Source organism: Gilvibacter sediminis, assembly GCF_028561565.1.
Lineage (GTDB): Bacteria > Bacteroidota > Bacteroidia > Flavobacteriales > Flavobacteriaceae > Gilvibacter > Gilvibacter sediminis.
In genome coordinates, this window is the sequence record NZ_JAQQTE010000001.1 from 115,344 (window position 1) to 173,014 (window position 57,671).

A 57,671-nucleotide genomic window follows, 5' to 3' on the forward strand; every position below is an offset into this window, starting at 1 on the left:
TCAAAAGTGCTACTTTAATACCTCCCGCTACCAATGATGGTTGCATGTCTCCAGCTGCCTCGATCTTATCGAAGGCCTGAATCATACCAATTACTGTACCCATGAAACCAAGCATCGGTGCCAGTGCGATAAACAATGAAATCCAGGACACGTTCTTTTCTAGTTGTCCCATTTGAACTCCTCCGTAAGCAACTACTGCTTTCTCTGCAGCGTCAATGCTTTCGTCGGCGCGGTCAAGACCTTGATAGTAGATAGATGCTACAGGTCCTTTTGTGTTACGGCATACTTCTTTAGCAGCTTCAACACCACCGCTATTTAGCGCATCTTCAACGCTTTCTGCCAACTTCTGCGTGTTGGTAGTAGAAAGGTTAAGGTAAATGATACGCTCAATGGCAATAGCCAAACCAAGGATCAAACAAAGAAGTACAATTCCCATGAAACCAGGACCTCCTTCGATGAAACGCTTTTTAAGCTCTTGGTGGAAACCAGCGTCAGCGTCATCCGCTGCTCCGGCATCTGCATCTTGAATAATGTTAGATGATACTGAGGTGATCACCTCGTGTACATTGTTGGCATTGTACGAGTTAGCTTGTGCACTAAAACTACCTGCACATACCATGGCGGCAATTGCCAAAATAGAAAATAATTTTTTCATTGCTATCGACTTAAAAGTTTGTTTTTAGTTAAGGGTTTAAAGATAAAAAAATATTCTTTCAAACAAAGAAGAATGCTATTGCAAAGCCGCTAAAAACGTGGATTTTTTTCAAAATTAACCCCCATTCCTTGACAGCTTCGTAATAGCAGGTTCAAAACAGTTGGGAATTAACATTTTCAGACACTCATAAAGAGGCCTGAGAATGAAGCATTTGCCAAACTATTTGTAGGTATTATCGGGTTTGCATGATCACCCGCTTAACAACAGTGCCAGATTCTGTCACTATTTTCAAATGATAGACTCCAGAAGCAAGATTAGAGAGATCCAAACTTTTAGAGGCTTGTAGATCGGACAGTTGATTTACCGTTCTACCCAATTGATCATAAAGTTTGACCTCCAAGATCATTTGGTTCGTTTGAATATTTAACAATCCTGAGCTTGGGTTGGGATACACTTCGAGGAGAGTACCGTCAGCTTCAAAGGTGTTGAGTACATTATCCATCTTGAGGATCCAAAAATCAGCTTCACCATAGTTTGGGCCTTCGTGATCGCCTCCTGCTGCCGATGATGATGCACCACTTACCAATAGATTGCCGTAACCGTCAATTTTAATTTCCGTAGCTCCGTCATTAAAATACCCACCAATAGTATCGTCCCAAAGTACATTTCCATCAGTATCTATCAGAAACAACCAAAAATCACTTCCACCCACGCTGGGTTCCGACTTATCTGCTGAAGCGGCCGAAGAAGAAGTGGTCGCTACCATAATATCTCCTTCTGGTGTCAATTTAATGTCTTTTACTTCCTCGGCTTGATCACCACCAATAGTATTTTCCCAAAGAATGGTACCGTCGGTATCTAAAAGCAAGGCCCAAACATCCATTGAACCCAAGGAATCCTCGGATTTATGACCATAACTGTTGGATCTTGAAGTGCCCGCCACAACAATGCGACCGTCCGGGAGTTCCAAGACGCGAGCTCGTCCGTCCCAATCCAAGCCGCCAAGGGTGCGGTCCCAAACTACGGCTCCGGTGTCATCCAAGCGCACAATCCAATAATCTCTGGAACCTACCCCGCCAATACTCTCTTCTGACTTATCTGCAGAACTGTTAGATATGGAAGTTCCTCCTAGGATCACACCGCCATCGGCTAATTCGTAAAGCGATTCCAGCCAATCGTTACTGGTACCGCCAATGGTATTTTGCCATTGTATTTCCAGATCGGCATTGAGCTTTAAAACCCAGTAGTCCCAGCCACCTATATTGGGTTCGTTTTTATCAAAGGAACCGGAAGAATCCGAAGTTCCACCCATGATGTAGCCGCCATCACTGGAAACAACTATATCTCTTAAATGATCTGAGTTGTTTGCGCCGATAACCTTTTGCCATTGCTCGTTCCCATCAGCATCTACTTTGACAAACCAAAAATCGTAGAGGCTGTAATAATTAGGCACCGTTTTGTTTCCCGACACCCCGGATAAACTGGTACCCGCAACTAAATAACCGCCATCTGGCGCATTGAGAACAGTTCTTACAGAATCAGAAGTGTCACCTCCAAATCCGCGTTGCCAAAGTATAGTGCCGTCTGAAGCAAACTTGATCACCCAATAATCGCTGTTTCCATAATTGGGAACGGTCTTTAGCCCAGAAATCCCAGAGGACGAATGTCCGGCAGCAATAAAATGACCGTCTGGAGTTTCAATAATGCTCATAGCGGCATCACCCGCTGAACCTCCAAAGCTGTTTTGCCAATAGAGCTCGTATTCTTGCCCCATGAGCGGGAAGCAAGAGAGCGCAAGACCAAAAAGGACAAAAAGGGTTTTCATAGCATTTGTGGATCTTTATCTAACGTTGTCCACCCTTAAAAGTAGCAAAAAAATATAAGCTGTTGAATTACAGCCGCTAATACATGAAGTTTGCCTGGCGTTGAAGATAAACTTCACGGGTGAGGTTTAATTTATTTCCAAGGTCCGCCGTCCTGGGTCACCGCCACAAAACTGGGTTTGCCCTCTTTTTCGGCTTCTCGATCAAATCTAAACAGGCCCTTCCAACCGCCCAGCCAAAATCGGTCTTGATCATCTTCATAAAACGTAATGATACCTTGGGAAAGGAGTCCGTCCTTCTCATTAAAGAGTTCAAAGGTCTCACCGTTGTAACGGTACACGCCTTGATGTTCTGCAGCGAACCAGAGATCACCTTTGCGGTCTTCATAAACACCAGAGGTCTCTACGCCGTCCACGATGCCATCTTTAGTAAAATGTTCAAAGGCACCATCAGCATATCTGCTAATACCGCCCAACATACTACTGATCCAAATTCCACCTTTGCTGTCCTCGTAAAATCCACCGGCCTTATTGTCCTGCAGACCATCCGCAGTAGTTAAAAATCGAAATTCCTCTCCGTCGTAAATTGTGATCCCGTAACCGTCAAAAGAAAACCAAAACTGCCCCTTACTGTCCTGAAAAATATCTCCTACGCCATTATCGGAAAGTGAAGGGTTGGGATTTTCCTCCTCAGGTTTAGGAACCTCAAAAGGATAGATCTTTCCGTTTTCCATATAAGAGACGCCTTGGTTGGTTCCAAACCACAAGCGACCGCTTTTATCCAAATACATGCCGTAAACACCGTCATCTGCCAAACCGTCTTTGGTGGTGTAATTTCTAAAGACGCCATCCTCATATTGGGTCACGCCGCCAGCGGTGGCGATCCAAACTACGCCTTGCGGATCCACTAGAATCTTATTAACACGATCATTCCCCAAGCCGTCCTTTTCATTAAAGTACTGCAACTGGGTCCCGTCATGACGCGCCACCCCATAATGATTGGTGCCCATCCAAACCTGGCCTTGCTGGTCCACAGCTAAGGCGCGCACCCAATGCGCTACTTGCCCTTGATAAAAGATTTCTACATAATCATCTACCGGGACACCATAGGGGTTTTGATTGAATATATCGGATTGATAGGCTGTTGGGGCAACAGGCTTAGCCTGCTTCTCCTGAGTTTCTGCAGATTCTGATTCTTGCTGCCCTTTACAGGCCCCAACGCTGAGCAAAAATCCACCCAGCACAACCAATAGAATTCTTTTATTCGTTATTGCTGCCATACCTTTAAAGATAACCATTAAATGAAGTCCGCTTAGAACTTTAACAATCCTTAGTAACCTAAATAGGTCGCCACCAAAGCCGGATCAAAATGCGAACGCTTAAAAGGGTGTGCCTCCGTATTGAACAAATAGGCATTAAAATCAAAGCCGTCTTGATCCACCCCAGCCAAATAGAAATACTTTAAGGTCTCGGCGTAGAAATAGGTCGCCAAATAATCTTTGGGCTCCTTGGTGCGGACATCTTCCACAGCATTGAAAGCTACCTCGTTTCTACAACAAGCATTTATATCTTTCCAATAGGTTTTGATCCACTCCAAATATTTGGGGTCTCTGGTGATCTGATGCAGATAATACGCAGACTCCACAATCTCCGGATTCAACTCAGAATTGGAATACTCCACCTTATCCTCTTCATACAAATAACGCGTAGGCAAAAGTTGGTATTTATTCCACAACCAATTCCAGGTTTCCATGTTCCGCTCGGCATTTTCGAGATCGCCATCCAAAGCTTGAACCGCAGGATAGAAAGCATCGTACAATGACATGGAACGCTTCACCACAGCTCCAGTATTCATGTCCACACAACGGTAAAAAAGCTTGCCGTCAAACTCCTCTGCATAATGCGAGTTGATCGCTTCTCGGCTGGCCTCCCACATGGCTTTTACCTCCGGATCCGGAAACAGCACCGTGCTTTTCATGAGGTACTCATAATAAGAATCCACGCCTGCTTGCAGATAACTCCAAGTGTTGGTCCACTCCCCGGTTTCCACGTTGATATAATCACCGGGCAAACCAATTTCAGAGCGTCTGTCAAAAATGGCCTTTGAAGCTCTCTTGGCCGCCTGATAATATTTAGGGTCTTTGGCGTATTAGCTCAGAATTCCAAACTCAATCAAATAGGTTGCGGCTTGCGCCACGTTGATCACGTTTCCTTTACCTTCACCTTGATTCCCGGCAACAGCGCCTGTCTTTAAATTCACCGAATGATACGGCATCCCCGTTGGCGAATCAAAAGCAGGTAACATACGGTCGCCAAAATCAATGGCTTTGGCCAAAACCTCTGGATTTTGCGTGTGATCATAAATGGCTAACAAACCTCCCAGAATTCTAATATTGACCTCAAAGATCTGCACATAGACATCTTTGTCCCAGTCCATGGCCAAGGCATAGGCCTCTATCTCTTGGGTTTCCGCCTCCAAGCCCATCAGCGCCAAAGTACTGTAAGCGTCTATAGGTGAAATGCCTAAAGACTCCTCATACCAATTGAATCCTTTTTTAGAAAGCGGCAAAAGCACGTCATAACCCCAGGCGTACTCTTTGTACGCAGACCAACTGCGCTGCATTTCTGCTTTGACCTCATCGGCAAAGCTGATTTCTGGTTCCGGACTAACTTCTGAAGTTTCTTTAGATTCCTTACAGGCCGCAGCCAGCAGTAGGATTACGAGCAGCAAAAAGCCTGCTCGCAAAAAGCGGTTCTTTTTCATGGAATTAAAGGTACAGGTTTCCAATGGGATCTTGGGCTCTCGTTTAACGCAGTAACAAGAACAACACAAGCCTGACTCTTCTAAGCATAAATTATGTGGCTCATTTTATTTCAAAGTAGGTGTAGAAAAATTCAATACGCTCCACAAAAATCTCTTTATCATTGGCATTCATTTGACCCGTACTCCATTTTACAGGCCAGGCATCAATGAATTGCCATGTTATAAGAGGCTTCCCTCCCTCATCCAGAAGATTTACAGTAAGCGGTTTGGGTTCAGTTGGCCCGTCGAGCCCCAGTTGCATCGTATTTAAACACCACTTTGCAAGACTACCATCGGCTTTTATAAGGCCTCGTTTTACAACCAGGTTGGAGTATTTCACATTTGTTGGCACCCGACGAACAAGTCCATTCTCACCTGCTTCAGAAATCTCCTCAAAACTCAACTCACTATACAAGCCACTAATTTCTTTAAATAAATTCTGCTCATTGGCAGCATCGCCAGAAATCCTGACAGAAAAGTAATTACCTACAGGCGTTTCATTGGATTCAGGCATATTTGGTCAGATTTAAATGCTCTTCAAGATACATTTTAATATCAAAATCCTGTAGCTTACTTTTGGCCGCTTGATACAGCGGATGCCTTGGGTTTCCCTTTGCAGTTAATTTACCTGCTATTCTGTAATTGAGATCATTCGGCTTGAGCAACTCAAAAATATCTACCAGACAAGGTATAAAGTATTTTCTGTGGCCTATCAGATCACCATAAGCTAACCACAGGGTGTCAAAATTGTACCGCTGAATCGCAGATGCTATCTGCGCCAGATTTTCTTTGTGGAGTTGATTGTTGATGCGCTTGTGAATGCGCGCCGGGTCAGTGGCGCGCTGCGGATAGACATTGAGCATTAAGAAACCGTCATAGCCGTTGTAATTGGCTATGCGCTTTACCGAAAGCATGGTGCGATCCAAATGTTCAGAACAAGCTGTTGACGGGTTAATCCCTAGAATAGCGATCATAGTTTCCGACTCCTCGCCCAGCAAGTAGCGAGCCGTATTGGTTGCATTGTGCGAATAGATCGGCAGGGTTTCCATCACAGTAAAACTAAGAGAATTTATTTTATGGGCGCGCCCCTCACCTTTATGTTCGGGTCGGGCTTTCGCTACTCGCTCTGCCTGGACGGCAGGAGCTCAAACAGAGCGCTCTATCCCTCGCGCGGGGTTGGTTAGAGGTTTCTGTGTGGGCCTTTGTTTAACATGAGTACGATCAATCGTTCTGTAAGTGCTCCACGTAGCGGACTACCCTCTTTAAGCAGATCATTCCCGTTTTGATCAAACACCATAACCGCACTAAAATATTCGGTCGCAGATTCTTCTCCGTCTGTAATGATATAGAACTCTTCATGTGTACCCAATAACTTACAGCGTTCCCAAATAACTTGATTAATAAGCGGATTGTACTTGCCTTCATAACGCGCATCCCACTCGCCAAAATTATTGAAGAAAGCAGATTGAATATCTGTAGCTGAGGCAATGGGCTCAAACTGCATTTCAGTCACATAGGTAGTGTCATTATCCTCCACATAGGCGCGCTCAACGAGCGTATAACGGATATCGTATTTGGGGGTGACTGCTTCTTGAGTGAAGGTGCAGGAAACAACCATTAGCCCTAACATAAGATAAGAGCAAAGAACTCTTAGGAATTTCAATTTTGAATTCATTAGTAAAGTAATTGCGGGGAGCATTTCAATTTAGGGAAATTAGTCTGAACCTCCTGAAAAGGTAATTTCAGGATCTTGCAAACCTTCTATTATTTGGTCAACCGCATACTCTCCTCGAAAGGCGTAGTAATTGCCTTTTTTATCAATGAGCACAAAACTCCCACAAGGAAAGTGAATGGGGAAGAAGAGCTCTTGAATGGTTTTTGGATCATCTTGAATCCAGTTAATATTTTTACCGTAGGTATTATTGGCTTCGGGCTTGTTGTAAACATAAAAGATATCGGTAGCTTCTAAATTCTCAATTTCTGCATTAAGCCTCCTGTGACTAGCCCTTATGGATGATCTGTTTCCTGTCCTTAAACACTTGTCCATCCCAGGAGAATACACAATGACCAAATACGTTTTTCTATCCAGCTCCTTTCCAGATCGCTCATACAAACTCTTTCGCAGCAGTTGATGGGTCCTGCTGTCCAATCGATCCTTAAGAACTCTTTTAGCCTTTACATGAACAATTAGTTCTTCCGAATCATAATCCAGATAGAAATAAGATTCAGTTTCTTCTTTGTCAAATTCTTCTTTAGTAATGGTCTCCCTCCATTCGTTGACATAGACTTCTGTTTGTGCAAACAGTCCGGCGGATGTAGTTAAAATTAAGAGTAGAGTAAGTCTCAACTTTTTTAGAAAAGCTATCATAAGTATTAAAATGCGGGGAGCATTCCAATTTAGGGAAAATGTGGGAAATGGGATTGGGGTTGATTTGCTTCGTGAAGGATATCATTACTCTCAATGAACAAATCTAGTCATGGTCGAAAATGCCCTTGAATTCATTGATAAAGAAGCCGATCGACACTCAGATCCTTGGTAAATAATAGCGTTCTCATGTTCCGGTAATTCCCAAAACTTTGATTTTCGTGTACAAATTATACATATTTCATTCCTGTTCAATCGATCGGTCAAAACCGAATGAACATAGGTCTTCATTTTTTGAGCAGAAGCTATTTTGCTTAAACTTCCCACACGCGTAAATTTCGTGGAATGATAAGGTATTAACTCTAAAATCGCCACGCTCTTTGAAACACTACTAATAGCTTCTACATAAGAGATTTGCCTACTATTTTTTATGAATAGTATGAGGTCTTTCAATTTAGATAACCAGTATTGACCTCCTGAATGCCATAATAATTCAGGATTCAAGAACATGAATGGAAAGTCCGGATCTAAATGCTGTTGCGAGAGGTTATCCCTTAATGCTTTTCTAAACTCCGAACTAGATTCCTCTGAATTATACTCAGACAATGTGAAACCAGGATTTAATAATAGAATGAAAATTTTAGCCGTGTCTAACTTACCAGCGTATGGAATTGGGAAGAGATCTGTATGGAAAACACCTTCATCTGTCCAAAACTGATCATTTAGCAAGTCATGTAATCCCTTAAACGCATAGGACTGACTTTTAATAATTGAGTTGTCCTCTGGGTGTATGAATGGTTTCTCGTTGTAATTAATGTTTTTCCAAAAATCAACTATGTTCATTTGAAGAACTCCTTTTTTCTAGTTAAATCGATCTAAGTTAATAATTAAAAAACGAGCTTGGGGATAGGATTGATTTACTTCGCAAATCATCCCTAAAAGGGAGTCTTGCAATAATCAAATCGCTGCGCGATTTTATAAAATCATTGAAGCCAAAATGCTCAAGTAAACTTGGACAGAGGATTGATTTGCTGCGCAAATCATCCCAGAGAGGAATCTGGTGCAAAAACTCCTCAAATTGCTTCGCAATTTTATAAAAGTCAAAACCCAAAATGCTTGAGTAAACTCAGACAGAGGATTGATTTGCTGCGCAAATCATCCCAGAGAGGAATCTGGTGCAATAATCAAATCGCTGCGCGATTTTATAAAATCATTGAAGCCAAAATGCTCAAGTAAACTTGGACATTTTGGCTTCTCGATTTTATTGCAGAGAGGAAGGGATTCGAACCCTCGATACGCTTTTGGCGTATACACACTTTCCAGGCGTGCGCCTTCGACCACTCGGCCACCTCTCTATTCCGTGAAGTGATCTACGATCTACTTCATGGTTGATGTCGACCCAAATGCTTGAGTCGGACGGCAAAAATATTAAAATTCTGTGGTTCTACGAATTATTTTAAGGCCTAGAATTCGTCCATTTCCCCACAGATTGGGCTCTCAAATCTGGATTTGAGTTCTTCTCGCGGTACGCAGGCTCCTAAAAGGTACATCAGCTTAGCTAGGGCGGCCTCGGTAGTGATGTCTCCGCCAGAGATCACACCAGCCTGCTTCAAGCCGACCGAAGTTGCGTATTGTCCCATGGCCACACTCCCACCAGAACACTGGGTCACATTAACCACAGGTATGCCTTGGGCGATCAAAGCCTTGATTCTGTCTAATAGCCAATGAGCTGTGGTGGCATTGCCCGCACCAAAGGTTTCCAAAATAACTCCTTGCAAACCAGGGGTGGAGGTCATCGACTCAAAAACCTCCGCAGTTAAACCCGGGAAGAGTTTGATCAAAGCAATGTTATGCTCAATAGCAGTGCATACTTGAAGCTCAGCGTTTTTATCATAGGGTAATAAAGCCGTATCGTTAAATTCCAAATGCACTCCGCTTTCCACCAAATAAGGGTAGTTCAATGACGCAAAGGCCTCAAAGTGTTCCGCATTGATCTTGGTAGATCTGTTGGCGCGTAAGAGCTTGTATTCAAAATAAAGACCAACTTCACTCACCCTTGGACGACCGTCCTTTTGAGCAGAGGCAATTTCAATAGAAGTGATCAAATTCTCTTTGGCGTCTGTGCGCAGGTCTCCTACCGGCAATTGAGATCCGGTCAAAATGATCGGTTTTTTCAAACCTTGAAGCATAAAGCTCAAAGCCGAACCGGTATAGGCCATGGTATCACTACCGTGCAACACCACAAAGCCGTCATAATTATTGTAGTGACCAGCAATGATCTGTGCTAAATTCAACCAATGCTCCGGTCCCATATTGGAACTGTCAATAGGCTCGTCCGTGCTTACCGTTTCTATCTCACAAGACAACAGTTGCAGTTCGGGAATATGATCCAAAAGCGCGTCAAAATCAAAGTTTGAAAGCGCTCCAGATTCAAAGTCCCGCATCATCCCGATGGTTCCTCCGGTATAGATCAATAATATTTTTGGCATTGCACTCACAGGATAAACTTACGAATTCTCAAAGAGCCTTTTGGCATTGGCTGTGGTTTGGTTGGCAATCTCTAACTCGGTAACTCCGTAGATATCAGCCAGCTTAGCGCTCACCAGGCGCAAATAAGAGCTTTCGTTGCGCTTCCCTCTGTGCGGTACTGGCGCTAAATAAGGCGAATCGGTCTCCAATACCAGATGTTCCAAGGGAATCTCCGCCAAGAACTTGTCAATCTTACCATTCTTAAAGGTAGCTACGCCTCCTATGCCCAGCAACATCCCAAAATCAATGGCGCGATGTGCTTGTTCCAAGGTCCCTGTAAAACAGTGGAAGATCCCGCGTAAACGATCGTGTTTTTCTTCTTCCAAAACAGCGAAGATCTCATCAAAGGATTCTCTGCAGTGAATCACTATGGGCAAATCCAATTTCTTGGCAAATTGAATCTGAGCTTTAAAAGCCTCAATTTGAATATCCAAAGTAGAGGTATCCCAATAAAGATCTATCCCAATCTCCCCTACTGCAGCAAATTGACGTTTTTCAAATTGCTCATAAACGTGTTGGAGCTCCTCCTTGAAATTTTCCTTAACTGAGGTCGGATGCAAACCCATCATTAAGTGCATTTTTCCAGGAAACTCAGCTTCCAATTCATACATGCGTTGCGTGTATTCACTATCGATTGCAGGGATGTAGAAATCTGTGATTCCGGCATCAGTTGCACGCTGTACAGCAGTGGCACGATCCTCATCAAAGTGCTCTACATAAAGGTGGGTATGAGTGTCTATAAATTGCATCGCTTGCAAAGCTAGTCCTTTTTATTGAGCTATCTTAGCTCAAAATTTCAGATTTGAGCAGTCTTAGAAGCTTCTTAGAAGAAGATAATTTTACGCGTATTTCTCTCAAAAAAACCCGCACTCTTCATTATAAGGTTGAGGCGCGAATTAACGGCAAAAAGTGCTGGCTTATAGTAGATACGGGAGCTTCTACTTCTTGCATCAACCTAAGTGCAGCAGATGAGCTGCAATTGACCACCCAAGCCAGTGAGATTTTAGCTACAGGAGCAGGAGCCTCTGGTTTAGAAACACAGATCAGCGAGCAAAACTGTTTAAGGTTGGGAGTTTGGGAAAAACGCAATCTAGCCTTTATTATTATGGACCTATCTCACGTGAATGCTGGCTTAGCACAGGCTGAAGAAGACCCAGTAACAGGAATATTAGGGGCCGACGTTCTTAAACAAGCACGAGCTGTAATTGATTACGGCAGAAATTGTATGTACTTCAAATTGTAAAAATTTGTTTACTTTGAACTGCTTGATAACCATCTAATTCCCTCTTTTTAATGAAGCTCTATTGCACGGCCATAGCCCTGTTTACTGTAATGCTTTCCACAGCGCAAAAAGCTTGGGAACCTTATTTGCAGCAATATGCGGTTGCCCAAACGTCACAAGCCAAAATGCAGGCCTTGGATTCCGTGCTCGCTCTAAGCTTTAGAAAAGATCCCGATGTATTTATAAAACACAGTTTTGTCTTTATTGACCTCGCCGAGCAGGAAAAAGACTACGAGGCCATGGCAAAAAAGGCTATGAATCTGTCCTATCCGCTTAATTCCTCCAATAGGCCAGAAGAAGGAATTGCCGTCATTGATCGTGTGCTCAAGTATCACGACCAAATTGAAAATACCTTTTTAAAAGGCGGATTGTATCTAAAACGCGGAGGGAGTTATTTTAGAGTGGACCAAAAGAAAGCGGTAGAAGACTACACTATGGCCATTGAAAACTTCGGACCTAAGGATTCTATCTACGTTGCAGACGCTTACTTGTTCCGCGGACAAGCCAATACCAATCTTGGCGATTTTGTAAATGCCTCTGCAGATTATGACATTGCTTCTAGATACTTTGAGAATTTAGGAGACTATCAATACATGTTATTTGCTAAGCAAGGGAATATTACCATGTTTAGTATGAACGGGTTTTTAGAGACCGCGCAATTGGAACGCGCCGAACTCATTGCGCAGATCAAAGAACTTGGGCTCTACTCCAACCTCAGTAATGAACACTACAATCAAGCGGTAGATGACCGGAAAATTGGAGATTTTGCATCGGCGCAAACAGAGCTACTCCAGGCCGTAAAATATCTGGACAGCTCGCAAAATAAGATCAGCAGCTATTTTGCTATACACGGTTTGTTAGCCACGCAGTATGCAGAGCGTGGAAATTTGGAAAAAGCCGAATTCCACCTTGGCCTTTTGGAAGATCTGCGGAAGAAAAACCCCACTGATCTGATCACGGAATCTCATTATCACTCGACCAAAACCACCATTCTCAAATTCAAAGGTCAGTTAGGGGAAGCATTAAAATTTGCCGAAATGCGTCTTGAGGATGCGAAGGCTTTAGGCAATCAAGAACAGATCATTAATGCCTTACAGGATCTTTTTGAAATCCATGAGGCTATGGGTAATATTCCCGTCAGTTTGGATTACCACAAACGCTACCACCGAAAAAAAGACTCGCTTTTTGACAGTCAGAAAACCAATCTGATGCTCTATTACCAGAACCTTTACGAGTCAGAGAAAAAAGAAAGGGAAATACAAACTCAGACCGCAAACATTGAACTGCTTGAAAAAGACAATCTGGCCTTTAAGCGTTGGTTGGTCTTTACGGGAATCGCCGGGGTGTTGATCTGCGGAATTGTCTATTTGGTCTTCATGCAACGCGGATTAAAGGACAAACAAGATCTGCAGCACAAATTCTCACAGAAATTATTGCTTTCTCAAGAACAAGAACGCAAAAGAATCTCCAAGGAACTGCATGATGGTTTGGGTCAAAACCTCTTGTTGATTAAAAACAGCCTAACCATGGCTGGGGATGACAAGAACAAAAAAATGGTGGGCGAAGCCATAGATGAGGTCCGTGCTATATCGCAGGCCCTGCACCCCTTTCAACTGCAAGAATTGGGACTAACCAAGGCGATTGAGAATATGGTTGTTCAAATTGATCGTAACAGTACGCTGTTTATCTCGGCAGAAATTGATAATATTGATCAATTCTTTAATAAAGAAGACTCCCTAAACATTTACAGAATCATTCAAGAGAGCTTTAATAATGTATTGAAGCACTCCGAAGCTGAGGCCACAAAGATCATGATCAAAAAGGATGACGATCAAGTCAAGATCAGCATTCAAGACAACGGAAAAGGATTTAATGTGCCTGAAAAATTCCGTGATCTGAAATGTATGGGACTTAAAACCTTAAAAGAACGCGTACGCTCCTTAAAAGGAGTCTTGAGAATTAACAGTAAAACAGAATCAGGGACGGAGTTGCAATTTACTTTACCCGTTTAGGCTATGGCAAAATGCTTGAGAATATTTATTGCTGATGATCATCCGCTTATTTTAAAGGGGCTCAACGACTTTTTAAAAGAACGCGAATACAATATTGTGGGCAGTTCTGGGGATGGAAACATGGCGCACAAAATGATCATGAATTCCGAACCTGATGTAGCCATCTTAGACATAGAAATGCCTGGGATGACCGGTTTGGAAATTGCTAAGGCTTGTGAAAAAGCAGGTTCAAAAACCAAAGTGGTCATTATTACACTACACAAAGAGCCTGAACTGTTCCGTGACGCGAAGAACCTAAACATCTTTGGATATATCCTAAAGGAATTGGCTTTGGAAGAGATTGAGATATGCTTGAGCTATATTGCTGAGGGACAATCTTACTTCAGTCCGGCCATTACTCGTCTTTTGGAACAGGAACAAGATTGTAGACTTTTAGAAGACCTGACTCCTTCTGAGGTGAAGATTCTTAGATTAATTGCTCGCGACATGACCAATAAGGAGATCGCACATCATTTATACATTTCCCCGCGGACTGTTGAAAAGCACCGTTCTAACATCATTGCCAAGCTCAATTTGGAGCCCAAGACCAACAGTCTTTTACTTTGGGCAAAAAAGCACCAAACCTTTCTGGATTAAAAAGGGGAGAAACCCTTGAATTCCTCTATGCGGGGCAAAATACGTATTTATACGTATGGAAGGAGTTTTGAAATTCTTCAACTTTGTATAGCAAATGAAAAAGAATTGAAACCTCAAAAAAGAAAAATGGCACAATCGCTCTCGTACAAAAAATACAAAACCCTAATGGTAGTCATTCTAGCCATTAGTTCAATAGTCCTATTCCTTAACGTGCTCACGCTAATCAACTAAGATCAGCTTCATTAAATTTAAAAACCCTCCAATTGGAGGGTTTTCTTATTGCTTTACAATTCGAATACTACTGGTTCCGCTAGCGCCTTTCAATCGGGCTATATAAACGCCAGAACTCAATGAACTCATATCGAGTTGATACTGCATATCCTGTGGTGAAACCTTTAAAAGTGACTGACCCAGCAGATCAAACAGCTCTAATTCTTCCATAAAAATACCTGCGTCAATTAGTGTGAGGTCTGCAGTGGGATTAGGACTCACCGTTACAGGTATGGTAAGGGCATTATCGGCTGTTGAGAGACTGCTATCCCCAAAAACGATATTATCAAAGTAGATCACGTTTTCAGTGCTGCGGGTTTGAAAGTCCGGAAAAATGATCAATTGATCAATCCCAGAAGATGAAGGCTCATCAATAATGGCGGTAAAATCAAAGACCAAACGCTGCCATTGATTCACTAAGGTGTTGGCAATTTTGATCTCTCCTGTTGATGCTCCTGCAGGAGTTGCAAACTTCACACCTACATCACTACTCACCGTTTTATACACCATAATGGAAACAAAAGCATTGTCTGGACTCAGATCAAAGGTGCCAATGTCTGCTCCATGCATGGTTTCACAACCTGCAAAAGGAGCTCCGGTAGTTCTCGCCGTAAATTTTGCCACGGTTTGAGAGGTATTTATACCCTCAGGAAACGGATTAGTTATAAATTCTAAAGGTGGATTATCATCGTTCTCAAAGACGGTCCAAGTCCAATCTCCTCCAACGCCAGTAGTCGGTTCAAAGTCTATTGGGTTGATCTGTGCTAAAGTTGTAGCGCTCAGAAGCAAAAAACAAAAAAGGGTATGTATTCTCATGGTATTTAGTTCTTTAAGGAAGATACAACTCTGTTGTTGAGTTCTATCAGATATTAATACATACAACCTGTACAAGAACATTTGCGCATTAACAAAAACTCATTTCATTGATTATCAGCAAATAAGGAATTGCGGCATTCACCTTCTGTTGTGGCCTTGTATAGTTTTTTAAACTCTTGCGCATAAAAAAAGGCCCATACAGGGCCTTTCAAATATTATGGATTTGGTGATTAAAGCTCTAATGCTTTCTTTACATCACCATTCATAAGAAGTTCTGTAGGATTTTCAAGAGCCTCTTTTACAGCTACAAGGAATCCAACAGACTCTCTTCCATCAATGATTCTGTGGTCATAAGATAGCGCCACATACATGATAGGTCTTATCTCTACTTTACCGTCTATGGCCACTGGGCGCTCTACAATGTTGTGCATCCCGAGAATTCCACTTTGCGGTGGGTTGATGATCGGTGTGGATAGCATACTTCCAAACACCCCTCCATTAGAAATGGTAAAGGTACCTCCAGTCATTTCGTCTACAGTGATCTCCCCGTCTCTGGCGCGGATCGCCAAACGTTTTACCTCAGCCTCTACTCCTCTAAAGGTCAGATTCTCGGCATTTCTAATCACCGGAACCATAAGACCCTTAGGCCCAGAAACGGCAATGGAAATATCTTTAAAATCATAAGTGATCTTGTAATCTCCGTCAATCATAGAGTTGACATCCGGATACAATTCCAAGGCGCGAACAACAGCCAGGGTGAAAAACGACATAAACCCTAGACTCACTCCGTGCTTAGCCTTGAAAGTCTCTTTGTATTCTTTACGAAGCGCGAAGATCGGCGACATATCAACCTCATTAAAGGTGGTCAACATGGCCGTCTCATTTTTCGCAGATACTAAACGCTCAGCAACTTTTCTGCGGAGCATGGATAGTTTTTTACGCTCACTGCCGCGAGATCCTTGACCTGGAGTTCCCATAGACGGAGTGGCTTTAACCGCATCGTCTTTGGTGATTCTCCCGTCACGACCAGTTCCATTAACGGAGCCTGTGTCAATGCCTTTTTCATCTAAGATCTTCTTAGCTGCAGGCGATGGCGTTCCAGTAGCGTAGGTTTTACTTTCGCTTTCTGATGCACTCTTCTTCTCCTCTTTTTTAGGAGCTTCTTCTTTAGAAGATTCTTCTTTTTGTTCCTCTGTGGATGACGAATCATCGCCAGAACCTTCTGGCTTTTCAGCGTCAGTATCGATTAGACAAACAACTTGCCCAACCTCAACAGCGTCTCCTTCTTCTGCTTGCAGGGTAATGATACCACTGGCTTCTGCAGGCAGTTCTAAAGTAGCCTTATCACTGTCTACTTCTGCAATGGCCTGATCTTTTTCTACCCAATCTCCGGTTTCAACCAACCATTGAGCTATTTCTACTTCTGTGATGGATTCCCCCGGTGAGGGTACTTTCATTTCTAACATGGGTCGTTTTCTTTCGTGTTAGTAATTTATGATTCTGGCGTTTCGAAAACCGATTCGATAACGCGTTTGTGTCTTGCTTTAGATCGGGTACTGCTTCCTGCTGCAGGCGCACTGTAAACGTGACGCGAAGCAACACGTAGTTTTACCAGATCAAAATTCATCAACATGAATCCCCAAGCTCCCATATTGCGAGGCTCTTCTTGGGCCCAGACATAATCGGTCACGTTAGGATAACTGTCAATGATCTCTTTAAGTTCTTCTATTGGAAGTGGGAACAACTGCTCTAATCGAACTAGAGCTACGTCCTCTCTTCCTTGTGCCTCGCGGTATTCCTCCAGATCGTAATAGAACTTTCCAGTACAGAATACCAAGGACTTGATTTTCTTTTTGTCAGCCTGCGGATCGTCAATAACCGTTTGGAACGCACCTGTGGCCAGTTCCTCCTTGGTTGAAACTACCTTAGGGTTACGCAACAAACTCTTCGGAGTAAAGACTATAAGTGGCTTTCTAAAATTCCACTTCATTTGGCGTCTAAGCAGGTGGAATAAGTTCGCTGGAGTAGTAACATCTGCAACGATCATATTCTGTCTAGAACACAATTGTAGGTAACGCTCCATACGCGCACTACTGTGCTCAGAACCTTGTCCTTCATAACCGTGTGGAAGCAACATCACCAAACCGTTTTGCGTCTTCCATTTAGCCTCAGCTGCGGAGATGTATTGGTCCAGCATGATCTGCGCTCCGTTGGAGAAATCCCCAAACTGCGCTTCCCAAATAGTGAGGGTGCGTGGCGCCGCCATAGCGTATCCATAGTCAAACCCAACCACGCCATACTCAGACAAGAGCGAGTTGAAAATATGCATTTTCCCCTCGGTATCTAAATCGTTGTGTAGGTTGATCTCTTCCGCATCGTCCTCGGTCTTGATGACCGCGTGACGGTGTGAGAATGTTCCGCGTTCTACATCTTGCCCGGTAATTCGAACATTGAAACCTTCATGCATCAAAGTCGCGTAAGCCAATAGTTCTCCCATGGCCCAGTCCAGATTGTCTCCTTCAAAGTACCGTTTCCTGCGATCCTCAACAATACGTTGGATCTTACGCATAAACTTCTTGGCCTCGGGCAGTTGAGAAATCCCTTTAGCTAGGCTATCCAAGATCTCTCGATTAAAGCTGGTATTGACGGGTCTTTTGATATCGTCAATATCACCTAAGATATAATCCTCCCAATCATCGGCAAGGATCTCCGTGATCACTGTTTTCTCGCGCTTGCGGGAAGCTTCAAGATCTTCTTCAAGCTCGCTTTTGTAATCACTCTCTAATTTTTTTACGTAGTCTTTATCAATAATGCCTTCTCCAATCAAACGCTCGGCATAGATGTCACGAGGGTTCTGATGTTTAGAGATCGCTTTGTAAAGTTTAGGCTGAGTGAAACGCGGCTCATCCCCTTCATTGTGTCCGTACTTGCGGTAACCTAAGACATCTAAAAAGACGTCTCGACCAAACTTCATGCGGTACTCTAAGGCAAAAGTAAAGGCGTGGGCAACAGCTTCAACATCGTCTGCATTTACGTGAAGTACTGGAGATAGGGTCACCTTACCAATATCAGTACAATAGGTAGAGGAACGCGCGTCCAAATAGTTGGTGGTAAAACCAACCTGGTTGTTAGCTACAATATGAATGGTACCACCAGTACGGTAACCGTCCAATTGCGCCATTTGAATCACCTCATACACCACTCCTTGCCCAGCAATTGCCGCATCACCGTGGATCAAGATAGGCAGGATGGCTTTTTCATTGCCGTCCAATTGGTTGTCCAATTTAGCACGAGCAATACCTTCCACCACAGCATTAACTGTTTCTAAGTGCGAAGGGTTAGGCGCCAAATCCATGCGGATCTGTTTGCCTTGATCTGTGGAACGGAAACTCGTCCATCCCATGTGATATTTTACATCTCCGTCAAAGAGCTCTTCTTCATCGTATTCTTTACTGTCGAATTCACTGAAGATGTCTTCTGGAGATTTTCCGAAGATATTGGCCAATACATTCAAGCGTCCGCGGTGGGCCATCCCAACCACAAACTGCTCAATGCCCATATCAGCTCCGCGCTCGATCAATGTGTCAAGCCCGGGGATCAAAGCGTCAACTCCTTCTACGGAGAATCGTTTTTGCCCAACATACTTGGAATGCAAAAAGGATTCAAAGGAGATGGCTTCGTTTAATTTTTTAAGCAGATGCTTTTTCTCATCTGCAGAATATTTTGGGTGATTATCGTTGTTGTTGAGCCAGTTCTGGATCCACTTTACCTCCTCAGGCTTGCGGATATACATATACTCCACTCCAATGGAGTCACAATAGATCGCCTCCAAATGCGCAATGATCTGTCTCAAGGTGGTTTTACCGAGACCTAAGATTGATCCGGCTTCAAACTCCGTATCCAGATCCTCTTTAGAAAGGTCAAAGTTAGACAGCTCTAAAGACGGGCTGTATTTACGGCGCTCGCGTACCGGATTGGTTCGGGTGAACAAATGACCGCGCCCGCGGTAACCGTCAATGAGATTGACCACACGAAACTCTTTGATCAATTCGCCCGGAACAGCTTCAATTCCTAGTGCTTCCAGTGATCCGCTTTCCATTCCAAAATCAAATCCTTGGAAAAAAGCGCGCCAACTGGGTTCAACACTGTCAGGAAATTGTAAATACTGATCGTAAAGCGATGCCAGATAAGAGGTGTGGACTGCGTTTAGAAAAGAGTATTTGTCCATAGTTTGGAGACTACATCAGAATTGCTTCTACAGAAGTACAAAAGTACAACAAATCCGTAAATACAAAGGTATCTTCTGCTTGGGTTTTAGTGAGTGGTTTAGGGATCAACTTAGACACTGCGTTTCATTAATAGGGCACCAAACTGTCTGAGCGCCTCTTTTTTTTCATCGGCCAATTGAATTCTGTCGAGCTCATTGTTGGCCATTTCGGTATATCTAGCAATCTCTTGTTTGATTGCTGACACGGCTCCGGTAGCTTCAAAAAGCGCTTTGACCTCGGTTACTTTTTGAGCATCTTCCATATCCGTAATTGCATAATGGGCTAAGAGTTGCTCAGCTTGCTGTTCATTACTGTTGGCTAACGCTTGAATGTACAAGAAGGTCTTTTTATTGGTCAAAATATCGCCTCCAACTTGCTTGCCAAAGGTCTCCGGATCGCCAAAAGCATCTAAATAGTCGTCTTGTAATTGAAAGGCAATACCCAAATTCTTTCCAAACTCATAAATGGCTTCACAACAGGAGTCCGAAGCTCTGGCTACCTGAGCTCCCATTTTCATAGCAGCTCCTAATAGCACGGCCGTTTTGTACTCAATCATGGTGATGTACTCCTGTAATTGTACATCTTGACGGGTCTCAAAGTCAATATCGTATTGTTGGCCTTCACAAACCTCCAAGGCGGTTTGACTGAACAGCTTGGCCAGCTTTTGGAATACCTCCGGCGGATAATTCTCAAAATAACGGTATGCCAAAATCAGCATGGCGTCTCCAGAGAGAATTCCTGTATTGAGGTCCCATTTGGTATGCACAGTCGCTTTCCCTCTGCGCAAGGGCGCTTGGTCCATAATATCGTCATGAACTAAAGAGAAGTTGTGGAAAACCTCAACAGCCACAGCGGCATCCATGGCCTCTTTAAAAGGAGTACCAAAGAAATCACAGCTCACCAAAGTGAGCAGCGGTCTTAAGCGTTTTCCACCAAGGGTTAGTATGTACCGAACGGGGTCGTAAAGGTTGTCGGGTTGTCTGTCTTGAGCCACAGCCTCTAGGTGCTCCATAAAGGCTTGGCGGTAGTGATCCAAAGCAATCATGCGGCTAAAATACTTCAAAACTCCCACCCACTGCACCCTCTTTTCAAAAATTTGTGATTCCAACCGACGAACGGTAAAACAGAGCCTACCAAAGTGTTAATAAATGTTTAAAACTTTGGAAACTTAAAATGTTTTTAAAGTTTCCATTGTATTTTTGTCCCCGAAATTAAAATCAGTTTCGTTTAAAAAACAGTGAAAGAATCTATAGTAAATAAAGCTGCAGAGCTCTTTTTGAACCTTGGGTTCAAGAGTGTGACTATGGACGATATTGCCAATGCGATGGGCATTTCAAAGAAGACCATCTACGTTCATTTCTCCAACAAGTCAGAACTCGTAGACGCAGTTTCCTTTTTTCTGTTCGACAGTATTTGTGATGGGATCGATACGATTTGTGAGCAATCGGCCAACCCTATCAAAGAGCTTTACGACATTAAAATGTACGTTATGCATCACCTGAAGAACGAAAAAGCATCCCCGCAGTATCAGCTTAAAAAATACTATCCACAAACCTACAGCAGGTTGCATCAGGCGCAGTTCAAAAAAATGCACGAATCCGTGTCTGAAAGTTTGCAAAAAGGAATCGATATGGGACTCTTTAGACCGAGTATTGATGTGGATTTTATTGCCCGTATGTACTTCAACGGTATGACGGGTATTAAAGACGAGGGCATTTTCCCTACAGCGCAATACACCAAAGACTACCTTATGGAAAGTTATTTGGAATATCACTTGAGAGCCATCGTCACCGAGAACGGAATGGACATACTTCATCAATTTATAAACACCACCGAATAATGCAAAAATTATTGATCCTACTCTGTGTTGTCTTTGGCCTCGGACAGGTCAATGCTCAAGAAGAGCAAGACTATCGCTTTACCCTTGAGGAAGCGATCAGTTTTGCTTTGGACAGCAATTACACCGCCATTAACGCGCGCCGTGATATTGCTCGTGCCATCAAGCAGAAATGGGAAACCACCGCAACCGGATTGCCGCAGATCAGCGCGAATATCCAGTATCAAAACTTTATTAAACAGCCAGTCTCTCTACTTCCAGCGGCAGCTTTTGACAATCGAGAAAGCACGGTGAGCACGGTAGAGGAATTCTTCGGCTTAACAAGGACCGACAGTCCTGTTCCCCCAGAAGGATTCATTCCTGTGGTCTTTGGAACCCAGCAGCAAGCTACAGCGACCGCTACCTTAAATCAATTGATCTTTGACGGCAGTTATTTGGTAGGACTGCAAGCGGCCAAAGCCTTTTTGGATTTCTCAGAGAATGCAGCAGAAAAGACGCAATTGGAAGTGCGTCGCGGCGTGATCAACGCCTACGGCTCAGTCCTTTTGGCGGATGAACTGGCAAGCATCTTTAGAAGCAACAAGGAAAAACTAGAAACAAACCTTTTTGAAGCGCAAAAGATCTTTGAGAACGGACTGAATGAACAAGAGGAGGTGGAACAATTGGAGATCACCTTATTGGAGATCAGCACGCAATTGGCCAATGCAGAACGCTATACGGTCATTGCCCGCCAAATGTTCAACGTGGCTTTGGGGATCGATGTGAATACCCCAGTGACCTTAACGGAAACCTTGGACGATCTAGCAGACCAGAACATTCAGTTGGGCGCTTTGGAGACCAACCTGAACATGGAGGAGAACATAGATTATAAGATTGCTTACAACCTCACCGAGCAGCGCTCTTTGGAATTGAAGTTGGAAAAAAGCCGTGCCTTACCGCAGTTGACTGCCTTTATAAATTATGGAACGCAAGCCTTTAGTGATGACTTCAGCTTCTTTGATTCCGACCAGCGTTGGTTCCAACAATCACTCTTTGGGGTGAATATGAACATCCCGATCTTTTCTAGTGGAAATCGCGGCGCCAAGACGCAACAGGCGCGTATTGCCCTAGATCAGGCAGAAACGCAACTGGAAGAGACCGTACAGAACATTCAACTGCAGTTTGATACCGCCAAAAGCAACTATAAATTCAGCGTGGAGTCTTATGACAATGCCAAAATGAATTTGAACCTGGCAGAACGCATCGAGCGTAAAAATCAAACCAAGTTTGACGAAGGAATTTCAAGCAGCTTTGAACTCAGACAGGCTCAGCTGCAACTCTACACTGCACAGCAGCAATATTTCAACGCCATGCTCAACGTGATCAACAGCAAAGCAGAGCTTGATACCATTATCAATTCGAACCTCCTAAATAACAACTAAAATATACTCAGATGACCCAAAAAATTAAATTCCTAACAGTAGTACTCAGCGCCCTTTTGTTGGTGAGCTGTGGCAATGGAAATAAGAACGAGGTCCCTGTAGCCGACCTCATTGCAGAAGGCGATCTGGGCAAACTGCGCGAACGTCGTGATGCCTTGAATGTAAATCAACAAGATTTGACTTCACAGATCCAAAGTTTGGACGCTGCGATTCAAAAATTAGAACCGGACCAAGGAGCACTGATCACTACGCTTACCGTGAATGACACCTTGTTCAAACACTACATTGAGATTCAAGGGGATGTTAAGACCGACCAGAACGTCATTGTGTATCCCGAATATCAAGGAACACTAACGCGCGTATATGTTAAAGAAGGCCAACGCGTGCGTAAAGGACAGATCCTTGGAAAGATCGATGACGGAGGACTCTCCTCTCAATTGAGCCAACTGGAGGTACAAGCGCAATTGGCTAAAACCACCTTTGAGCGTCAAAAGCGTTTGTGGGATCAAAAGATCGGATCAGAGATTCAATACTTGCAAGCCAAGACCAATTATGAGTCTAGCGAGAATGCTGTGAATCAACTGAAGCAGCAATTGGCCAAAACCAACGTTACCGCTCCATTCTCTGGAATTGTTGACGAGGTGATCACCGATCAGGGAACAGTTGTGGGGCCTGGACAAGGATTGTTCCGCGTGGTGAATTTAGGCGATATGTTTATTGAGGCACAAATTCCGGAGCGCTACTTAACTACTGTAACTGAAGGCAAGGATGTGGAGATCTTCTTCCCAGTCCTTGGCAAGACGGTTTCTTCTAAAGTGAAGCAGACCGGGAATTACATCAACCCAGACAACCGCACCTTTAGAATTGAGGTGAGTGTTCCTGAGGATGCCGATGTAAAACCCAACTTGAACGCGCGTTTGAAGATCAACGATTACACTGCAGAGAACGCAATTTTGATTCCACTGAACGTGATCTCAGAAGACGCCGATGGAGAACAGTACGTTTATACAGTTGTCCCTAAAGAAGACGGCAACGGAGACATTGCCATCCGCAAGAATATTGAAACGGGATTGACCCAAGGAGATATTGTAGAGATCAAAAGCGGATTGGAACTCAATGACGCCCTTGTTATTGAAGGAGCGCGTACCGTACAAGACAATCAAAAAGTAAAAATCTTAGAAAACCGATAACATGGGGGCCAAAAAGAAAAAACAAGTCGATAAGGAGTTTAAACTCTCCAGCTGGGCCATTGACAACCCAACGATCATTTATGTGATGATCGGGATCTTCCTGGTCTTGGGTGGAATGGCATACAACAGCATGCCGCGTGAGAATTTCCCAGAGGTTAATGAGACCAAGATCTATGTATCGGTTCCTTATCCTGGAAACACTGCAGAAGATATTGAGCGTTTGATCATTGACCCGCTTGAAGACAAGATCAAGAACATCTCTGGAGTAGTGGAATACCTTTCCACTTCTCAAGAAGACTACGGGATCATTACCGTAGAATTTGAGGAGGATATTGAGGTTGAGCTCGCCAAGCAAAAGGTAAAAGATGAAGTAGACAGCGAGGTTGCCAATGAAGACTGGCCAACCTTTAACGGAGCCAAAGTAGAGCCAAATGTCTTTGATCTGAGTCTTTCTGAAGAGATGCCGATCCTCAACGTAAACATCAAAGGAAATTACACTGTTGAGAAGCTCAAAGAATACGCCGAATTCTTGCAAGATGAAATAGAAGACATTAAGCAGGTCAAGGCTGCAGATATTCGTGGAGCGCAAGACAAAGAAGTAGAAGTTGGCGTGGACATCTATAAAATGATGGCTGCCAAGGTGAGCTTTGACGATGTGATCGGTGCGATCAGAAACGGGAACATGACCATGTCTGCTGGTAATATGATCACTAGTGGTCAGCGCAGAACCATTCGCATTCTCGGAGAGATCGACAATCCGTCTCAGCTGAGAAACTTTGTTGTAAAATCAGAAGGTGGAAACCCAGTCTACTTGAGCGACATTGCCGACATCCGTTTTAAAGAAGAAGAAAAAACTACCTATGCTCGTGAATACGGGGAGAATGTAGTGATGCTGGACGTTAAGAAACGTTCGGGGAAAAATATGATCGCTGCCGTGGAGCAGGTTGATGAAGTTCTAGCGCGCGTTGAGCGCGGGGAAACCTTAATTCCCAGAGACGTATCGATCAGTAAATCGAACGATCAATCTCAGAAGACCGTAAACCAAGTAAGTGACCTGGTGAACAACATCATCTTTGGTATCATCCTGGTGGTTGGGGTCTTGATGTTCTTCCTCGGGTTTAGAAACGCACTCTTTGTTGGATTCGCGATTCCGATGTCTATGTTCATGTCCTTTATGATCTTATCGGCCTTGGGCTACACCATGAATACGATGATTCTCTTCGCCCTAATTATGGGTCTGGGAATGCTGGTAGATAATGGTATTGTTGTAGTAGAAAACGTTTACCGTTTGATGGATGAAGAAGGCATGTCCCGCATCCAAGCAGCTAAGAAAGGTATTGGAGAGATCGCCTTCCCGATTATTATCTCGACAGCAACCACTGTTGCGGCCTTTGTACCTCTTGGAACTTGGCCAGGGATCATGGGAGAATTTATGATCTACTTCCCGATCACGCTATCGGTTGTACTAGGATCTTCACTCTTTGTGGCGATCTTCATTAACTCCATGCTGGTTTCTAAATTCATGGAAGTTGGTGAGCGCAAACTCAGCCGTAAACAATTGATCCGCTTGAGTGCCATCATGGTACCGCTTGGACTGATCATTTACTTCCTAGCACCGCCAATTAAAGCCTTTGGAACGCTTATGATCTTTACAGCAGCTATGTTTTGGGTGTATCGATATGTGCTCAAAGGAGCAGCGAATACCTTCCAAAGAACATTCCTAAAGTGGTTGGAACGCAAGTATCAAAACTTCTTGTCTTGGGCACTTACCGGAAGAAAACCTGTGGTATTCATTGTGGGGATCTTTGCTTTGTTGATCGTGACCTTTATGGGCTTCGGAGCCTCTATTGGTAGTGGTCGTACGGCTGTGGAATTCTTCCCAGACAATACGCCAAACCAGATCATCGTATATATTGAGTATCCAGAAGGAACAGACATTGATAGAACCAACGCGATCACTAAGGAGATTGAAGAGGTAGTCTATCAAGTGGTTAATGAAGATGAATACCAAGATGGAGATTACAACTTCTTGGTAGAATCTGCAGTATCTCAAGTGGGAGAAGGTGCCGGTAACCCTAACACCGACGGTGGTAGTAGCGCAGAAATGCCACACCGTGGAAAGATCACCGCTACCATGCGCGAGTATAAATTCCGCAGAAATAAAGACTCAGAAGCCTTGCGTAAAAAGGTACAGGAAGCGCTTAAAGGGCGCTACCCGGGAGTTTCTATCTCTGTAGAGAAAGATGCCGTTGGACCTCCTGCAGGTTATCCGATCAATATTGAATTAGAAGGAACCGACTATGAAGAGTTGATCGCAGCTGCAGAAAAACTGCGTACGTACATCAATACCAAAAATATTGCAGGTATTGATGAGCTCAAGATTGATGTAAACAAAGGAAAACCATCCATGCAAGTGGCTGTTGACCGCGAAAAAGCTGGAGAACTTGGGGTTGCTGTTGGTTTGGTTGGAAATCAATTGAGACGTTCACTCTTTGGTGAGAAGGCTGGTGTTTACAAGAAGGACGGAGAGGATTACGACATCTATGTTCGTTTTGACAAGAACGACCGTTACAACACCTCTGCCCTATTTGACCAGAACATCACCTTTAGAGATCAAAGCACCGGGCGTGTGAAGGAGATTCCGGTTTCTGCTGTGGCACAGCAACGCAACACTTCCTCCTTTAGCGCCATCAAGCACAAGGATTCTAAACGTGTAGTTACGGTATACTCTGCCTTAGCGCCAGGATTCGTAGATGCGGGTGCTGTGGTGGGAGAAATTCAAACCCAAAGTGCGAGTTTCTTAGAAGCAGAGATCCCGAAGAACATCAAAATTGACTTTACGGGTCAGCTAGAAGAGCAAGAGAAGCAACAGAACTTTTTGAACTTTGCCTTCTTGGCCGGTTTAGGGCTGATCATGTTACTACTGATCTTCCAATTTAGCTCCATTTCGAAACCGACGATTATCATGATTGCGATCTTCTTGAGTTTTATTGGTGTGTTTGGAGGTATTTTAATCACCGGATCTTCCTTTGTAATTATGATGACCATGATGGGAATTATCTCTCTAGCGGGAATTGTAGTAAACAACGGGGTGGTACTGCTGGATTATACGCAGCTGCTGATTGACCGCCGTATGGTTGAAAAGGATCTGGAAGACAACGAATACTTAGACAAAAAAGAAGTTCAGGATCTTATTGTACAAGGAGGTCGCGCGCGTTTGCGCCCGGTTATCCTGACTGCAATCACAACCGTGCTCGGATTGATTCCGTTGGCCATTGGGGTGAATATTGACTTCTTTAACCTGTTTGCAAACTTTGACGCGAACTTCTATTTAGGAGGAGATAATGTGATCTTCTGGGGACCACTTGCTTGGGCAGTGATCTACGGATTGATCATCGCAACCTTCTTGACGCTGATCATTGTGCCGCTGTTGTTCTACATCATTTATAGAATCAAAACGCGCTTGGCCAATTGGAGAAGCGGAAGAAAAGAAAAGAAAGCTGCTGTAGCTGTTGATACCGCTGCTTAGACGAACCTATATTTTAAAACTCTCAAAAGCCAGACCTTTAAATTCGGTCTGGCTTTTTTGTGTGCTTTAAAGTAGTCAATGTGGCTAATCTTCTTAACTTTGCAGCGCAAAATTTTAAGCAATGTACAGATCACACAGATGCGGCGACTTGCGCGCACAACACATTGGAGAAGAAGTTGTTTTGTCCGGATGGATTCAAAAGATCCGAGACAAAGGGTTTATGGTTTGGGCAGACTTGCGCGACCGTTATGGAATCACGCAGCTGATCTTTGACCAAGAGCGCAGCACTGGGGAGCTTATGGAGCTTTCCCGCACTTTGGGTCGTGAATTCGTGGTACAGATCAAAGGAACGGTAATTGAAAGAGAGAGCAAGAACCCGGATATGCCCACAGGAGATATCGAGATCTTGGTTGCAGAAATGACCGTTCTCAACGATGCTCAAACTCCTCCATTTACTATTGAAGATGAAACTGATGGTGGTGAGGACTTGCGCATGAAGTACCGCTACTTGGACATCCGCAGAAATCCAGTAAAGAACAATTTGATCTTCCGTCACCAAGTGACTAATGCGGTTCGCAACTATTTGTCCGCTCAAGATTTTGTAGAAGTAGAAACTCCTTATCTCATCAAGTCCACTCCAGAAGGAGCGCGTGACTTTGTGGTGCCGAGCCGTATGAATGAAGGACAGTTCTACGCTTTACCACAGTCCCCGCAGACCTTTAAGCAATTGCTTATGGTGGGTGGATTGGATAAATACTTCCAGATCGTGAAGTGTTTCAGAGATGAAGACCTGCGCGCTGACCGTCAGCCGGAGTTCACTCAAATTGACTGTGAAATGTCCTTTGTAACCCAAGAGGATATTCTAAATACGTTTGAAGGTTTGACCCGTCATCTTTTAAAAGAGATCAACGGGGTTGAAGTTGGAGCTTTCCCACGCATGACCTTTGATGACGCCATGAAGCGTTACGGAAACGACAAGCCAGACATTCGTTTTGGAATGGAATTTGGCGAACTTAACGATATTGCTCAGCACAAAGAATTCAACGTTTTCAATGCTGCGGAATTGGTTGTCGGAATCGCCGTGCCTGGTGCGAACACCTTTACCCGAAAAGAGATCGACAAATTGATCGATTGGGTAAAACGTCCACAGATTGGTGCTAAAGGAATGGTGTACGTTCGCTGCAATGAAGACGGAAGTTTTAAATCTTCTGTAGACAAATTTTACGATCAGGCAGATCTAGCTGCTTGGGCAGAACGCACTGGCGCTAAAGCTGGAGACCTGATCTGTGTGCTCTCTGGAGACCTCAACGCTACACGTGCTCAAATGAGTGCCTTGCGTATGGAATTGGCAGAACGCCTCGGTTTGCGTAAAGCAGACGAATTTGCTCCACTTTGGGTAGTTGACTTCCCACTTTTAGAATGGGATGAAGATACCGAGCGTTACCACGCCATGCACCACCCGTTTACTTCTCCGAAGCCAGAACAAATTGAACTCTTAAAGACCGATCCGGGCGCGGTAAAAGCCAATGCCTATGATTTGGTATTGAACGGGAACGAGATTGGTGGAGGATCTATTCGTATTCACGACAAGGCTACTCAAGCCATGATGTTTGATTACTTAGGATTCACTCCAGAAGAAGCTAAAGCGCAGTTCGGATTCTTGATGAACGCCTTTGAATATGGAGCACCACCGCACGGAGGTATTGCCTTTGGTTTGGACCGATTGGTGTCTATCTTAGGCGGACAAGAGACCATTCGTGATTTCATTGCCTTCCCTAAAAACAACTCCGGCCGAGATGTGATGATCGATGCTCCTGCACCGATTGACCCAGAACAATTGGAGGAGTTGAGCCTAGCGCTTAACTTGAAGGAATAAGCTAACCTCATGGTGCTTTTTCAGCGCATACTGTTATTGGCTATAGTGGCAACCATTGCCGCCGGATTCTATTTTAAATCCAGCGATGAAGCTTTTGGTGATCTTTTAATTGGCTGCGGATTGGTAGCAGGCTTCTTTGTGCTGATGCCGCTTTTTATCTATTCTCGTTATAACGGAAGGGATCTGTCGCGCTATATGCTCAGCGAAGAAAACATCAAACGAATGCGTCGCTATCAACAAGGCGACGAAGAAGAGTAATTAGTTCAGATTTCTCCGTTCGACAAAGAACTGCTTCATAAGCGTAGCGGCCTCTTCTTCCAAAATACCACCAGTGATCTTTGTTTTTGGGTGCAATTTGGTCTTTAAATTGATACAACCGCGTTCCATATCTCGAGCTCCATAAACAATACGAGAGATCTGGCTCCAATAAAGTGCTCCCCCACACATCTGACAAGGCTCCAAGGTGACATAGAGCGTACAATCGTGCAAATATTTGCCGCCCAGATAGTTTGACGCGGCCGTTATGGCCTGCATTTCAGCATGCGCGGTCACATCGGTGAGCGTCTCGGTAAGATTGTGAGCACGGGCAATAATGGTGCCTCCAGCCACAACTACAGCCCCAACCGGAATTTCACCTTGACGATAGGCCTCCTGAGCCTCCTGCAAGGCTTTTTTCATGAAATAGGTATCGTCAAAAGGTTGTAACATGAAAGCAAAAGTACGATTTCACAGTAATTAAAGGCAGCAGCTCTGGGAGCTTTCTTATTTTTGTAATTGTGAAACAGCCCTTGCTTCCACATATTGATTCACCCGCAGATCTGCGAGCGCTTAAGCGCGAGCAGCTGCCAGAACTCGCAACAGAACTTCGCGATTTTATTTTGGACGTTGTGGCTGCAAAAGCAGGACATTTAGGGGCGAGTTTGGGAGTTGTAGAACTCACCATTGCCTTGCACTACAGTTTCAACACGCCAGACGACCAATTAGTTTGGGACGTAGGCCATCAGGCTTATGGACATAAGATCCTTACCGGGAGAAGAGCTATTTTTCACACCAATAGACAGCTTGGTGGTATCAGCGGTTTCCCGAAACGCTCAGAGAGTCCTTATGACACTTTTGGCGTGGGCCACAGCAGCACGGGAATTTCTGCAGCTCTTGGTATGGCTATAGCCAGTAAACTGTCGGGGGAAATTGAACGGCAGCATGTTGTGGTTATTGGAGATGCTTCCATAGCCAGTGGAATGGCCTTTGAAGGCCTAAATCACGCTGGAGTCACAGATGCCAATCTGCTGGTGATCCTCAATGACAATGCCATTGGCATTGACCCTTCCGTAGGAGCACTCAAAGAGTATTTGCTGAAAGCCACATTGAACAACACCCCAGAACAAGACAATATTTTCGAGGCCTTAAACTTTACGTATAAAGGCCCCGTAGATGGGCATGATTTCGATGCTTTATTAAGTGCTTTTGAGCAACTCAAAGACATTAAAGGCCCAAAGCTTTTGCATGTGATCACCAAAAAAGGGAAAGGCTTGGCGCAGGCAGAAGCCGATCAGGTGACCTATCACGCTCCGGGAAAATTCGACAGAAAAACTGGAGATCTGCTCCCGAAATCTGCAGAAAAGCTTCCTCCAAAATTTCAAGACGTGTTTGGTCATACTATAGTTGAATTGGCCAAAGAGGATGAAAAGATCATTGGCATCACCCCTGCCATGCCTACCGGAAGTTCTCTAAAATATATGATGGAGGCCTTTCCAGAGCGTGCTTTTGATGTTGGGATTGCGGAGCAACATGCCGTGACCTTTGCGGCAGGACTCGCTACACAAGGGTTTAAGGTCTTTTGCAATATCTATTCGACCTTTTTACAACGTGCCTATGACCAAGTGATCCACGATGTTTGCTTGCAAGGCCTACCGGTGATCTTTTGTTTGGATCGCGCTGGGATAGTTGGGGAAGACGGACCCACACATCACGGTATTTTTGATCTTGCCTACCTGCGATGTATTCCAAATCTGATCATCCATGCGCCGGCCACAGAAGCCGATCTACGCAACATCATGTATACCGCCACTCTCGGTTTAAAGAACCCGATCGCGATACGTTACCCACGCGGACGTGGACAAAACCTAGACTGGCGATCGCCTTTAAAAAAGCTGCATATAGGAATGGGCAAAACCATACAGTCGGGTAGCAAAGTGGCCGTACTTAGCTTGGGAACCGTTTTGACCGATGTACTCCAAGCTACCGAACAGCTAAAACACCAAGTAAGTGTATACGACCTGCAATTTTTAGCACCGTTGGATCATCATATGCTGGATATGATCTTTGAGAATTACGAGGTGGTCATCACTGTAGAAGATGGTGTGGTTGCTGGAGGATTTGGCTCCGCAGTAACCGAATATGCCGCAATTAAAAACGCAAAGATCATTATAGAATCCCTTGGTGTACAAGGGGTATTTCCAGACCACGGCAGTATCCCAGAATTGAAAGCGGCCTCAGGCTATGACAGCGAATCCATCCGAGCAGTGATCGAGAATTATCTCTAAAAAAAGCATAAAAAAAGGAGCCCAATTGGACTCCTTTTCTTTTATATTATCGCTTATGATTAACGCACCACAAAGCGCTTAACACTTGATGTTCCTTGTGACTCGATCTTTACAAAGTACATGCCCGAAGACAAGCCTTGGTAATCCATAGTCACTGGTGATCCAGCGTTGATTGTTACGTTCTTTTGATCTACCAAACGTCCATCCATTCCGTAAACAGTTAAGGTTGATTCCCCGATAGCTGTGTTGCTTTCTAGGTTAAACAAACCGTTTGAAACTGTTGGGAATACTACGATCGCATCTAGAGGACTCTCAAAGTCGTTCGTTGAAAGCGTAGCGAATTTATTGGTGAACATTCCACGACCGTGCGTAGAGGCCAAGATCAAGTTGTCTGATGCTCTAAGGTCAAGATCCAATACACGGATGTCCATCATTCCATTATCTGAAGCAAACCAAACTGGGCTCGCCGCTGTGATGTCATCCGTAGACCAGATTCCAAGCTCGGTACCAATGATCACCTCTTGTGGAGCCAATGGGTTCTGAAGGATACATTTCACTGGGATATCCGGTAGGTTACCTTCTTTGTTTTCCCAAGTCACACCAGCATCTGGAGAATACCAAACACTGTTTACTCCGTAGTTGTGGAAGGTAACGAATAGCTCGTCCTCAGTCTCTCCGAATTCAATATCAGAAACACTACCCACAAATCCAGGACCAGTGATCTCGTTCCAAGTTGGAGTTGCATCAGCATTGTCCAAACGCAAAACTTTACCCGTTGCTGTCCCTACGAAAAGTGTAGAAGACGCCGTAGTAAATGGCGATACTTTGAAAGCTGTTGGCGGTGAGTTATCAATAAGTGCATTATCTAAGTTAGTAGTCACCGCAGAAGTAGTTCCTAAAACATAGCGCTTAATAAGCTCATTACCTCCTGTTTGTCCATTAGAATAAAGAATGTCTAAGTTTCTGTCCAAACCAGCTTGGTTGATAAATACTCCTTCTCCACTATCGATCTGATAACCCGCTCCTGTAAATGGAATTCGCACATAAATGTGAGAGTTTCCAGGGAAGGTTGTGATCACATAATTAGGCACATCATCATAGTCAGTGAATCCACCATCACCCCCTAAACGGTCAATGAAGTTTCCGGTTCCTGCAGTTGCATTGTCTCTAAATAAGGTTCCGTTATCCTGTGTACCTCCAGCAAGATCATCACCAGAAGCATCGTTCGGGCTAATAGTTCCGTAGTAGAACTGAGTCACGTTCAAGTTTCTCAAACGCGGTAAAATAGCTCCAGAGTTTCCAGCAGCAGTGCTCAAAGATGCAGCGTAATAAGTTCCTCCATCAGTACCTGTCAAGGACTCATTAGGAAATCCTGGACGGAATTCCATTTCGTGAATATCAGCGTGTACGAATGGTACTGTAAGTGTATTTAGGTTTGGATTGTTAGACCATTTAGAGATCTGCTCCCAGTTGTTTCCGCCATCTGTAGAACGGTGCATATCAATACCTCCAACGTAGATGATATCATCATCGGTTGGATCTACTGCAAGCATCAAATCGTAGAAAGATTGTCCACGTGTATAGTCATTTGCCGGAATACCTAGATCGGCATCATTAGGCAAATTGGTCGTAGTAAAGGTATCCCAGCCGTCTGTGGTTTGGAAGATACGAACCGGAGTGGCCCCAGAAAGTCCTTGTGCTACAGCATACATTTTATCGGGATCTGTTCCAGACATAGCAATCTGTGTGCGGTTAGAAGCGGTCAAGATAGTTTCTAGCTCCCAAGTGTTTCCGTCTGTAGTACTAAAAATACGTCCTCCTAGACCTGCATTGGTGAATCCAGAGCGAATCCCTCCAAAGTACAATTTCCCATCGGTAGCAACTTCAAAATCATTTGGAATTCCGTAGAAAGTGTTTCCAAAATAGGTGTATTGGAATACCGACTGCTCTACACGAGACCAAGTGGCACCGTTATCTGTAGACTCATAAAGTCCGGCGTTCTGTAAGCCTAGGATGTTCACCGGGCTAGAAGAACCTCCTCCACCAGAACCAACATATCCCGTTGACCCTACACCTGCGTAGATGTGTACATCACCATCTGGATCTTCCCAGGCTTTGATGTCATTGATATAAAACAGACCTGAACGCAGATCGTTTCCTCCCGCAGTGGTGTCACCACCACCGGCAAGAGTTACGTTTAGACGCACCCAATTATTACCACCGTCAGTCGATTTATAAATTCCGTTACCGTTAGCAGCTCCTTGTGTGTACTGCTCACCAGTTCCGATATACATTACTTGAGGATCTGTAGGATCAAAAGTGATAGAAGACACCGCGATGTTTCCAGGAACTCCAGAAACCAATTCCCAGTTGGTAGAACCACTGGTCACGTCTTCATTCACATAAAGACCACCACTCACACCACCAGCAAAGGCGCGTCGAGCATCAGGGTCATTTGGATCCCAAAGGATCATACGCACACGTCCAGAGATATTGAAGGGTCCGCGCTCTTCCCAAGCATTGTCTTCAGCACTTCCTGGAGAACGGTCAGGGCCAAACTGCTCCACCAATTGATCATAAGTGCGGAACATACGCTCTGGAACCGGAACCCCTAAACTAGGGTCCATGGTGTATAAAAAGTCTTGTTCGTTATAGGCATTAGGTGGCAAACCAAGGGCACGACGCTCTTGTTTACCTAAATTCATAGTCTCGTTAAAAGGATGATTCATCAAAAAGTCCTCGTGCTTTTTACGCAGATCGAGAATCTCTTGAGAAACCTGCTCACGCTCTGGGGAGAACTCTGCAGAAGCGTACCAAGCCAGTCCAGCCGCGGCAATTGCTCCTACAACAAGTAATTTCTTTTTCATAATAATAGGTTTTAGCTTTTAGGTGTTTCCCGTTAGAGAAACAGTTTATAAAGATAAGGCTTTATCAACCTACAATCAAGGGCTTTAGAATGAACCGTTTCCGGTCATTTTTTTAAACTGATTGTGGGCATTACCATCGGTTAAGGAAGCGACATAAGAACAAGCCAAAAGCAGTCTTTCATACAAATCCATGCTTTCGTAGTCGTGCTCTGCCTTTAGGCCTTTCAATAAAAGTCCATCATAATTTGTACTGACTCCGTTCAAGTCTCGAACCAGGGCATCAGTGTACTTTTGAAGCAGGGTATTTAGGATGGAATAGCCCATGATCTCTTTGCCTACCACCTCATCACTGCGATACACCTTTTTAATGCTGATGTCAATGATATCACTGATCTGCGCTTCATAACGGCTTTTGTCTAATAGGCCGTGATGAAACTCCCCACGAAGGATGGCCTCTTCATGGTCTAAAAAGACCGCAACGGCCTCACTGATCAAGGTGTTAATTGCAAGTGCACGCAAATAAGCCAAGCGCTTGGAAGTGGATTGCAGCGCAGCGTATTTTTTAGTTTGTATGTTGTCTTTGACCAAATTAATGAGCAACTCTAAGGCCATTTCTTCTTCAATGAGCCCGAGGTTAATTCCGTCTTCAAAATCGATTATGGTGTAGCAGATATCATCCGCGGCTTCTACCAAAAAGGCCAAAGGATGACGGTGAAAACGCAAGTCTGCTCCTTCTTTGGGAATCAAGCCCAAAGTAGTTGTCACATCTTTGAACACCCCTAAATCTGATTGGAATACCCCGTACTTTTTATCGCTGATCTGTTTGGTGGGTTTTTTAGGGAGCGATTCTTTGGGGTACTTCATAAATGCGCCCAAGGTGGCATAAGAAAGCCTAAGGCCTCCCTCCTGGCCCGGGAAATCTTCTGTGATGATCCTAAAGCCGTTGGCATTGCCCTCAAAATCTATCAGATCTTGATACTGCTTGGGAGTCAATTGGTCCTTATACTTAAGACCAGCACCTACGGAAAAGAACTCTCCTATGGCCTTTTCACCAGAATGCCCAAAGGGTGGATTCCCAATATCATGCGCCAGAGCTGCAGCAGCCACTATGGCTCCAAAATCATTGAATGTATAGCCGTGCACCTTTTCTAAGGCGGGGTATTTTTCCAACAAAGCCCTGCCAGCCAATCGGCCTAAGGAACGCCCAACCACAGACACTTCCAAGGAGTGTGTTAAGCGGGTGTGGACAAAATCGGTCTTAGACATGGGAATGACCTGAGTCTTGTCTTGCAAACTTCTAAAAGGTGCTGAAAAAATGATGCGGTCATAATCCACCTCAAAGCCCAAACGGGTTGGATCTTGCTCAATTCTGAGGCGCTTATTGGTATCTCCGTAACGTTTTAGTGACAGTAATTGTTCCCAGTTCATCGGTAAAATTTGACCTCCGAAAGATACACAAAATGCAAGGTTAATTAATCGTAAACAAGAAGTTCCGTTTTGGAGATTTCGGTAACATTTCGCTAACGCTTTTGTAGCACACATTTAAAAGCGGGTTAACGCCACCTTTACACTGCAGCGGTTTCTTTGTGCCAAGAAATTTTACAGTTGTAATGAAACAAATTACCTCGATATTATTATTGCTATTTACCTCCCTAACAATAGCACAAACTGGATCAGTAGTAGGTGTACTAACTGATAAAGACTTTAACAACGAACCGCTTCCGTTTGCCAACGTGATCATCAAAGGAACCTCTAAAGGAACCACCTCTGATATTGACGGGCTTTACGAACTTGCTGATATGGAGCCTGGTGCTTACACCATCCAGTTCAGTTATGTAGGTTATGAAACTCTTGAGTTTGACGTAACCGTTGAAGGCGGGAAGGTGACTACCTTAAATGTTCCTATGGGCGCGAGTGCTGCGGCCTTAGAGCAAGTTGTGATCACCACCACACGTAAAAGAGAAAGTGAAGTTGCCCTTTTGATCGAACAAAAGAAGGCGACTACAATCATACAAAGCATTGGTGCCCAAGAATTAGCCAGAAAAGGGGTGGACAATGCGGCCGAAGCTGTTGCCCAGATCTCGGGTATTTCACAGCAACAAGGAAGTAGTGATGTATTTGTACGTGGTCTTGGAGACCGCTATCAGAATACAACCATGAATGGTTTATCACTGCCGTCAAACGACGTAAACAAAAAGAACATCAACCTGGATCTATTTCCATCAGAAATCATTGAAAGTGTTGGTGTATCTAAAGCATATAACAGTTATTTCTTTGGAGACTTTAGTGCCGGTAACGTAAACATCGTTTCTAAAGAATACAGCGGACCTGGATACTTTAATGTTTCTATCAACTCCGGATTCAACTCTCAAGCAATTGGAGAGGATTTTGTACGCTCAGAGGGACCTAGTCTTTTCGGTTTCTACAACCGTTATGACAACGACCCTTTTGCAGTAGTGCTTTCTCACGGAGTAGATCCTCAGGACGCCGAAACTAACGTTCCTTTTGCAGGAGCTATTGAAGGAGGTTACTCCTTTAATATTGATGACGAGCAGCGCTTGAGCTTCTTTGGAACTGCGGTTTTCAGCAACAGTTTTGAATACTTGAACGGTCCTGCCGTTGACTTTACCAATGACGTAAAAGTGCGTTTCCCAGTGGCAGAATGGTATGATTATGATACCAACACCGCCCTTATGGGATCTATCCTTTACAACAACAAGGCTGGACACAAACTTAAATTCACTTCGCTATTTTCTAACACCTCTTCTGATGAAGTGAGTTACTACGGAATTGGCGGAAACGGATTCAACCGTGACGGTTTCTCTAACAACGGAGATGGTGGATTCTACCAAATGAACGTACAGTTCAACCAAGAGATGATCTTTGTGAACCAAATTAACGGTACCCACAAATTTGGAGATACTGTTGATGAGAACGGAGAGAAAAAATGGCTTTTGGACTGGGGATTTGGATTCAACAAAGTATTCTCTGACGAACCAGATAGAAAGCGTATCACTTTAGAAGATTACCAATTTACTTTGGATAGCGATCCAAACACCAACCCGATCTTCTACGACAACATTGCCTTTGACAATCAGCGTTACTTCCAGAGTATTGAAGATGATGAGTTGAACAGCTATTTCAACTTGAACTACAAGGTGAATGACAATATCAACATCACCATGGGATACAACGGGCGTACTAAAGAGCGTCGTTTCAACAACTGGAGATACGGTTATGAGATCTTAGACAAACTCAACAATCCTGTTACGGATGTAAACAACTTTGATCCTTTCTTCAGCGCTGTGAACATTGACATCCCAGAAGGACGTGGTCAATGGAACTTGAATGTGGCGCGCCAGCCATTAGGTTTGGATGCAACCTTAGGATTAGTTAACCGTCCACAACCTTATGAGAATACATACACTGGTAATTTAGATATCCACGCTGGTTTGCTTACTGCAGATATCCAAGTAGGTGACCTTTTGATCGTGCCTGGTATCCGCATAGAAAACTGGGAACAGACCATTGTTTATGACGTGATCAACCCAGTACCAACTGATACTGGTTTCCGTGAAGCCAAGGAGAATCTATTCTTCCCAAGTTTGAACTTGAAGTACGCTGTAAACGAAGATATGAACTTGCGTATAGCGGCGAGTCAAACAGCATCCTTCCCAGAATTTAAGGAAGTTGCAAATTTTGTTTATGAAGGAGTTACCCAACGTGTGGGTGGTAACCCTGACTTGCTTGGAAAGGCCGATGGAACTGGAGTTTCTTACTCTGAGATCTTTAATGCTGATTTCAAATACGAGTGGTTCCCAAGCCGCAGCGAGCTGATCGCCTTTGGAGTATTCTACAAGTCTATTCAAGATCCAGTAAACCGAGTTGTGGCAACAGATGCTACCGGTAACCAGCGTTTTTTTAGAACAGGAGACGAGGCGACTGTATTCGGTGCAGAGATCGAGTTTAGAAAGAACATCATTGTAGATGAAGACGATGATCCTTTGGTAAGCATTGGAGGTAACTTTGCCTATAACAATACCAATCAAGATCTGAAAGCAGTACAGACATCTGACGGATTCACCTTTGGTACTTCCTTTGGTAACCGCACAGAATCTGAATTACAAGGAGCTTCTGAGTTCATTGCGAACGCTGATGTGAATTACTCTCCAACCTTTGGAGACTACAAACCTAAGTTCACGACCACCTTCTCTTACTTCTCAGACCGCATCTTTGCCTTAGGAAGTGGAGACCTTGGAAATATTGTAGAAAAGGCGGTACCACAATTGAACTTTGTATGGAGAAACGCATTTGGCGATCACTTTGAAGCCAACCTAAGCGTTGGAAACATCTTAAACCCTAACGTAACTCTGATCCGTGAAGGAGCAGGTACTAATAACCCACTTTTAACACCGTTTGACCTTGTAAATGCGAACGGAGACGTGACGCTTTTTGAGTGGAAACGCGGTGTAAACTTTGGACTATCTCTTAAATATAAACTATAACAATCTTTTTACTTTAAAACTTGAAAATGATGAAAACCAAATTCTTCTTAATAATCGGTTTGCTTGGTTTAGTTCTTGCTTCTTGTGAGAGCGATGACACCGCTGATATTATCATCGAAGACAACCGCGTTGACAACAGCGTGACAAACAACAACAACGGTGGAACCGACACTACAGATGACGGTACTACAGGTGCTGTAGTAAACCTTTCTGGAGTTTACACTGAAGACCTTACTTTGGACTGTGATACTGAGTATCGTGTAACTGGACCAGTTCTTATTGCTGATGGTGTTACTTTCACTATCTGTGCTGGTACTACTATTGAAGTAGCTCCTGTAGGAGTTAACGCTTATATCGCGATCCTTCAAGGAGGTATGATCATGGCAGACGGAACTGCTGATGCTCCTATCGTATTCACTTCTGCTTCTGATACTCCTGGTTCTGGTGACTGGGGAGGTCTTGTAATCTGCGGACGTGCTCCTATCAACTCAACTCCTGACGGATCTACTGATACTTCTACTACTGAGGTAGGTGGTCTTTCTTACGGAGGAAACACTCCTGGAGACAACTCTGGTGTATTGCGTTATGTACGTGTTGAGTACGCTGGTGGTGCTATTGATGGTAACTCTGAGCTAAACGGGGTATCTCTTTACGCTGTAGGTTCTGGAACTACTATGGACTTTGTACAAGTTTACATCGGTTCTGATGACGGATTCGAATTCTTTGGAGGAACTGTAAACGCTAGCCACTTGGCAGTAGTTGGATCTGAAGATGACTCTATCGACTGGACTGAAGGATTTACTGGATCTTTGACTGATGTATACGTGAAGCACCTAGCTGACCACGATAAAGCTTTCGAATGTGACGGATACAACACCGACTTCTCTAACGAAGGTGGATACTTCTCTGCTCCTGACGTGACTAACGTAACTATCGATGGTGACGCTGGAACTCTTGGAGAGGCTGTACGTCTACGTGCGGGAACTCAAGGAATCTTCACTAACTGGGTGATCAATGACTTTGATGAAGGATTCGATCTTGACGGTGATGACGCTGACAACCCAACTGGACAAGGTGTACTAGACGGTACGCTTTCAGCTATGGATGTTACTTTCAACAACGTTGGTCTTAAGATCAAAAACGATACAGGTTTTGCATGGGACGATGCTGATTTCCTAACTGGAGACGGTAACGGAACTGGTACCGACTTCGCCACTTGGGGTGCAGGTTGGGCTCGTGAATAATTCCACAACCTTTCAACAATAAAGTAAAAAAGGCTCCCATTGGGAGCCTTTTTTCTTACACTGTTTTAATCAAAATTAATTGGTGGTAACCACGCGTGTATCTTGCATGGTCCATGTATTTACCTGAGCAATTGTATTGTTGCTGTAAGTTACCTCTTTAAGGGTATCTCCTTGGTAGAACATCCAAGTACCTACACGCTGTCCTTTATTGTATTGTGCGATGGCCGTACGATTCCCATCAGCATCATAACTGATCCACTCACCGTGTAACTTACCGTCCTTAGTATAGAAACCGGTTTGAGCGATCTCGCCATTATCGTGAAACAAAGTGGCCTCAATAAGACCTTTCTTTTCTTTGTAAATATTTTTTGGTGCTTCTTGAGCAAATACGTTAGTCCCAAGGAATACTAAAACTAACATTAGGGCAATCTTCTTCATATCTTAGGGCTTTAATGATTAATAAATTCATTACAAACATAACATTATTTTTACTTCTTCGCAACGTTTTGGTAACATTTACGTAACATTGTAGCTGTATATATCTGTTTTACAGGTTTTTATAATGTTACTTTTTTGGTAACATTGGACCTCATCTTTATACCTTCCCGCCAATAGGGGCATGATTAATTACTGCGGAATGCACTCTCAATGCCACTCATAACGTTGCGATAACATTTGATTCTAAAATAAATTCCATTTTTGTTCTCTATTATCTCAAGACCTTATGGGGGATTATTATTTATTCATGCTGATCGCCTTGGCTATCCTTGCCATCGCAGATCTGGTAGTTGGCGTTAGTAACGATGCCGTTAACTTTCTAAACTCCGCCATTGGCTCTAAAGCCATTTCCTTTAAAACCATCATGATCGTAGCCAGTGTGGGTATTGCCTTTGGCGCACTGTCCTCTAGTGGTATGATGGAAGTGGCGCGGAAAGGAATCTTTGTCCCCGGGGAATTCTATTTCAATGAGATCATGGTCATTTTTATGGCCGTAATGATCACAGATATTCTCCTGCTTGACTTTTTCAATACCCTTGGACTGCCTACCTCCACTACGGTTTCTATTGTATTTGAACTTTTGGGAGCAGCCGTGTGTATGTCGATTATCAAGATCACCAAATCTGGAGAAGACCTTTCTTCTTTGAGTAATTATATCGCTTCTGACAAGGCGACCACCATTATATTAGGAATACTGCTCTCCGTAGCCATTGCTTTTACCATTGGTGCGCTGGTACAATTTGTCACGCGCTTTCTTTTGTCCTTTGATTTTGAAAAGCGCCCGAGTTGGGCTGCTGCCATCTTTGGTGGTTTAGCTACAACCTCTATCGCCTACTTTATTATTGTAAAAGGATTAAAAGGAGCGGAACTGTTGCCAGAATCTTTCAACGCTTGGGCTCAGAATAACTTCTATCAATTCATTGGAGCTAATGCTGTTGTTTGGACTTTGGTCTCCTTTGCTTTAACCCGATTCTTTAAGGTCAACGTATATAAATTCATCATTGTACTGGGAACCTTTGCTCTGGCTATGGCCTTTGCGGGGAATGACCTGGTTAACTTCATTGGAGTTCCAATGGCTGCTTATGAGTCCTATTCTGTTTGGGGCGATTCTCAAGTAGCTGCAGACACCTTCGCCATGACCAGCCTGTCACAGGCAGTACGCACCGAGCCTTTATTACTTCTATTGGCCGGAGTCATTATGGTATTGACGCTTTGGTTTAGTGAAAAGGCGCGCCGTGTGGTAAAGACCTCGGTGGATCTTTCGCGTCAGGATGAAGTAAAGGAACGCTTTAAGCCGAACTGGCTTTCTCAAAACCTGGTACGCTTGGCCATTGGACTGAACCGTGGTTTTACTATGGCTTTGCCAGAAGCGGCAAGAAATTCCATCAGCAAGCGCTTTGCTCCTACCGTGAAGAGTAAAATATTAGATAAGGACGCACCTGCCTTTGATATGGTGCGCGCAGCCATCAACTTGGTAGTCGCTTCTGTGTTGATCTCTATTGCCACAGGCTTAAAATTACCGCTTTCCACCACTTACGTGACCTTTATGGTTGCTATGGGTACTTCCTTAGCCGATCGCGCTTGGGGAAGTGACTCTGCAGTGTATCGTGTTGCTGGGGTGATCAACGTAATTGCCGGTTGGTTCATGACCGCCATCACAGCCTTTATTGCCGCTGCTATCATGGCGGCGCTGATCTACTATTTTGAATGGTTCGCCTTGATCACTTTGTTGATCCTAGCCATGATCCTCATTGCACGTTCTTATCTGCGCACCAGCAGAAACACCAAAGAGATTCGTGAGGAGCTGGAATTCAAAATGGCAGAGAGCACTTCTGTAAAAGGAGTGATTGAAGAGTCTGCCAACAATGTATCTACCGTAATGAAACGCGGATCCAAGATCTTGAATAGGTCTTTGGATGCTCTTGCAAGACAGAATCTAAAAGACCTTAAAAAGGCACGCAATGATGCGGAAAGTCTTTCTGATGAGATGGATGATCTTAAAAATCACATCTTCTTTTACATCAAAGGTTTGGACGGGAGCTCTGCCGGCGCCACACGTTTCTATCTGATGGTACAAGATTCCTTAGAGGACTTTGTGCAGTCTATTGGATTTATTGCAAAGACCAGTCACAAACACGTTAAGAATAATCACCAAGGATTGACCTTCAATCAGATCCGTGATCTGAAACAAATTGAAGAACAGTTACTCAATCTGTTTGCCAAAGTTAAGACCAACTTTGACGCTATGAATTTGGATGAACTTCCAAACCTCATCGCCGAGAAACAAGAGTTTGACAAATACATCTCTAGTGATATCGAAAAGCAGATCCAACGCACCAAACAACCAGACAGTAGCGCGCGTAATACCACACTTTACTTTAGCTTGCTGTTGGAATGTAAAGATCTTGTAGAAACCACGGCCACTGTTTTGGAACAGTACTACAAGGAGTGGGAGGTCATTAAAAAACCAGAAATTCTATAATGCGTTTACTGCTTGCTTTATTATTGCTCCCTCTTTTTAGTGTAGCCCAACAGCTCACTGGGGAACAATTACTGGAGCGTGCTATTGCCTATCACGATCCGCAGGGCAATTGGGAAACCTTCAATGGTACGCTCTTTGTCACCATGGAAACACCAGATTCGGAGCCACGTAACAGCGAGATCCAAATAAACTTGCCACAAGAGTTCTTTCAAGTAGTTGCAAAGCAGGGTGACCGAGAGACTTTATATCAAATTGATCGTGGCGCCTGTTCCATTGGACTTAACGGCGATATGGATTTAACGCCAACAGAGCTCAAAGAGAATAACTTGAGTTGTGATCGCGCCACCCTCTACAAAAACTACTACACCTACCTCTACGGCCTCCCCATGAAGCTGAAAGATCCTGGGACCTATGTGGATCCAGTAGTCACAAAAGTGAGTTTTAAAGGCAAAATATATCTGCGTTTAAAGGTCACTTATGAAGAAACTGTAGGGACAGACATTTGGTTCTTTTACTTTGACCCAAATACCTACGCCATGGAAGTCTACCAATTCTACAAGGGAGATCCAGAAGACAAGGGCAAAGACACTGGAGAGTATATCTTACTTTCAGATGAAGTAGAAATCTCCGGCATTAAAATGCCCAAAGATCGCGCTTGGTACTACAATAAGGGAGATAAATATTTAGGGATAGATCGCCTTAAAGACTAATCAGTATTTCTTCTTCAAGGCCAAGGCTGAGTTAATGCCTTTGGCCAACAACACCAGTACAATTATCCTAAATATTATGCCTTTGCCCAGCGATTCTGGGTTGAGCATTCCTGAGATAAGGACCAACAGTAAAAAGAAGGCCATCCCGCCAATAAGGGCCTCCAGGGGATTGGATTGTGACCAATATCCCAAAAGAAGGTAAACCAAAAAAAGTACACCGGAGAATACCAACGCCAACACATCTTCCTGTTGAAACCAATTGTAAACACCTCCAAACAATTCAAAAGCTCCAGCTAGAAACAAAATATTGCGGGCCTCGGCTATGACCTTGGTTGCGCGTTTTTGCTCTTTGAGTAAATGAGCTTTAGATGCCATGAACTTTTTCTGCTGCTCTGGGGTTCCTTCTAACGGATACTCACAGGCTACGCAGGCCATTGGCTTCCCTTGTATTTCTACATAGCAATTTGGGCATTCTTTGGTCTCAGACGGATAATTCTCTTGCATAAACTTGCCAAAACTTAAATTCAAAACATGAAGATAACTAAATCTGCAAAGCTGGTCCTGATTACAAATTCAAGAATTCTTAAACCTACTTTTGAAGGATAAGCCTCCTCTTTACTACGGGATTCAAATCAAATTAATTAAGAAGTCCAGTTAGATTTTAGCTTGTAAAAACAGCTGTACGAACGGCTGTTAGTTATGAGTATTTCGATATTTTCCGTAAATTCATGAACTAATTCAGCATGATTTTTTAAAAAATTGAGGTCGCCATTACATCAAAGACTTTATGATGCCACGCTTGAAAAGCATATGGCGGTTGAAAATGCCATCGGGTTTAAAAATGGTTTTAACACCGAACGTTTGACTAATTTTTACCGAGCACTCTGGGACTGTAGAACCACATTTCACAACAGTTTTGAAGCACTAAATGACCCAGATGGCAGAATTTCTAAGATCAACAACTCCCTCCTAACAGCATTAAAATTGGATTTACCCTCCTTAGATGAACTACCATCTCATTCTAAGGCTACCCCCCCTTTAGATAAATCCCACACTGTAGGTGTTTTCTATGTACTTGCTGGATCTGCAATGGGCGCACGCGTTATTCGCAACATGGCCCTTGCTCAAAATGCCGCGTTTAAATCAAATTATTTAGATCAGCTCATAGCCACTGCAGGTGAACAGATGAAGTTACTCCAGAAGTACTTCAACACTGTTGGTATTGATGAAGACCGACTTATTTGTGGAGCTAAAGATGCCTTTGATCTTATATTAAATTCTACAAAAATTGGGGGACAAACAGAATATAGAAGATTCCAAGAGACTTGAGGCAGAAGCATTAGAAAAGTGTAATTCTGAAGCAATTGAACACATTGGGCAGATCCAAGACAAAGGCTTTTTATTGGCCTTTGACACGGACTCTCAAATCATCACTTATGCCTCACAGAATACAGATAAATATTCAGAATACAGTGCGCAAGAATACCTCGGCAAGAACCTGAGGGATTTCTTTGACCGCAAAGACGTGCATGACATTTTGAATATTGCTTCGCACAGCTCTACACAGGAGCAAAGAGAACACGTTAAGGCTATTTCCTTAAAAGACCAACAGCTAGACGTATCGCTATTCAGAAACGAGAATACAACCATCTTGGAATTTGTGGAACTCGATGCACAAATTGATTATTTGAAGATCAATGACGATATTAAATGGGCCTTGCACGGAGTACATGATCTAAAAACAGTTGAGGAGGTTTTGCATAAAGCCGTCTACTCCCTGCAAAAAATCACTGGATTTGATCGGGTGATGGCCTATCGCTTTCTTCCAGACAATTCTGGAGAGGTAGTTGCTGAACAATGTTCCCCAGGCGTAGACTCGTTCTTAGGGCTGCGTTTCCCGGCTTTTGATATTCCGCCAAGAGCGCGGGACCTGTTCTTAAAGAATCCAATCCGCATCATTTACAATAATAAAGCTGAAGCGATACCCATACTGGCAAACGGAAGTGACGGAACAGAACTAGACCTCACCTTAAGCCATCTGCGATCCAGTTCACCGGTACATTTACAATATTTGATCAATATGGGCTTAGTGAGCTCTATGACCATGCCTATCATAGTAGAAGGTAAGCTTTGGGGGCTGTTCGCACACCACCATCACGAGATCTTGGAGGTTCCTCCGCCAAAGACCTATGCCTCAGAAATTATAGGGCAAACCATAAGCATGGTGATTGAACATCGTTTAACACGTAATGCAGATGACACTGTGCGCCATCTATTGGAACGAGGCAATCAGCTAATCAGCACCGAAAGCAATCAATTTGCTATAGAGGAATTTTGGAGCCAACAAGCTCCGAATTTGAAGGAGATCATCCCTTGTGACGGCGTGGCCTACCTGACTAAGGATTTTGTTTTAAGCCATGGCAATTGCCCGGAGACTGACATGATCAAAGATCTAGTTGCACAGTATTCAGACCAACAACGCGAGATATTTTACAGCTCAAAGTTAAATATAGACTCCTGCCCTTCTAAAGGATTATTGGGCATGAGCATTGTTCAAGGAAATACCCCGGTCACTATATTATTCTTTAGAGATGCTGCCTCAAAACAAGTGAGTTGGGCAGGAAATCCTGAAAAAGATCTGGTGTATGAAAAAGAAGGGGTGCGTCTACACCCTAGAAGTTCGTTTTTAGAATATCAGAAGGAACATCAAGATCAGGCAGATGAATGGACCTCAACAGATTTGCTTATAGCCGAGAAAGCCCTGGAAACATTTAAACGCTTTTTAAGTTCAAAAATAGAGCAACAGCGCTTGATGGTCACAGAGAACGAACGCCTAAAAGTGTTGGTCAAGGAATTGAATCACCGTGTGCGCAACATTCTGGCCTTAGTGCAATCAATAACCAGACAAACGGCTTCCAACGAAAAATCCGTCGAAAGTTATATCGAGGCCTTAGAAAAACGCATTACCTCTTTGGCAAACGCCAACAATATGCTTACCGAGAGCAGCTTCTCCAAGATCAACCTGCGCTTATTGATCCAACAAGAACTCAAACCATTTGTGGGTTCCACAATAAGCATTTCTTTAGAGGGAGATGACATTGATATCTCCTCAAGTGTTGCCCCTATTATTGTGTTAGTGATTCATGAACTGGTCACAAACTCAAATAAACACGGCAGCTTATCTGTCTCTTACGGCAAATTATTTATCAAGTGGTATATAGAAAATGAAGACTTGGTTGTAGAATGGCGAGAACAAGACGGGCCTAATGTCACACCACCCAAGACTCATGGATTTGGGATGTCCATCATAGAGAATGCCTTGGAATACGAATTTGATGCCAACACCAAAGTAGATTTTAAAGAAACAGGTTTAGAGGTCAATTATCGAATCCCTCTAAAAATGATCAGTAGAGATGATTCCAAGAATTTTGTGGCCAAACAAATGGAAGAAAAGGCTAAGATCCTCTCTAAAAAAGAATTCAGTGTACTGGTAGTAGAAGACGACTTTATCAACGCCAAACAATTAAAGACCTCCATTGAAAAAAAGGTCAAGGCTCGAGTAACCATCTGCCCAAGAGCATCGGCAGGACTAAAAGCCCTGAGAAACGACACCTTTGACTTTGCCCTATTGGACGTAAATTTAAAGAACGAAAATAGCTTAGAAGTAGCTTTAGAATGTAAAATACAAGGCGTGCCTTTTTATTATCTAACGGGTTATGGTGATCGGTTATTAGAGAATTCAATGTTCCCCACAGCACCTGTATTTTCTAAACCCATATCTGAAGATGAACTATTGACCCTTATCAAGACAAACCATATTTAAGTACTTATGATTCCCTTATTAATTATAGAAGACGATTTTGTCCTCGCCACGGAATGGATTAAAGCCTTGGAAAAATTAGGCCGTTTTAAGGTAATGCATGTAACTTCTGCAGAGGAGGCTCAGAGAAAAGTAGATTTTGCCAAGGTAGATCTATACATTATAGACCTGTTCTATTTTAGTGCTAATGTCATTTCCAAAAAGCAAGGAGGAATAAGACTGATTGGTCCTATCCGAAGAATGAACCCAAATGCCAAGATCATTGTTGTGACTTCACACAATATCTCTCATGGCATTGGATTGACGACAGAAGATATAATCAAAAACCTGGGCGCAGATTACTTTTTAGAAAAACCCTTTAATGTAAATAAATTGACTTCTTTAATTGATACCATTGAATCAAAATTCGCTTAAATTCAGTCTAAATTGTTAAGGAAATTAGTTTCGCGAACCACTTTATACGCTTAGACTTTTATAACATATTATGGCTAAAGACAATACCTCAAAAGTTTCAAAAGAAATGCAAAGCTTTCGTGACGAAATGAAAACCACCAATCCTTATGGATTTAATATTGTGGGGATCGGCGCAAGTGCAGGCGGGTTAAGAGCATTGACGGCATTTTTTGAAAACATGCCTACAAACACGGGCACCAGCTTTGTAGTGGTTCAGCATTTGAGCCCAGATCATAAAAGTCTCATGAGTGAACTTCTGGGTAAATCCACTTCACTTGCGATCACAGAAGTTCGAGAAAGCACAAAGGTAAAACCGAATAATATCTATTTGATTCCCCCGGGGAAAAACATTCGGCTAAAATCTAATACGCTAGAGCTTACCGACAAACCTACAGACAGATCTTTAAACCTACCCATAGACATCTTCCTAGATTCTTTGGCCACAGCTAGGAAGAATCACGCCGCGGCAATCATTTTAAGCGGCACAGGAAGCGATGGGACCGGAGGAATAAAAAGCATTCACGCATACAACGGACTTGTAATAGCTCAAGACCCTGAAGATGCTGAATTTGACGGTATGATACAATCCGCCATAGACACCGGTTTGGTGGATTACGTGTTGCCTGCGAACAAAATTCCAGAGATGATTGCCGACTTTACTGTAAACCCAGAGGAAAAGTTTGGAATCGAACACGAGGTTTATGCAGACAAAACACGCTATGAAAAAGTGTTGAGTCACCTGGTCAATGCCATTGATAAAGACTTTAGTCACTTTAAAAAACCCACCTTGGTACGCAGGATTGCGCGCCGGATTCAGATCTCCAAGCAAGATTCCTTTAAATCCTATTTTGACCTGCTTTTAAAAGATGATGAAGAAGCCCGATTACTGGCCAAAGATTTTTTGATCAACGTCACTGACTTTTTTAGAGATAAGGACCTTTGGAGAGAACTGGAATTTGAAATCATTCCAGACCTTGTGGAAAGCTGTCACAACGGTGGTATTTTAAAATTCTGGGTTATGGCGTGCAGTACAGGTGAAGAAGCCTACTCTTACGCCATGCAGATTGATCGGGAGATTAAAAAAAGAGAAAAAAATATAGTAGTTAAAATATTCGCTACAGACATTGACGAAAAAAACATAGAGATCGCAGCCCGAGGGGAGTATTCTGCAAAAGCAGTGGAAAAAATTGAACCGTCGCTGCGATTCCAGAATTTTGATCAGCTAGATAATGGCGTGTACAAGGTAAAGGAGCACCTGCGCTCTATGGTCATCTTTAGCACCCATGACGCGTTAAATGACCCGCCATTTACCAAATGTAATTTGGTCTCTTGTAGAAATCTATTGATCTATCTCAACAAAGAGGCACAAGAACGTCTTATACGTATCATTCAGTATGCAATGATGCTCAGATCCATCTTGGTGTTGGGTAGAAGCGAGACCTTGGGCCATATTAAGGATTCATTTTTGGAGATGAGCGCCTCTAACAGGGTCTACAAAAACCTCTCTTTATCAAAGTCACTGTACAAAAGTGATATCACTTTGGGTAAATCTGTGAATGCTGCAGTTTCCATGGTTGATAAAAATAGACAAATAAGTGGTTTTGATTTAAACCATTTCAAATATGACGAGGTCATTGCCAAAGGATTTACAAGGCATTTAGATTACACAATCATTTACGCAGATGCCAATCTTAACATCATCCATGCCATGGGGAAACTCAATCCTTATTTGAATATCCCAAAGGAAGGATTCAGTCAATCCCTGTTTGATCTTTTACCCCAATCGCTAAAGCCTAAGTTGAATTTAGCATTGATCAAAGCAGAAAAAACGAAAGAAAATGTGACTTTAGAGGTGTCCAATTCAGAATTGGAATCCGCTGAAAAGAGCTATAATCTGATCATTACTCATGCCCCAGAAGACCCTTCTCAACCCAACGGGAAGTACATTGCCATTTTCTCTCCAACCACACTTAAAACAAACTCAGGCGATACTTTTTCTGCTTCAAGCAGTGATCTCCCAGACGAATCCTTTCAGCTTTTAGAATCTGAATTGGCCGAAGCACGACAGTCATTAGCCACCATGCAGCTGGAAATAGAAATGCGTAATGAGGAGTTGCAGACCACTAATGAAGAACTGTTAGCAACCAACGAGGAACTGCAAAGTACCAATGAAGAATTACAAAGTGTAAATGAAGAATTACATACGGTTAATGCAGAGCTCAATGTAAAAGTTAACGATCTTCGCACAGTAAGTGCTACCATAGACAACATTCTAAAAAGTACAGAGATCAATACCTTGGTAGTGGGCAAACAATTAGACATTAAAAGTTTCACTACTGGAATTCGCTCCTTCTTTAATATTTCACAAACTGACATTGGCAGGGACCTGCGAAACTTCTCCAACAAGCTGGGTTCAAATAGTGATCTTTTGTTTTCAAATTATATGAAGGTCATTGAAACCGGCGAGACCATTCAAGAAGAATTAAAATTTGGAGATATCTGGTACTTGATGCGATTAACGCCATTTATCCAGAGTGATCAAACTATAGATGGTGTGGTAACCACTTTTATTGATATTTCGTATCAAAAAAGTGTTCAGTTTGAGTTGGAACGCAAAGAGACGGAAATTCGTGAGCTCTTTGATAATGCCCCAGATATGTTCTTTGCTGTCAATGCAGATGGCAAAATAATCAATGCCAACTTGGAGTTACTTGAAAAGCTTGAGTATGACTCCCGTGACGAGGTCATAGGCAAGAGCGTATTAGAGATCGCTCCTGGTTTTACGGAAGAGGAACTTCAATACGATTTGGACAAGCTAATGAACGGTAAGTTGTTAAGAGATGAAAGCCGCATAGTCCAGACCAAAACCGGCAAGAAGATCCCTATTCGGGTTAACGCCAAATCGTTTTTTAATGAAGACGGTTCTTTGAACCGCGTGCTTGCCAGCTGGAGAGACGTAAGTCAACTCAAAGCGATGGAAGATAAGCTTCAGGATCAAAATGCGGCCTTTGAGCAGGTTCTAGAAAGCACCCTGGCCGGCTATTGGGATTGGGACATTCCCGGTAACACCGAATACATGAGCCCAACCTTTAAGTCGATGTTCGGCTATGAGGACCACGAGATTCCAAACACCCCAGATTGGTGGCAAGAAAACATACACCCCGATGATCTACCAGGCGTATTTGAGGTCTTCAATAAGCACGTCGCAACTAAAGGAAAAGTGCCTTATGATAACGAGGTGCGCTACTTTCACAAGAACGGTGATATAGTTTGGGTATGGTGTAAAGGGAAAGTCATTGAATGGGATGAGGAAGGAAATCCACTGCGTATGGTAGGTAGCCACGTAAACATCACCCACCTTAAAAACCTTACGGACAGTAATAAACAACTGGAGCGCTTCGCTTATGTAGCTAGCCATGACCTACAGGAGCCTTTAAGAACCGTTACCGACTTTGTGAAGCTCTTTAAGGAAGATTATTCCGAGAAATTAGACAGTCAAGCATTGACCTATTTAGAATTCATTGACGAGGCCTCTATAAGAATGGGCAGTTTGATCAAAGGGATCTTAGCGTATTCTAGAGTAAGTGACAATGCCGTTAAAGAATCAGTAGATCTCAATGAGACCTTAAAAGCGGTACTCCAAGATCTCAAAATAAAAATAGATCAAGAAAAGGCCGAATTTAAGATTGGCAAACTTCCTAAAATCGCGGGTTATGCGGTAGAGCTTCACTCTTTATTTTTAAATCTGATCGGCAATGCAATCAAATTTGTGGCGCCCAACACCATTCCTGAAATTACCATTGCAGCTAAAAAAGTGGACGGCCATCATCAGATTTCTATAAAAGACAACGGAATAGGAATTGATCCAAAAGATCAGGACAAGATCTTTGATATCTTTAAACGCCTTCACAATGAGGAGGATTATAGCGGTACGGGTATAGGTCTAGCACACTGTAAAAAGATCGTAGAAATGCACGGCGGCAAGATTTGGGTAAAATCTGAGTTGGGTAAAGGCTGTACATTTTATTTTAATTTTAAGGCATAATTATGAACGAGAAGCTCAACATATTGCTTTTGGATGACAACAAAGCGACCAATTTTTTGCACACGCAATATTTAAAACGTCACGACGGTGTGGGCGAGGTAGAAGCTTTTCAAAAAGGTATTTCTGCCTTAGAAATGCTCAAGCAAACAGATACGTATCCGGACATCATGTTCTTAGACATTAATATGCCCAGCATGGACGCTTGGGAGTTTCTTGATGAGCTGAGAAAATTGAACTTGGAGCTGTCGGCTGCTATTTATCTTTTAACCACTACCATAAGCCCTCAGGATAAGGAAAAGATGCAGAATTATCCCGAACTGAGCGAGATCCTCTTTAAACCGCTAGACTCAACGGTTATAAAATCCATCCTAACTAAAAATTTTAGCGCCTAAAAATACTTTTCTGCCCCCTGTGCGTTTCATCCTGTTGAACAAAAAAAGACTCCCTTTTGGGGAGTCTTTTTTCAATCAACACTTAAAACAAATCTTAAGAACCGCACATCAAGCAGTCGTCGTCTTCTTCGGCATCTCTACTCTTAGCCAACATTTCACGCAACTCTTGAGGCGTCAATGGCTTGTCTGTCGCTGCTGCAGTAACGGTACCTACGGCCGCTTCCTGAGGTGCAGGAACAGCTTCCTTTGTAGTGTTCTTAAGTGTAAATTTGATCGCATCTACGGCACTCTTAGTACGTAGGTAGTACATTCCTGTTTTAAGACCGCTCTTCCAAGCATAGAAGTGCATTGAAGTAAGCTTCGCCATATTAGCGTTCTCCATAAACAGGTTCAATGACTGAGACTGATCAATAAAGTATCCTCTGTGTCGGGACATATCAATAATGTCTTTCATACTGAGTTCCCAAACAGTTTTATACAATTCTTTAAGGTCTTGAGGGATCACATCAATGTGCTGGATAGATCCATTAGCACGCATGATCTCTTCTTTTAGATCGTCATTCCAAAGGTTAAGTGCAACAAGATCTTCCAATAGGTGCTTGTTCACTACAATGAACTCTCCAGACAGTACACGGCGTGTGTAAATGTTAGAAGTGTACGGCTCAAAGGCCTCATTGTTTCCAAGGATCTGAGAAGTAGAAGCTGTTGGCATCGGCGCTACTAACAAAGAGTTTCTCACTCCGTGCTTCTTCACATCCTTACGCAATTTACCCCAGTCCCAACGACCGCTAAGCTCTTCATCTTTGATGTTCCAAAGGTTGTGTTGGAACAAACCTTCAGAGATCGGAGATCCTTTATAGGTCTCATAGGCTCCGTCTTTCTTAGCCTCTTCCATCGATGCAGTTACCGCAGCGAAGTACAAGGTTTCAAAGATCTCTTGGTTGAGTTTCTTAGCCTCTTCACTGGTAAATGGCAAACGCAGTTTGATGAAGGTATCTGCCAATCCTTGAACACCCAAACCAACCGGACGGTGACGGAAGTTACTGTTACGCGCCTCTGGCACTGGGTAGTAATTTCTGTCAATTACTCGGTTCAAGTTCTTAGTTACTCGCTTAGTGATTCTAAAGAGCTCCTTGTGATCAAAAGCACCGTTCTTCACAAACATTGGCAAAGCGATAGATGCTAGGTTACATACCGCTACTTCATCCGCAGAGGTGTATTCCAAGATCTCTGTACAAAGGTTTGAAGAACGAATGGTTCCCAAATTCTTCTGGTTGGATTTACGGTTGGCCGCATCCTTGTACAACATATATGGAGTACCGGTCTCAATTTGAGATTCTAGGATCTTCTCCCAAAGCTCACGCGCTTTGATGGTCTTGCGTCCGCGGTCTTCTGCCTCGTATTGCAAGTAAAGCTTTTCAAACTCTTCACTGTGGTTGTCAAACAATCCTGGACATTCATTTGGACACATTAAAGTCCATTCAGCGTCTTCTTGAACACGCTTCATGAATAGATCCGGAATCCACATGGCGTAGAACAAATCACGCGCACGCATCTCTTCTTTACCATGATTCTTTTTCAGGTCTAAGAAGTCAAAGATGTCTGCGTGCCATGGCTCCACATAAATCGCGAAGGAACCTTTACGCTTTCCTCCACCTTGATCCACATAGCGCGCCGTGTCATTGAATACACGTAGCATCGGTACAATTCCGTTTGAAGTACCGTTGGTTCCTGAGATATAAGAACCGGTTGCGCGAATGTTGTGAATAGAAAGACCAATACCTCCCGCAGATTGGGAGATCTTAGCCGTTTGTTTTAGGGTGTCGTAGATACCGTCAATACTGTCGTCCTTCATCGCTAAAAGGAAACAAGATGACATCTGTGGCTTAGGCGTACCAGAGTTAAAGAGTGTAGGGGTTGCGTGGGTAAAGAACTTCTTACTCATGAGTTCGTAAGTCTCTTTTACCGCTGCTAGGTCTTCCATATGGATACCAACAGATACACGCATCAACATATGCTGCGGACGCTCTGCGATCTGTCCGTTCAATTTTAGGAGGTAAGAACGCTCTAGGGTTTTGAATCCAAAGTAGTCGTAACCAAAGTCACGGTTGTAGATGATCGTTGAATCCAATTCGTCAGCATTCTTCATGATGATGTCATACACCTCGTCGCTCAATAGTGGAGCCTTCTTCCCTGTTCTTGGGTTTACATAAGTGTACAGATCCGTCATCACCTCAGAGAAGGTCTTCTTGGTGTTCTTGTGCAGGTTAGACACAGAGATACGTGCCGCCAAGCGGGCGTAATCTGGGTGCGTGGTGGTCATGGTCGCAGCAATCTCCGCAGCCAAGGTATCCAACTCACTTGTAGTCACACCGTCATACAATCCTTCAATGACGCGCATAGCAACCTTTACAGGATCTACTAATTCATTCAGACCGTAGCATAGCTTTCTTACGCGTGCCGTGATCTTGTCAAACATGATGGGCTCTTTGCGGCCATCTCTTTTAATTACATTCATCTACAACTTCTTTAGTTAATTAGTGCCTAATTTTTAGCAAAACGTAGGTTGGTACGCTAGGTGTAACCCGCGTATAATCAAATGGTTAAAAAAGCTCCGGGCCTGGGGCAGCCCCCTGGAGCGATTTTAGAAATCTGCGTCGAAACTAATCTTGTTAGATTCTTTGTCTTTGTTGGTAACTCCCGCTTTCTGATATTCGGAAACGCGCTTCTCAAAGAAGTTCGTTTTACCTTGAAGCGAGATCATATCCATAAAATCAAAAGGATTGCTGGTGCTGTATTCTTTCTCACAACCCAACTCCACCAAGAGGCGGTCTGTTACGAATTCCAAATACTGAGTCATCAGTTTGGAGTTCATTCCAATTAGACTTACCGGTAAAGACTCGGTAATAAATTCACGCTCAATATTAAGCGCATCCACAATGATTTCACGGATTCTTTCCTTTGGAACTTTATTGATTAAGTGATGGTTGTGCAAGTGTACTGCGAAATCACAGTGAACACCCTCATCTCTTGAGATCAGCTCGTTGGAAAAGGTCAATCCTGGCATTAAGCCACGTTTTTTGAGCCAGAAAATCGAACAGAAGGCTCCAGAGAAGAAGATCCCTTCTACAGCAGCGAAAGCGATAAGGCGCTCAGCAAAACTTGGACTTTCAATCCATTTTAATGCCCAATCTGCCTTTTTCTTGATTGCTGGGAAGTTTTCAATTGCATTGAAAAGCTTATCCTTCTCTTTTTCGTCCTTTACGTAGGTATCAATAAGTAGCGAATAGGTCTCTGAGTGGATGTTCTCCATCATGATCTGGAATCCGTAGAAAAACTTCGCTTCAGAATATTGAACTTCATTTACAAAGTTCTCTGCTAGGTTTTCATTTACAATTCCATCCGAAGCTGCAAAGAAGGCTAAGATATGTTTGATGAAATAACGCTCATCATCGTTTAATTTGGTTGCCCAATCCGTCAAATCTTGGTGCAAGTCAATCTCCTCTGCCGTCCAAAAACTGGCTTCGGATTTCTTGTACCAATCCCAAATATCGTGGTGTTGGATAGGGAATATTACAAATCGGTCCTTGTTCTCTGCTAAAATCGGTTCTACTGCGCTCATTGTCCGTTGCTTTTTTTAAAATTCGATAAATTTCTCGTTACTCGGGACTAACAAATATGGAAAATTTTAGAACGAATTAGTCGAGAATAACAGCTTGGTTTTCAACAAAGTTTTTAACATCAAAATTTTCAAACTGTTCACATAGTTTTGTTAACAAAATTGCGCAATTAATTTATTTTCAGTGTTTTATGAATTTACTGTTGAAGTTATTAACAAACGGAAAACAGACCGTTAATAGCTCGTGAAACCCCAGTGAAACCCAAGTGTTCTTAGGGGTTCTCCTAACATTTCCCTAAGGTTTTGGTAACACGATTTTTAACAGTAACCTTAAACAGAATTTTTTGGTTTGGAAGTCAAATGACCCACAAATTGCCGAAAAAAAATCACCAAAATGGTGATTTTATCATCTCAAATTTCTCAGAAGAATTCTAAGTCAGATTAAGGAGTATAAAAAAGGAATTATGCGTCTTGTTATTTTTGTGCGATTTGATCCAATCCATCAAACCAATCTTGTCCGAATTTTCGAATCAAGGCGTCTTTCACAAACTTATAAACCGGAACTTTGAGTTGCTCTCCCAAACTACACGCGGTATCACAAATAGGCCAACGGTGATAATTTACCGCCGCGAATTCGCTGTAATCGGTTACGCGTACAGGGTATAAATGACAGGAAATGGGCTTTTTAAAATCCACATCGCCTCCATTGTACGCATCTTCTATCCCACAACTGGCAATTCCTCCTTCTTTAAAGGTCACATAGGCACATTCTGCCCCATTGACCAAAGGAGTCTCTAATTCTCCAGCTTCTGACTTTATCCAAGTCCCTTGTGCTTCAATGGCCGCCTTTCCCTCTTCTCGCAAATGCGGCGCTACCTTCGGGTAGATCTGTTCTAGAATTTTGGTCTCTTCTGCGCTCAACGGCGCACCGGCCTCTCCTGCAATGCAGCATTCGCCTTTACAAGCGCCGAGATTGCACACAAATTCCTTTTCAATAAGGTCTGTAGATACTATGGTTTTGCCCAACTGGATCATGCCGCAAAGATATTTGCTTTAAGTCAATAAATCCATGGAGTAGGGCCAAAAAAAGTGACAGCTCGTAAAGGCTATCGCTTGTGTTAATTCTATTCGGGAGCTGAAGGATAAATTAGAGCCCTGAACACTTGCGCTGTTCGCCCTTAT

42 protein-coding genes, 1 tRNA gene and 1 pseudogene (2 of these 44 cut by a window edge) are annotated in these 57,671 nt (G+C 43.4%); 19 read left to right on the forward strand and 25 right to left on the reverse strand.

Annotated elements, in window-relative coordinates; all coding sequences use genetic code 11:
• From POW22_RS00450 to POW22_RS00505, 12 genes and pseudogenes are all read right to left on the reverse strand, one after another.
• Positions 1 to 655, reverse strand: partial view of a MotA/TolQ/ExbB proton channel family protein gene (locus POW22_RS00450; protein WP_272830401.1) — the 5' portion only. It extends 146 nt beyond the left edge of the window; the window shows 655 of its 801 coding nt (coding positions 1–655); the start codon lies at positions 653 to 655; its stop codon lies off the left edge, out of view.
• 232 nt (positions 656 to 887) lie between these two features.
• Positions 888 to 2,480, reverse strand: coding sequence for a T9SS type A sorting domain-containing protein (locus tag POW22_RS00455; protein WP_272830402.1), 1,593 nt, complete (start codon positions 2,478 to 2,480; stop codon positions 888 to 890).
• A 131-nt stretch (positions 2,481 to 2,611) separates the two neighbouring features.
• Positions 2,612 to 3,757: a ligand-binding sensor domain-containing protein gene (locus tag POW22_RS00460; RefSeq protein WP_272830403.1), complete on the reverse strand. Its 1,146-nt coding sequence runs from the start codon at positions 3,755 to 3,757 to the stop codon at positions 2,612 to 2,614.
• Between the two features lie 50 nt (positions 3,758 to 3,807).
• Positions 3,808 to 5,241 (reverse strand): annotated as a pseudogene (locus POW22_RS00465) (glycoside hydrolase family 47 protein).
• A gap of 100 nt (positions 5,242 to 5,341) precedes the next feature.
• On the reverse strand, positions 5,342 to 5,794 hold the full coding sequence (locus tag POW22_RS00470) for a phage tail protein (RefSeq protein ID WP_272830404.1): 453 nt from the start codon (positions 5,792 to 5,794) through the stop codon (positions 5,342 to 5,344).
• Positions 5,787 to 6,329: a DUF1643 domain-containing protein gene (locus POW22_RS00475; RefSeq protein ID WP_272830405.1), complete on the reverse strand. Its 543-nt coding sequence runs from the start codon at positions 6,327 to 6,329 to the stop codon at positions 5,787 to 5,789. The genes POW22_RS00470 and POW22_RS00475 overlap by 8 nt, the downstream gene beginning before the upstream one ends.
• A 131-nt stretch (positions 6,330 to 6,460) precedes the next feature.
• Positions 6,461 to 6,898 carry a hypothetical protein gene (locus POW22_RS00480; protein WP_272830407.1) on the reverse strand — a complete coding sequence of 146 codons (438 nt, stop codon included), beginning with the start codon at positions 6,896 to 6,898 and terminating at the stop codon, positions 6,461 to 6,463.
• A gap of 96 nt (positions 6,899 to 6,994) precedes the next feature.
• On the reverse strand, positions 6,995 to 7,627 hold the full coding sequence (locus tag POW22_RS00485; RefSeq protein WP_272830408.1) for a hypothetical protein: 633 nt from the start codon (positions 7,625 to 7,627) through the stop codon (positions 6,995 to 6,997).
• Positions 7,628 to 7,738: 111 nt separating this feature from the next.
• The gene (locus POW22_RS00490; protein ID WP_272830409.1) at positions 7,739 to 8,488 is read right to left on the reverse strand and encodes a hypothetical protein; all 750 of its coding nucleotides are present in this window, start codon (positions 8,486 to 8,488) and stop codon (positions 7,739 to 7,741) included.
• Positions 8,489 to 8,912: 424 nt separating this feature from the next.
• Positions 8,913 to 9,000 (reverse strand) — tRNA-Ser (locus POW22_RS00495).
• 108 nt (positions 9,001 to 9,108) lie between these two features.
• Entirely contained in the window at positions 9,109 to 10,143 is a 1,035-nt protein-coding gene (locus POW22_RS00500) for an asparaginase (RefSeq protein ID WP_272830410.1), read from the reverse strand.
• Positions 10,144 to 10,152: 9 nt separating this feature from the next.
• Entirely contained in the window at positions 10,153 to 10,923 is a 771-nt protein-coding gene (locus POW22_RS00505) for a TatD family hydrolase (protein ID WP_272830411.1), read from the reverse strand.
• A 53-nt stretch (positions 10,924 to 10,976) separates the two neighbouring features.
• On the opposite strand from POW22_RS00505, the gene POW22_RS00510 reads away from it, so the two are divergent.
• From POW22_RS00510 to POW22_RS00520, 3 genes are read left to right on the forward strand one after another with little or no spacing between them, the layout of a single operon-like run.
• Positions 10,977 to 11,417, forward strand: a complete 441-nt coding sequence (locus POW22_RS00510) for a retropepsin-like aspartic protease family protein (protein ID WP_272830413.1) — start codon at positions 10,977 to 10,979, stop codon at positions 11,415 to 11,417.
• 50 nt (positions 11,418 to 11,467) lie between these two features.
• A complete protein-coding gene (locus POW22_RS00515) occupies positions 11,468 to 13,468 on the forward strand; it encodes a sensor histidine kinase (protein WP_272830414.1) in 2,001 nt (666 codons plus the stop codon).
• Between the two features lie 15 nt (positions 13,469 to 13,483).
• On the forward strand, positions 13,484 to 14,104 hold the full coding sequence (locus POW22_RS00520; RefSeq protein ID WP_272830415.1) for a response regulator: 621 nt from the start codon (positions 13,484 to 13,486) through the stop codon (positions 14,102 to 14,104).
• A gap of 276 nt (positions 14,105 to 14,380) precedes the next feature.
• Here the strand turns inward: POW22_RS00520 and POW22_RS00525 are convergent, their stop codons facing one another.
• The 4 genes from POW22_RS00525 to POW22_RS00540 form a co-directional block, all read right to left on the reverse strand.
• Entirely contained in the window at positions 14,381 to 15,190 is an 810-nt protein-coding gene (locus POW22_RS00525; protein ID WP_272830416.1) for a T9SS type A sorting domain-containing protein, read from the reverse strand.
• 230 nt (positions 15,191 to 15,420) lie between these two features.
• Positions 15,421 to 16,656 (reverse strand): 2-oxoglutarate dehydrogenase complex dihydrolipoyllysine-residue succinyltransferase, encoded by a 1,236-nt coding sequence (gene odhB / locus POW22_RS00530; protein ID WP_272830418.1) that lies wholly within the window; start codon positions 16,654 to 16,656, stop codon positions 15,421 to 15,423.
• Positions 16,657 to 16,682: 26 nt separating this feature from the next.
• A complete protein-coding gene (locus POW22_RS00535) occupies positions 16,683 to 19,418 on the reverse strand; it encodes a 2-oxoglutarate dehydrogenase E1 component (RefSeq protein ID WP_272830419.1) in 2,736 nt (911 codons plus the stop codon).
• Positions 19,419 to 19,528: 110 nt separating this feature from the next.
• Positions 19,529 to 20,503, reverse strand: coding sequence for a polyprenyl synthetase family protein (locus POW22_RS00540; RefSeq protein ID WP_272831833.1), 975 nt, complete (start codon positions 20,501 to 20,503; stop codon positions 19,529 to 19,531).
• Between the two features lie 192 nt (positions 20,504 to 20,695).
• On the opposite strand from POW22_RS00540, the gene POW22_RS00545 reads away from it, so the two are divergent.
• The 6 genes from POW22_RS00545 to POW22_RS00570 all read left to right on the forward strand — a co-directional run bounded on the left by POW22_RS00545 (position 20,696) and on the right by POW22_RS00570 (position 29,569).
• Positions 20,696 to 21,298 carry a TetR/AcrR family transcriptional regulator gene (locus POW22_RS00545; protein WP_272830421.1) on the forward strand — a complete coding sequence of 201 codons (603 nt, stop codon included), beginning with the start codon at positions 20,696 to 20,698 and terminating at the stop codon, positions 21,296 to 21,298.
• A complete protein-coding gene (locus POW22_RS00550; protein ID WP_272830422.1) occupies positions 21,298 to 22,716 on the forward strand; it encodes a TolC family protein in 1,419 nt (472 codons plus the stop codon). The genes POW22_RS00545 and POW22_RS00550 overlap by 1 nt, the downstream gene beginning before the upstream one ends.
• Positions 22,717 to 22,727: 11 nt before the next feature.
• A complete protein-coding gene (locus POW22_RS00555) occupies positions 22,728 to 23,906 on the forward strand; it encodes an efflux RND transporter periplasmic adaptor subunit (RefSeq protein WP_272830424.1) in 1,179 nt (392 codons plus the stop codon).
• Between the two features lies 1 nt (position 23,907).
• Positions 23,908 to 27,435: an efflux RND transporter permease subunit gene (locus tag POW22_RS00560; RefSeq protein WP_272830425.1), complete on the forward strand. Its 3,528-nt coding sequence runs from the start codon at positions 23,908 to 23,910 to the stop codon at positions 27,433 to 27,435.
• Between the two features lie 121 nt (positions 27,436 to 27,556).
• Positions 27,557 to 29,311 (forward strand): aspartate--tRNA ligase, encoded by a 1,755-nt coding sequence (gene aspS, locus POW22_RS00565; protein WP_272830426.1) that lies wholly within the window; start codon positions 27,557 to 27,559, stop codon positions 29,309 to 29,311.
• A gap of 9 nt (positions 29,312 to 29,320) precedes the next feature.
• Entirely contained in the window at positions 29,321 to 29,569 is a 249-nt protein-coding gene (locus POW22_RS00570; protein WP_272830427.1) for a hypothetical protein, read from the forward strand.
• Here POW22_RS00570 and POW22_RS00575 read toward each other — a convergent pair whose 3' ends face one another.
• Complete coding sequence (locus POW22_RS00575; protein ID WP_272830428.1) at positions 29,570 to 30,019, reverse strand: nucleoside deaminase; 450 nt, start codon at positions 30,017 to 30,019, stop codon at positions 29,570 to 29,572.
• A 68-nt stretch (positions 30,020 to 30,087) separates the two neighbouring features.
• Here POW22_RS00575 and POW22_RS00580 point away from each other — a divergent pair, with 68 nt between their 5' ends.
• Positions 30,088 to 31,854 (forward strand): 1-deoxy-D-xylulose-5-phosphate synthase, encoded by a 1,767-nt coding sequence (locus POW22_RS00580; RefSeq protein ID WP_272830429.1) that lies wholly within the window; start codon positions 30,088 to 30,090, stop codon positions 31,852 to 31,854.
• Between the two features lie 59 nt (positions 31,855 to 31,913).
• On the opposite strand, the gene POW22_RS00585 is transcribed toward POW22_RS00580, so the two are convergent.
• Together POW22_RS00585 and dgt are read right to left on the reverse strand one after the other, a co-directional pair.
• On the reverse strand, positions 31,914 to 34,721 hold the full coding sequence (locus POW22_RS00585; RefSeq protein WP_272830430.1) for a T9SS type A sorting domain-containing protein: 2,808 nt from the start codon (positions 34,719 to 34,721) through the stop codon (positions 31,914 to 31,916).
• A gap of 84 nt (positions 34,722 to 34,805) precedes the next feature.
• The gene (dgt, locus tag POW22_RS00590) at positions 34,806 to 36,149 is read right to left on the reverse strand and encodes a dGTP triphosphohydrolase (protein ID WP_272830431.1); all 1,344 of its coding nucleotides are present in this window, start codon (positions 36,147 to 36,149) and stop codon (positions 34,806 to 34,808) included.
• A 182-nt stretch (positions 36,150 to 36,331) separates the two neighbouring features.
• Here dgt and POW22_RS00595 point away from each other — a divergent pair, with 182 nt between their 5' ends.
• Complete coding sequence (locus POW22_RS00595) at positions 36,332 to 39,226, forward strand: TonB-dependent receptor (protein WP_272830432.1); 2,895 nt, start codon at positions 36,332 to 36,334, stop codon at positions 39,224 to 39,226.
• A 26-nt stretch (positions 39,227 to 39,252) separates the two neighbouring features.
• Positions 39,253 to 40,470 carry a multidrug transporter gene (locus POW22_RS00600; RefSeq protein ID WP_336407694.1) on the forward strand — a complete coding sequence of 406 codons (1,218 nt, stop codon included), beginning with the start codon at positions 39,253 to 39,255 and terminating at the stop codon, positions 40,468 to 40,470.
• Positions 40,471 to 40,545: 75 nt separating this feature from the next.
• Here the strand turns inward: POW22_RS00600 and POW22_RS00605 are convergent, their stop codons facing one another.
• The gene (locus POW22_RS00605; protein WP_272830433.1) at positions 40,546 to 40,908 is read right to left on the reverse strand and encodes a toxin-antitoxin system YwqK family antitoxin; all 363 of its coding nucleotides are present in this window, start codon (positions 40,906 to 40,908) and stop codon (positions 40,546 to 40,548) included.
• Positions 40,909 to 41,194: 286 nt separating this feature from the next.
• On the opposite strand from POW22_RS00605, the gene POW22_RS00610 reads away from it, so the two are divergent.
• Complete coding sequence (locus tag POW22_RS00610; RefSeq protein WP_272830434.1) at positions 41,195 to 43,450, forward strand: inorganic phosphate transporter; 2,256 nt, start codon at positions 41,195 to 41,197, stop codon at positions 43,448 to 43,450.
• Entirely contained in the window at positions 43,450 to 44,160 is a 711-nt protein-coding gene (locus POW22_RS00615) for a DUF6503 family protein (RefSeq protein WP_272830435.1), read from the forward strand. The genes POW22_RS00610 and POW22_RS00615 overlap by 1 nt, the downstream gene beginning before the upstream one ends.
• Here the strand turns inward: POW22_RS00615 and POW22_RS00620 are convergent, their stop codons facing one another.
• Complete coding sequence (locus tag POW22_RS00620) at positions 44,161 to 44,664, reverse strand: hypothetical protein (protein WP_272830437.1); 504 nt, start codon at positions 44,662 to 44,664, stop codon at positions 44,161 to 44,163.
• Between the two features lie 306 nt (positions 44,665 to 44,970).
• Here POW22_RS00620 and POW22_RS00625 point away from each other — a divergent pair, with 306 nt between their 5' ends.
• The 5 genes from POW22_RS00625 (at position 44,971) to POW22_RS00645 (ending at position 52,870) form a co-directional block, all read left to right on the forward strand.
• A complete protein-coding gene (locus POW22_RS00625) occupies positions 44,971 to 45,489 on the forward strand; it encodes a heme oxygenase-like domain-containing protein (protein WP_272830438.1) in 519 nt (172 codons plus the stop codon).
• A complete protein-coding gene (locus POW22_RS00630) occupies positions 45,449 to 47,983 on the forward strand; it encodes an HWE histidine kinase domain-containing protein (protein WP_272830440.1) in 2,535 nt (844 codons plus the stop codon). Before POW22_RS00625 ends, POW22_RS00630 begins: the two co-directional genes overlap by 41 nt.
• Before the next feature lie 6 nt (positions 47,984 to 47,989).
• Positions 47,990 to 48,394 (forward strand): response regulator, encoded by a 405-nt coding sequence (locus POW22_RS00635; protein WP_272830441.1) that lies wholly within the window; start codon positions 47,990 to 47,992, stop codon positions 48,392 to 48,394.
• A 127-nt stretch (positions 48,395 to 48,521) separates the two neighbouring features.
• Entirely contained in the window at positions 48,522 to 52,478 is a 3,957-nt protein-coding gene (locus POW22_RS00640) for a chemotaxis protein CheB (protein WP_272830442.1), read from the forward strand.
• Between the two features lie 2 nt (positions 52,479 to 52,480).
• The gene (locus POW22_RS00645) at positions 52,481 to 52,870 is read left to right on the forward strand and encodes a response regulator (RefSeq protein ID WP_272830443.1); all 390 of its coding nucleotides are present in this window, start codon (positions 52,481 to 52,483) and stop codon (positions 52,868 to 52,870) included.
• Positions 52,871 to 52,964: 94 nt separating this feature from the next.
• On the opposite strand, the gene POW22_RS00650 is transcribed toward POW22_RS00645, so the two are convergent.
• The 4 genes from POW22_RS00650 to POW22_RS00665 form a co-directional block, all read right to left on the reverse strand.
• Complete coding sequence (locus POW22_RS00650) at positions 52,965 to 55,388, reverse strand: ribonucleoside-diphosphate reductase subunit alpha (RefSeq protein WP_272830444.1); 2,424 nt, start codon at positions 55,386 to 55,388, stop codon at positions 52,965 to 52,967.
• Positions 55,389 to 55,514: 126 nt separating this feature from the next.
• Positions 55,515 to 56,492 carry a ribonucleotide-diphosphate reductase subunit beta gene (locus POW22_RS00655; protein ID WP_272830445.1) on the reverse strand — a complete coding sequence of 326 codons (978 nt, stop codon included), beginning with the start codon at positions 56,490 to 56,492 and terminating at the stop codon, positions 55,515 to 55,517.
• A 471-nt stretch (positions 56,493 to 56,963) separates the two neighbouring features.
• Complete coding sequence (locus POW22_RS00660) at positions 56,964 to 57,524, reverse strand: DUF3109 family protein (RefSeq protein ID WP_272830447.1); 561 nt, start codon at positions 57,522 to 57,524, stop codon at positions 56,964 to 56,966.
• A gap of 112 nt (positions 57,525 to 57,636) precedes the next feature.
• A protein-coding gene (locus POW22_RS00665) for a hypothetical protein (protein ID WP_272830448.1) crosses the window boundary here: on the reverse strand, positions 57,637 to 57,671 show its 3' portion. The gene runs 187 nt beyond the window's last position; the window shows 35 of its 222 coding nt (coding positions 188–222); its start codon lies beyond the right edge, outside the window — the gene reads right to left on this strand; its stop codon occupies positions 57,637 to 57,639.

Bases quoted from the DNA above. Each gene is read 5' to 3' on its own strand.
- POW22_RS00655 (WP_272830445.1), bottom strand. From the start codon at position 56,492: ATGAGCGCAGTAGAACCGATTTTAGCAGAGAACAAGGACCGATTTGTA.
- POW22_RS00540 (WP_272831833.1), bottom strand. From the start codon at position 20,503: ATGATTGCTTTGGATCACTACCGCCAAGCCTTTATGGAGCACCTAGAG.
- POW22_RS00455 (WP_272830402.1), bottom strand. From the start codon at position 2,480: ATGAAAACCCTTTTTGTCCTTTTTGGTCTTGCGCTCTCTTGCTTCCCG.
- POW22_RS00610 (WP_272830434.1), top strand. From the start codon at position 41,195: ATGGGGGATTATTATTTATTCATGCTGATCGCCTTGGCTATCCTTGCC.
- POW22_RS00615 (WP_272830435.1), top strand. From the start codon at position 43,450: ATGCGTTTACTGCTTGCTTTATTATTGCTCCCTCTTTTTAGTGTAGCC.
- POW22_RS00535 (WP_272830419.1), bottom strand. From the start codon at position 19,418: ATGGACAAATACTCTTTTCTAAACGCAGTCCACACCTCTTATCTGGCA.
- POW22_RS00570 (WP_272830427.1), top strand. From the start codon at position 29,321: ATGGTGCTTTTTCAGCGCATACTGTTATTGGCTATAGTGGCAACCATT.
- odhB (WP_272830418.1), bottom strand. From the start codon at position 16,656: ATGTTAGAAATGAAAGTACCCTCACCGGGGGAATCCATCACAGAAGTA.
- POW22_RS00640 (WP_272830442.1), top strand. From the start codon at position 48,522: ATGAAAACCACCAATCCTTATGGATTTAATATTGTGGGGATCGGCGCA.
- POW22_RS00490 (WP_272830409.1), bottom strand. From the start codon at position 8,488: ATGAACATAGTTGATTTTTGGAAAAACATTAATTACAACGAGAAACCA.
- POW22_RS00605 (WP_272830433.1), bottom strand. From the start codon at position 40,908: ATGAAGAAGATTGCCCTAATGTTAGTTTTAGTATTCCTTGGGACTAAC.
- POW22_RS00595 (WP_272830432.1), top strand. From the start codon at position 36,332: ATGAAACAAATTACCTCGATATTATTATTGCTATTTACCTCCCTAACA.
- POW22_RS00480 (WP_272830407.1), bottom strand. From the start codon at position 6,898: ATGGTTGTTTCCTGCACCTTCACTCAAGAAGCAGTCACCCCCAAATAC.
- POW22_RS00575 (WP_272830428.1), bottom strand. From the start codon at position 30,019: ATGTTACAACCTTTTGACGATACCTATTTCATGAAAAAAGCCTTGCAG.
- POW22_RS00660 (WP_272830447.1), bottom strand. From the start codon at position 57,524: ATGATCCAGTTGGGCAAAACCATAGTATCTACAGACCTTATTGAAAAG.
- POW22_RS00555 (WP_272830424.1), top strand. From the start codon at position 22,728: ATGACCCAAAAAATTAAATTCCTAACAGTAGTACTCAGCGCCCTTTTG.
- dgt (WP_272830431.1), bottom strand. From the start codon at position 36,149: ATGAACTGGGAACAATTACTGTCACTAAAACGTTACGGAGATACCAAT.
- POW22_RS00650 (WP_272830444.1), bottom strand. From the start codon at position 55,388: ATGAATGTAATTAAAAGAGATGGCCGCAAAGAGCCCATCATGTTTGAC.
- POW22_RS00620 (WP_272830437.1), bottom strand. From the start codon at position 44,664: ATGCAAGAGAATTATCCGTCTGAGACCAAAGAATGCCCAAATTGCTAT.
- aspS (WP_272830426.1), top strand. From the start codon at position 27,557: ATGTACAGATCACACAGATGCGGCGACTTGCGCGCACAACACATTGGA.
- POW22_RS00505 (WP_272830411.1), bottom strand. From the start codon at position 10,923: ATGCAATTTATAGACACTCATACCCACCTTTATGTAGAGCACTTTGAT.
- POW22_RS00550 (WP_272830422.1), top strand. From the start codon at position 21,298: ATGCAAAAATTATTGATCCTACTCTGTGTTGTCTTTGGCCTCGGACAG.
- POW22_RS00470 (WP_272830404.1), bottom strand. From the start codon at position 5,794: ATGCCTGAATCCAATGAAACGCCTGTAGGTAATTACTTTTCTGTCAGG.
- POW22_RS00625 (WP_272830438.1), top strand. From the start codon at position 44,971: ATGGCGGTTGAAAATGCCATCGGGTTTAAAAATGGTTTTAACACCGAA.
- POW22_RS00560 (WP_272830425.1), top strand. From the start codon at position 23,908: ATGGGGGCCAAAAAGAAAAAACAAGTCGATAAGGAGTTTAAACTCTCC.
- POW22_RS00515 (WP_272830414.1), top strand. From the start codon at position 11,468: ATGAAGCTCTATTGCACGGCCATAGCCCTGTTTACTGTAATGCTTTCC.
- POW22_RS00525 (WP_272830416.1), bottom strand. From the start codon at position 15,190: ATGAGAATACATACCCTTTTTTGTTTTTTGCTTCTGAGCGCTACAACT.
- POW22_RS00635 (WP_272830441.1), top strand. From the start codon at position 47,990: ATGATTCCCTTATTAATTATAGAAGACGATTTTGTCCTCGCCACGGAA.
- POW22_RS00585 (WP_272830430.1), bottom strand. From the start codon at position 34,721: ATGAAAAAGAAATTACTTGTTGTAGGAGCAATTGCCGCGGCTGGACTG.
- POW22_RS00475 (WP_272830405.1), bottom strand. From the start codon at position 6,329: ATGGAAACCCTGCCGATCTATTCGCACAATGCAACCAATACGGCTCGC.
- POW22_RS00460 (WP_272830403.1), bottom strand. From the start codon at position 3,757: ATGGCAGCAATAACGAATAAAAGAATTCTATTGGTTGTGCTGGGTGGA.
- POW22_RS00600 (WP_336407694.1), top strand. From the start codon at position 39,253: ATGATGAAAACCAAATTCTTCTTAATAATCGGTTTGCTTGGTTTAGTT.
- POW22_RS00645 (WP_272830443.1), top strand. From the start codon at position 52,481: ATGAACGAGAAGCTCAACATATTGCTTTTGGATGACAACAAAGCGACC.